At 43.6% G+C, this 57,671-nt stretch carries 42 protein-coding genes, 1 tRNA gene and 1 pseudogene (2 of these 44 only partly in view); 12 read left to right on the forward strand and 32 right to left on the reverse strand.

Going from position 1 to position 57,671, the window contains the following annotated elements; genetic code table 11:
• From DN752_RS06275 to DN752_RS06290, 4 genes are all read right to left on the reverse strand, one after another.
• Positions 1 to 712 carry the 5' portion of an adenylosuccinate synthase gene (locus DN752_RS06275; protein WP_112783154.1) on the reverse strand. It extends 560 nt beyond the left edge of the window, so 712 of the gene's 1,272 nt are visible here — the first part of the coding sequence; its start codon is at positions 710 to 712; its stop codon lies off the left edge, out of view.
• Between the two features lie 128 nt (positions 713 to 840).
• A complete protein-coding gene (locus DN752_RS06280; protein WP_112783155.1) occupies positions 841 to 1,185 on the reverse strand; it encodes an STAS domain-containing protein in 345 nt (114 codons plus the stop codon).
• Between the two features lie 105 nt (positions 1,186 to 1,290).
• Positions 1,291 to 1,758 (reverse strand): Fur family transcriptional regulator, encoded by a 468-nt coding sequence (locus DN752_RS06285; RefSeq protein WP_112783156.1) that lies wholly within the window; start codon positions 1,756 to 1,758, stop codon positions 1,291 to 1,293.
• Between the two features lie 68 nt (positions 1,759 to 1,826).
• Positions 1,827 to 4,049 (reverse strand): RelA/SpoT family protein, encoded by a 2,223-nt coding sequence (locus DN752_RS06290; protein ID WP_112783157.1) that lies wholly within the window; start codon positions 4,047 to 4,049, stop codon positions 1,827 to 1,829.
• 288 nt (positions 4,050 to 4,337) lie between these two features.
• On the opposite strand from DN752_RS06290, the gene DN752_RS06295 reads away from it, so the two are divergent.
• The 4 genes from DN752_RS06295 (at position 4,338) to clpX (ending at position 7,856) form a co-directional block, all read left to right on the forward strand.
• Positions 4,338 to 4,419, forward strand: a tRNA-Leu gene (locus tag DN752_RS06295).
• A 130-nt stretch (positions 4,420 to 4,549) separates the two neighbouring features.
• Positions 4,550 to 5,878, forward strand: coding sequence for a trigger factor (tig, locus tag DN752_RS06300; protein WP_112783158.1), 1,329 nt, complete (start codon positions 4,550 to 4,552; stop codon positions 5,876 to 5,878).
• A gap of 80 nt (positions 5,879 to 5,958) precedes the next feature.
• Positions 5,959 to 6,627 carry an ATP-dependent Clp protease proteolytic subunit gene (locus tag DN752_RS06305; protein WP_112783159.1) on the forward strand — a complete coding sequence of 223 codons (669 nt, stop codon included), beginning with the start codon at positions 5,959 to 5,961 and terminating at the stop codon, positions 6,625 to 6,627.
• Between the two features lie 5 nt (positions 6,628 to 6,632).
• A complete protein-coding gene (gene clpX / locus DN752_RS06310; protein WP_112783160.1) occupies positions 6,633 to 7,856 on the forward strand; it encodes an ATP-dependent Clp protease ATP-binding subunit ClpX in 1,224 nt (407 codons plus the stop codon).
• 65 nt (positions 7,857 to 7,921) lie between these two features.
• On the opposite strand, the gene lpxB is transcribed toward clpX, so the two are convergent.
• From lpxB to DN752_RS06365, 11 genes are all read right to left on the reverse strand, one after another.
• Positions 7,922 to 9,037 carry a lipid-A-disaccharide synthase gene (lpxB, locus tag DN752_RS06315; protein ID WP_112783161.1) on the reverse strand — a complete coding sequence of 372 codons (1,116 nt, stop codon included), beginning with the start codon at positions 9,035 to 9,037 and terminating at the stop codon, positions 7,922 to 7,924.
• A gap of 89 nt (positions 9,038 to 9,126) precedes the next feature.
• The gene (locus tag DN752_RS06320; protein WP_112783162.1) at positions 9,127 to 9,546 is read right to left on the reverse strand and encodes a 6-pyruvoyl trahydropterin synthase family protein; all 420 of its coding nucleotides are present in this window, start codon (positions 9,544 to 9,546) and stop codon (positions 9,127 to 9,129) included.
• Between the two features lie 315 nt (positions 9,547 to 9,861).
• On the reverse strand, positions 9,862 to 11,298 hold the full coding sequence (locus DN752_RS06325; protein ID WP_112783163.1) for a RagB/SusD family nutrient uptake outer membrane protein: 1,437 nt from the start codon (positions 11,296 to 11,298) through the stop codon (positions 9,862 to 9,864).
• A gap of 12 nt (positions 11,299 to 11,310) precedes the next feature.
• Complete coding sequence (locus tag DN752_RS06330; RefSeq protein WP_112783164.1) at positions 11,311 to 14,298, reverse strand: SusC/RagA family TonB-linked outer membrane protein; 2,988 nt, start codon at positions 14,296 to 14,298, stop codon at positions 11,311 to 11,313.
• Positions 14,299 to 16,017: 1,719 nt separating this feature from the next.
• Positions 16,018 to 17,928 carry an OmpA family protein gene (locus tag DN752_RS06335; protein WP_112783165.1) on the reverse strand — a complete coding sequence of 637 codons (1,911 nt, stop codon included), beginning with the start codon at positions 17,926 to 17,928 and terminating at the stop codon, positions 16,018 to 16,020.
• Positions 17,929 to 17,933: 5 nt separating this feature from the next.
• Entirely contained in the window at positions 17,934 to 18,560 is a 627-nt protein-coding gene (locus DN752_RS06340) for a 7-carboxy-7-deazaguanine synthase QueE (RefSeq protein ID WP_112783166.1), read from the reverse strand.
• Between the two features lie 169 nt (positions 18,561 to 18,729).
• Complete coding sequence (locus tag DN752_RS06345; RefSeq protein ID WP_112783167.1) at positions 18,730 to 19,614, reverse strand: bifunctional 5,10-methylenetetrahydrofolate dehydrogenase/5,10-methenyltetrahydrofolate cyclohydrolase; 885 nt, start codon at positions 19,612 to 19,614, stop codon at positions 18,730 to 18,732.
• 47 nt (positions 19,615 to 19,661) lie between these two features.
• Complete coding sequence (locus DN752_RS06350) at positions 19,662 to 20,021, reverse strand: four helix bundle protein (RefSeq protein WP_112783168.1); 360 nt, start codon at positions 20,019 to 20,021, stop codon at positions 19,662 to 19,664.
• A 93-nt stretch (positions 20,022 to 20,114) separates the two neighbouring features.
• Positions 20,115 to 21,908 carry a translation elongation factor 4 gene (gene lepA, locus DN752_RS06355; protein WP_112783169.1) on the reverse strand — a complete coding sequence of 598 codons (1,794 nt, stop codon included), beginning with the start codon at positions 21,906 to 21,908 and terminating at the stop codon, positions 20,115 to 20,117.
• 240 nt (positions 21,909 to 22,148) lie between these two features.
• Entirely contained in the window at positions 22,149 to 23,669 is a 1,521-nt protein-coding gene (locus tag DN752_RS06360; protein ID WP_112783170.1) for a RagB/SusD family nutrient uptake outer membrane protein, read from the reverse strand.
• Positions 23,670 to 23,692: 23 nt separating this feature from the next.
• Positions 23,693 to 26,758 (reverse strand): SusC/RagA family TonB-linked outer membrane protein, encoded by a 3,066-nt coding sequence (locus DN752_RS06365; protein ID WP_112783171.1) that lies wholly within the window; start codon positions 26,756 to 26,758, stop codon positions 23,693 to 23,695.
• Between the two features lie 498 nt (positions 26,759 to 27,256).
• Here DN752_RS06365 and DN752_RS06370 point away from each other — a divergent pair, with 498 nt between their 5' ends.
• A complete protein-coding gene (locus tag DN752_RS06370; RefSeq protein ID WP_112786448.1) occupies positions 27,257 to 27,787 on the forward strand; it encodes a DUF4924 family protein in 531 nt (176 codons plus the stop codon).
• A 22-nt stretch (positions 27,788 to 27,809) separates the two neighbouring features.
• Here DN752_RS06370 and DN752_RS06375 read toward each other — a convergent pair whose 3' ends face one another.
• On the reverse strand, positions 27,810 to 28,142 hold the full coding sequence (locus DN752_RS06375) for a hypothetical protein (RefSeq protein ID WP_162633140.1): 333 nt from the start codon (positions 28,140 to 28,142) through the stop codon (positions 27,810 to 27,812).
• A gap of 363 nt (positions 28,143 to 28,505) precedes the next feature.
• A pseudogene (locus DN752_RS06380) lies at positions 28,506 to 30,443 on the reverse strand (IGHMBP2 family helicase).
• A 73-nt stretch (positions 30,444 to 30,516) separates the two neighbouring features.
• Between DN752_RS06380 and DN752_RS06385 the strand changes: the two are divergent.
• Together DN752_RS06385 and DN752_RS06390 are read left to right on the forward strand one after the other, a co-directional pair.
• Positions 30,517 to 31,122, forward strand: coding sequence for an acyl carrier protein phosphodiesterase (locus tag DN752_RS06385; RefSeq protein WP_112783173.1), 606 nt, complete (start codon positions 30,517 to 30,519; stop codon positions 31,120 to 31,122).
• Positions 31,109 to 31,558, forward strand: a complete 450-nt coding sequence (locus DN752_RS06390; RefSeq protein ID WP_112783174.1) for a hypothetical protein — start codon at positions 31,109 to 31,111, stop codon at positions 31,556 to 31,558. Before DN752_RS06385 ends, DN752_RS06390 begins: the two co-directional genes overlap by 14 nt.
• A 197-nt stretch (positions 31,559 to 31,755) precedes the next feature.
• Here DN752_RS06390 and DN752_RS06395 read toward each other — a convergent pair whose 3' ends face one another.
• The 3 genes from DN752_RS06395 to murI form a co-directional block, all read right to left on the reverse strand.
• The gene (locus DN752_RS06395) at positions 31,756 to 32,808 is read right to left on the reverse strand and encodes a M42 family metallopeptidase (protein WP_112786449.1); all 1,053 of its coding nucleotides are present in this window, start codon (positions 32,806 to 32,808) and stop codon (positions 31,756 to 31,758) included.
• 99 nt (positions 32,809 to 32,907) lie between these two features.
• Positions 32,908 to 34,791 carry an amidophosphoribosyltransferase gene (locus tag DN752_RS06400; RefSeq protein ID WP_112783175.1) on the reverse strand — a complete coding sequence of 628 codons (1,884 nt, stop codon included), beginning with the start codon at positions 34,789 to 34,791 and terminating at the stop codon, positions 32,908 to 32,910.
• Positions 34,792 to 35,053: 262 nt separating this feature from the next.
• Complete coding sequence (gene murI, locus DN752_RS06405) at positions 35,054 to 35,860, reverse strand: glutamate racemase (RefSeq protein ID WP_112783176.1); 807 nt, start codon at positions 35,858 to 35,860, stop codon at positions 35,054 to 35,056.
• A 369-nt stretch (positions 35,861 to 36,229) separates the two neighbouring features.
• Here murI and DN752_RS06410 point away from each other — a divergent pair, with 369 nt between their 5' ends.
• Positions 36,230 to 36,592 (forward strand): hypothetical protein, encoded by a 363-nt coding sequence (locus DN752_RS06410; RefSeq protein ID WP_162633141.1) that lies wholly within the window; start codon positions 36,230 to 36,232, stop codon positions 36,590 to 36,592.
• Between the two features lie 409 nt (positions 36,593 to 37,001).
• A complete protein-coding gene (locus DN752_RS06415; RefSeq protein WP_112783178.1) occupies positions 37,002 to 38,393 on the forward strand; it encodes a sigma-54-dependent transcriptional regulator in 1,392 nt (463 codons plus the stop codon).
• Between the two features lie 22 nt (positions 38,394 to 38,415).
• On the opposite strand, the gene DN752_RS06420 is transcribed toward DN752_RS06415, so the two are convergent.
• From DN752_RS06420 to DN752_RS06450, 6 genes are all read right to left on the reverse strand, one after another.
• Positions 38,416 to 40,965, reverse strand: a complete 2,550-nt coding sequence (locus DN752_RS06420; RefSeq protein ID WP_112783179.1) for a hybrid sensor histidine kinase/response regulator — start codon at positions 40,963 to 40,965, stop codon at positions 38,416 to 38,418.
• A 44-nt stretch (positions 40,966 to 41,009) separates the two neighbouring features.
• Positions 41,010 to 41,651, reverse strand: a complete 642-nt coding sequence (locus DN752_RS06425) for a DUF975 family protein (protein ID WP_112783180.1) — start codon at positions 41,649 to 41,651, stop codon at positions 41,010 to 41,012.
• A gap of 299 nt (positions 41,652 to 41,950) precedes the next feature.
• On the reverse strand, positions 41,951 to 43,321 hold the full coding sequence (locus DN752_RS06430) for a cystathionine beta-synthase (RefSeq protein ID WP_112783181.1): 1,371 nt from the start codon (positions 43,319 to 43,321) through the stop codon (positions 41,951 to 41,953).
• A 755-nt stretch (positions 43,322 to 44,076) separates the two neighbouring features.
• Complete coding sequence (locus DN752_RS06440) at positions 44,077 to 45,000, reverse strand: aspartate carbamoyltransferase catalytic subunit (protein WP_112783183.1); 924 nt, start codon at positions 44,998 to 45,000, stop codon at positions 44,077 to 44,079.
• Between the two features lie 2 nt (positions 45,001 to 45,002).
• Positions 45,003 to 45,554 (reverse strand): bifunctional pyr operon transcriptional regulator/uracil phosphoribosyltransferase PyrR, encoded by a 552-nt coding sequence (gene pyrR, locus DN752_RS06445; protein ID WP_112783184.1) that lies wholly within the window; start codon positions 45,552 to 45,554, stop codon positions 45,003 to 45,005.
• Between the two features lie 154 nt (positions 45,555 to 45,708).
• Positions 45,709 to 47,319, reverse strand: a complete 1,611-nt coding sequence (locus DN752_RS06450; protein ID WP_245949477.1) for a transcriptional regulator — start codon at positions 47,317 to 47,319, stop codon at positions 45,709 to 45,711.
• A gap of 113 nt (positions 47,320 to 47,432) precedes the next feature.
• Here DN752_RS06450 and DN752_RS06455 point away from each other — a divergent pair, with 113 nt between their 5' ends.
• Positions 47,433 to 49,139 (forward strand): helix-hairpin-helix domain-containing protein, encoded by a 1,707-nt coding sequence (locus tag DN752_RS06455; RefSeq protein ID WP_112783186.1) that lies wholly within the window; start codon positions 47,433 to 47,435, stop codon positions 49,137 to 49,139.
• A gap of 8 nt (positions 49,140 to 49,147) precedes the next feature.
• On the forward strand, positions 49,148 to 49,435 hold the full coding sequence (locus DN752_RS06460; protein ID WP_112783187.1) for a hypothetical protein: 288 nt from the start codon (positions 49,148 to 49,150) through the stop codon (positions 49,433 to 49,435).
• 67 nt (positions 49,436 to 49,502) lie between these two features.
• Here the strand turns inward: DN752_RS06460 and DN752_RS06465 are convergent, their stop codons facing one another.
• Positions 49,503 to 49,694 (reverse strand): cold-shock protein, encoded by a 192-nt coding sequence (locus DN752_RS06465; RefSeq protein ID WP_112783188.1) that lies wholly within the window; start codon positions 49,692 to 49,694, stop codon positions 49,503 to 49,505.
• An 86-nt stretch (positions 49,695 to 49,780) separates the two neighbouring features.
• Here DN752_RS06465 and DN752_RS06470 point away from each other — a divergent pair, with 86 nt between their 5' ends.
• Positions 49,781 to 50,272: a SixA phosphatase family protein gene (locus DN752_RS06470; protein ID WP_112783189.1), complete on the forward strand. Its 492-nt coding sequence runs from the start codon at positions 49,781 to 49,783 to the stop codon at positions 50,270 to 50,272.
• A 94-nt stretch (positions 50,273 to 50,366) separates the two neighbouring features.
• Here the strand turns inward: DN752_RS06470 and DN752_RS06475 are convergent, their stop codons facing one another.
• The 5 genes from DN752_RS06475 to DN752_RS06495 form a co-directional block, all read right to left on the reverse strand.
• Positions 50,367 to 51,092, reverse strand: a complete 726-nt coding sequence (locus DN752_RS06475; RefSeq protein WP_112783190.1) for an SDR family NAD(P)-dependent oxidoreductase — start codon at positions 51,090 to 51,092, stop codon at positions 50,367 to 50,369.
• Between the two features lie 20 nt (positions 51,093 to 51,112).
• Complete coding sequence (gene hslU / locus DN752_RS06480) at positions 51,113 to 52,519, reverse strand: ATP-dependent protease ATPase subunit HslU (protein ID WP_112783191.1); 1,407 nt, start codon at positions 52,517 to 52,519, stop codon at positions 51,113 to 51,115.
• Positions 52,520 to 52,708: 189 nt separating this feature from the next.
• A complete protein-coding gene (lon, locus tag DN752_RS06485; RefSeq protein ID WP_112783192.1) occupies positions 52,709 to 55,192 on the reverse strand; it encodes an endopeptidase La in 2,484 nt (827 codons plus the stop codon).
• Between the two features lie 408 nt (positions 55,193 to 55,600).
• Positions 55,601 to 56,920 (reverse strand): RIP metalloprotease RseP, encoded by a 1,320-nt coding sequence (rseP, locus tag DN752_RS06490; RefSeq protein ID WP_112783193.1) that lies wholly within the window; start codon positions 56,918 to 56,920, stop codon positions 55,601 to 55,603.
• A gap of 3 nt (positions 56,921 to 56,923) precedes the next feature.
• On the reverse strand, positions 56,924 to 57,671 hold the 3' portion of the coding sequence (locus DN752_RS06495) for a 1-deoxy-D-xylulose-5-phosphate reductoisomerase (protein WP_112783194.1). The gene runs 419 nt beyond the window's last position; the window shows 748 of its 1,167 coding nt (coding positions 420-1,167); the start codon falls outside the window, past its right edge; the stop codon is at positions 56,924 to 56,926.

Consider the following 57,671-nt stretch of genomic DNA (forward strand, 5'->3'; position numbering starts at 1 on the left):
TCACGAACGGATAGCTACCAAAGTCAATGTCCAATAATGAACCTTGTGCACCTTCGGCCAAAACCTTATCGCCGCTATCAAGTGCCCCATTGACCTCGTATTCACTATTAACCAAGTTCAGTGACTTGAAAAATGCAATGGACTCAAAAAAGGATTCCTCCAATTTTGGCAATTCGGTGATATCAAAATCATAAAAAGCAAGTACTGCCTTATGTTTCTCCACCAATGCATCGTATTTTTCCTTAAAATCAGGGCTAAGGATATCGCCTACCCTTAGAGCTACCCTGCCTATTTTATCCTGATAGGTCGGCCCTATTCCTTTTAGAGTGGAACCAATTTTCTTATCACCTTTGGATTTCTCATACGCTGCATCGAGCAGCTTATGAGTGGGAATAATTATGGTGGCCTTTTTGGAAACAAAAAGATTTTGCTGAAAAGCAATATTGAACTTTTTGAGCCCTTCTATCTCTTTCCGCAACACTACAGGATCCAGTACCACCCCATTTCCGATGATATTTTTCAGGTTATCTCTGAATATACCACTTGGAATCTGGTGAAGCACATGCTTGATGCCATCAAATTCCAGGGTATGACCCGCATTAGGACCTCCTTGAAACCTGGCAACCATATTATATTTAGGCGCGAGGAAATCAACTACCTTACCTTTGCCTTCGTCTCCCCACTGTAGGCCTAAAAGAACGTCCATTTTCATTGTATATATAAGTATATGTCTATTTTATCTTTGTCAAATTCCGCGTGAAGTTTGCAATAACAAAAAAAAATAGCAACTCAATGCTACTTTTTTTTACACCACATCCTCCAAATTTACACGCTTATTGTTTATTCAACACCTTCCTTTGCTGCTTCCAAGGAATCAAAAACGGTGAAAATATTGTTCAATTTGGTGATCAGCAATAATTTCTTGACGTGTTCGGAAGGTGAGGCCAAGTACACTTCTCCCCCTGCATTCCGCATTTTGGTCAACATCGTAATCAACACGCCGATTCCGCTGCTACTGATGTAACGTACTTCCTTAAGGTCAATGATGCAATTTTCGACCTTATCCTGTACCGCATCAGAAATGACCTCTACTAACTGGGGCCCTGCCTCATCCCCTATCAAGTCTCCTTCCAAGGACAAAATGATGCTTTTGGCTTCTCTTTTCGAGCTATAATTTAATTTCATGTATTTATTTCGAGTTGATTATTGGCGTCCCGTCATTCCAAATTGCTAAAAGAATCAATAGCAACATCCAATTAACTTCAACGGGATATCACTATAAGATGATGCTTAAACAGCAATTTTGTTTTCACAATCTTTCTTATTGCAGTTTCCATACAAAATTAAGGAATGATGGAGAATATTGAAATTTAAGATTTCACCAACCGTATTCTGAATATTCTGGATCCTTGGATCACAAAATTCGACCACTTTATGGCATTCTGTACAGATCAAATGATCATGTTGCTTGTATCCATATGATTTTTCATATTGGGCAAGGTTCTGACCAAATTGATGCTTGGTAACCAAATCACACTCTACCAAAAGGTCAAGTGTGTTATATACTGTGGCCCTGCTTACCCGGTAATTCTTATTTTTCATGCTGATGTAAAGGGACTCTACATCAAAATGTCCATCACGCCCGTATATTTCTTCTAAAATAGCGTAACGTTCAGGTGTTTTTCTTAATTTTTTATTTTCCAGATAAGCAGTAAATATCTTCTTTACCTCTTCGAATAGCTTTTCATTCAAGGCCATCTTATTATGCTTTGTTTCTACAAATATACACTTCTTATTTAGAAAAGATTCAAATAAGGCTTCACTAATTAGTCAAAACGGGTTACTTTGATTACCCCTTGCACTTCCATCAGATTATTAATCAAACTATCCAAATGATTGGTACTGTGTACATATAACTTGATAGACCCTTCAAATAACCCACTATCAGAATCGACTGTGATAGAGCGCATATTCACTTTTAACTCACTTGAAATCACTCTGGTGAGATCATTAATCAGCCCCACCCGATCAGTCCCAACGATCTTCAGCCCGGCCAGAAAAGCGATCTCTTGCTGACTGGTCCAGCGTGCTTTGATGACGCGGTTTCCATGATTTGAAAGTAGCTCGAGTGCATTGGGACAGGAGGTACGATGGATCTTAATTCCTTCATTGACCGTTACAAAACCAAACACGTCATCACCGGGGATAGGGTTACAACATTTGGCCAAAATATAATCGACTACATCCATGTCCTCTCCTATCAAGAGCTGGTCATGGTCTGGCCCTTTGAGGTTCTTGATTTCCTTGGTAAAGGATGATTCATCGGTAACGTGCTGGAGAGGACTCTTGGTTTTCTTCTTTTTGGTCTGCTTGAAATCCTTGAAGCTCTTAATCGATGTAGGGTCTATAATTCCCTTGCCGACCTTAAAATAAAATTCAGTAGCAGTCTTGGTCTCAAAAAACGCCCGTAGCTGCTCCACTACTACAGAGGAAAAATCCATCTTCATCTGCTTCAGTTTACGCTGCACGATCTCCTTCCCATCCATGATCAAGCTCTTCTTTTCCTCCTTCAAAGCGTCTTTGATCTTCGCTTTGGCACGAGAGGTGATGACAGACTTCAGCCAGTCCTCGGATGGTTTTTGCTTCTTGGAAGTAAGGATCTCCACTTGGTCCCCATTCTTAAGCTTATGGTTAATAGGAACCAAACGTTGGTTTATTTTGGCGCCGATGCATTTTTCGCCTACCTCTGAATGGATTTCAAAGGCAAAGTCCAATGCTGTGGCACCATAGGGCAACACCTTCAAATCTCCTTTTGGTGTAAACACAAACACCTCATCCTGAAAGAGATTGCCCCGAAAATCATCCATAAACTCTATTGCAGAACCATCATTGGACTCCAATAATGTCCGCACTTGTGTAATCCACTCGTCTAGGCCAGGGCCATTTTTGGACGGGCTAAGGTCTTTTTCCTTATACTTCCAGTGGGCCGCATATCCGCGCTCTGCAATATCATCCATCCTGGACGTCCTTATCTGGACTTCGACCCATTGGCCGGTATTGCTCATCACAGTGGTATGCAGGGATTCATAGCCATTGGCTCGAGGCGTACTGATCCAGTCTCGCAGCCGGTCTGGATTGGGCCGGTAAAAGTCTGTGACAATAGAATATACTTGCCAGCTATCGGCCTTCTCGCTTTCGTCTTCTGAATCAATGATGACCCGAATGGCAAACAAATCATACACTTCCTCAAAAGGTATGTTTTGCTTTTTCATTTTGTTATAGATCGAATAAACTGACTTCGGTCTACCTTTTATAGTGAACTCAAAACCTTGGGCGGTAAGCTCTCTTTCGATCGGGGCGGTAAAACTCTTGATGAATTTATTCCTGGAAAGCCTGGTCTCTTTTATTTTACCAACTATAAACTGATAGGTCTCCGTATCGGTGTACTTAAGGTACAGGTCCTCCAATTCGGATTTTATGCTATAAAGCCCTAGCCGGTGGGCCAATGGAGCATACAAGTACATGGTCTCAGAGGCAATTTTGAGCTGCTTGTGGCGGGGCATGCTCTGCAAGGTCCGCATATTGTTCAGCCTATCTGCCAGTTTGATCAATATCACCCTGACATCATCGGACAGGGTGAGCAACATTTTCCTGAAATTTTCGGCTTGTTGCGAACTCCCGTAATCAAAAACACCGGAAATCTTGGTGAGTCCATCTATGATCATGGTTACCTTCGGACCAAACTCCCTCTCTATATCCTCCAGCTCCCACTCGGTATCCTCCACCACATCATGCAGCAGTGCAGCCACAATACTGGTAGTACCAAGCCCTATTTCCTCCACACATATCAGCGCCACCTCAAGCGGGTGGTAGATATATGGCTCACCGGACTTTCGTCGCATTTCCTTATGCGCTTCACTTGACACATTGAAAGCCTTTTTGATCAGTTTCGCATCGCCATCCTTCAACAGCGGCTTGGCCAACCTCAAAATCTTCCTGTACCGTTTTAATATCTCTTTTCTTTCTACCTCCAGATCTACATTAATCATATTTCCTTGATGAAGCTTATGTTAAAACTTCCGGTTAGCTTTATTTAGTTATTTAGGATTCTTATATGAAACACTAATTTGAACTTTTTTTCCCAAACAGCCATCCCACATAACACAGTTTATTTATTTAAAACACGCCAAAAAACAAACTCTACTGATAAAGAAGCACTTATATTTTTTTCATTACTTTTATCGATTTTTTTGTCGGCATACTGTTGCAGATTAAATTTTCCTTATTACCTTTGCATCCACATTACGGAAGCAACACGGCTTCCAAACATTCAAAATGCGGATGTGGCGAAATTGGTAGACGCACTAGACTTAGGATCTAGCGCCGCGAGGCATGGGGGTTCGAGTCCCTCCATCCGCACTATTCAACCAGCCCTCAATCCCGAAGCAATACCCTCGATTTAATCAAATTACGGTTTGAAAAATCAGAAAGGGAAAAGGCGTCGAGGTTGAGGGTTTTCAGTTTATAGCAAAATTTAATCAATATAGCCTTGGAAATCAAATTAGACAAGCAATCCGCCAATCAAGCTTCAATTAAAATTAACTTAAATGAAGCAGATTATCAACCAAAAGTTGATGCCAAAATAAAAGACTACGCCAAGAAATCCAATATTAAAGGCTTTAGACCTGGCAAAGCTCCTATTGGCATGGTGAAAAAAATGTACGGAACGTCTGTTTTGGTAGAAGAAATCAATGACATCCTTTCCAAATCATTGAGTGATTATATAAAAGAGCAATCATTCAAGATCTTGGGAGAACCTCTTCCAGTAGTAGAAGATGCTGATGCTATTGACTGGAAAAACCAAAAGGAATTTGAATTTGAATATAGAATTGGGTTTGTTGAGAATGTGGATATCACATTGGACAAGTCGATCAAGGCTACTGACTACAAACTGAAGGTTGACAAAAAAGCCATTGACGATGCCATAGCCAATCTCAGAGGCCAGTACGGTAAAATGACCAATCCTGAGGTAAGCCAGGAAAATGATTTTCTATACGGTGACCTGAAAGCAGCAGACGGCTCATTCGAACAAGCCCTTTCCCTTCCACTGTCCAAGTTTGACGGAAGGTCTGTAAAGAAATTTATAGGCGTGGAAAAAGGAGCAGAAATCGAATTTGACCCTTCCAAAGCCATCAAGTCCGACCTTGCAGAAGTGTTGGGCGTAAGTGAAGAAGAAGCGGAGAAAGTGTCCGGCAACTACACCTTCACGGTACAAAACATCAACCGCACGGAAGATGCAGACATGGACCAAGAGTTCTTCGACAAAGTATTCGGCCCTGATCAAGTAAAAACAGAAGAAGAATTTACTGCCAAAATAGAAGAGATCCTTGGCGATAATTACAATAAAGAAACCAAGGTCTTCACAGAAGAAAAAATCAAAGAAACTCTTACGGAAAAAGCCAATATCGAACTTCCGGAAGCATTCCTCAAAGAATGGTTGATCAAAGCCAACGAAGGAAAAGTATCCGAAGAAGATGTAGAAAAGGAATTTCCTATCTACGCGAAGCAGTTGACGTGGTCATTGATTTCCAACAAACTGGCGGAAGAGAACGAAGTCAAAGCAGAGCATGAAGACGTCATAGCGAAAACACAGGAAATGGTAAGAGAGCAATTAGCTGCTTCCGGACTGGGCTCGCAGATGGAAGATAACATGGACATGTTTGTCAACAATTACCTCCAAGGTAACGAAGGACAGAACTACATGCAGATGCTGACAGCTGTTCAAAATGACAAAGTACTCGAATTAGTGAAAGAAAAAATCACGCTAAAAGAGGAAAAAATAGACGTTGAGAAGTTTAAGGAATTAGTACAAAACTAATTCACTGAATAAATCGTTATTAAAAAGTCCTTTTCTAAGGGCTTTTTTTATTTTTGTACTAATTCAAAAAAAACGATAGCATGATTAACAAAGATGAATTCAGAAAATACGCCATTCACAACCAAGGTGTGAGCGGCACCGCCTTTGACCAATACACCAACCATATAGAAAATATGACCAGGTCGGTCATCGAAGAACGACCTACCAACTTCCGGGAAATCGATGTATTTTCTCGATTGATCATGGACAGGATCATTTTCTTGGGCACCCAAGTAGACGATCATATTGCCAACATCATTACAGCCCAATTATTGTTTTTGGAATCAGTAGATAGCAAGAAGGACATCCTGCTGTACATCAACAGCCCAGGAGGGTCTGTCTATGCCGGACTTGGTATATACGATACAATGCAGTATATTAACCCCGAAGTAGGCACCATTTGTACGGGACTAGCCGCTTCTATGGGTGCTGTATTGCTTGCTGGCGGAGCAGCTGGCAAAAGAGCCGCCCTTCCCCACTCCAGGGTAATGATCCACCAACCCCTCGGCGGTGCACAAGGTCAAGCTTCCGATATTGAAATTACTGCTAAGCAAATTTTGATATTAAAGCAGGAGCTTTTTGAAATCCTAGCACACCACTCAGGAAAAGACATCAAAGAAATCGAGCAAAACTCTGACAGGGACTACTGGATGAGAGCTCCAGAAGCCAAAGAGTACGGCTTGATCGACGAAGTATTGACTAGAAAATAAAAATCATGGCGCAAGTTACTTGTTCCTTTTGCGGGAGAAATAAAAAGGATGTAGACCTGATGGTTTCAGGGATTTCAGCTCATATCTGTAATTTCTGTATCGACCAGGCCTACCAAATCCTAGGTGAAGAGGAAAAAACCAAAAAGCAAGACAAAAAACCGAAGTTCAAGCTCAGAAAACCCAAAGAGCTGACCGAATACCTCAACAATTATGTAATCGGTCAAGAAGAGGCAAAAAAGGTGCTTTCCGTAGCTGTGTACAACCATTACAAGCGTCTTCTCCAAAAAGACAACCATGACGATATCAAGATCGAAAAATCCAATATCATCATGGTGGGAGATACAGGAACAGGTAAAACATATCTGGCCAAAACACTTGCCAAAATACTGGAAGTCCCTTTCTGTATCGCAGATGCCACCGTCCTGACAGAAGCAGGGTATGTAGGCGAAGATGTGGAAAGCATCCTTACCCGATTGCTCCAATCTGCTGACTATAACTTGGAGGCTGCCGAGAGAGGCATTGTCTATATTGATGAGATCGATAAAATCGCCCGAAAATCGGACAATCCATCTATCACGAGGGATGTCAGCGGTGAAGGGGTACAACAGGCCATGCTGAAGCTTCTTGAAGGCACCACGGTCAATGTACCGCCGCAAGGAGGCAGAAAACACCCCGATCAGAAAATGATTGCGGTAAACACCGAGAATATCCTGTTCGTTTGCGGTGGAGCCTTTGACGGAATCTCCAGGCATATTGCCAACAGACTAAACACACAGCCGCTAGGTTTCAGCAAAAAGACCGAAAGCGACTTGGTGGACCGTAACAACCTGCTCCAGTACGTAACTGCTCCTGACCTAAAGTCCTTTGGGCTAATCCCTGAGCTGATCGGTCGTCTTCCTGTGCTGACCCACTTGGACCCTCTGGATAAGGCGACGCTGAAAAGCATCCTTACAGAGCCAAAAAATGCACTTACGAAGCAATACATAAAACTGATGGACATGGAAGGGGTAAAACTATCATTCGAAGAAAGCGGCATCGACTATATCGTCGAAAAAGCTGTCGAATACAACTTGGGCGCTCGTGGCCTGAGGTCTATCTGTGAAGCAATCATAACCGATGCCATGTACGAATTGCCATCGGACACAGAAACAAAAGAACTGGTAGTCAACCGGAAATATGCCCAACGGCAATTTGATAAATCGAAATTCAAAAAGCTACAAGTAGCGTAAATGTTAAAAGGCTCAGATTTAAATCTGAGCCTTTTTTAATACCGTCTTGATTAATAAAATTATGGCTATTGCATAAACCGGGTTAAACTCTTATAAATCAACTTGGCTGTTTTTTCAGAGGCTTTTTCCTCTCCAATTTTTTCCTTTACTAATTTATATCCCTCCAAAACAGCCTCCTTATGTTGGCTACTTCCCAGTAACCCTTTGAGTTCTTCTTGAAGCACCTCCCTATTGTAATCCCCTTGGATCAATTCTTTGACCACCTCTTTTTCGGCAATCAAGTTTACCAGAGAAATAAACGGCACCTTGATCAGTCGCTTGGCAATGGCATAGCTGATGCTGCTAGTCTTGTACACCACCACCTGGGGAACATTGAACAAAGCCGTCTCCAATGTGGCAGTACCGGAAGTAACGACGGCTGCATTGGCATAATGAAGCAGGTCATAAGTCTGGTCAAAAATCACCTTGATCCCGCTTTTGCGAGCGGGATCATAGACCTCGGTGGGTAGGTTTTTTACCCCTGCAATCATAAACTGGACATTGGGAAAGGCAGGAAGGATCCCGACCATATTTTCCAGCATATTCTCCACCTCCTGCTTTCTACTCCCCGGGAGCAATGCGACAATAGGTTTATAACTGATTTCATTTTTTTGATAGAAAAAATCATGTGGGGTAAACTTGTTGATCTGATCCAAAAGAGGGTTACCGACGTAACTCACCTCCCAATCAAACTTCTTGAAAAACGATGGCTCAAATGGTAAGATAGAATAAAGGTGATCGACGTACCTTTTGAGTTTATAGGCCCTACTCTGATTCCAAGCCCACACTTTTGGGGGAATATAATAATGCACGGCGATACCATGCTCATGTGCAAACTTGGCGATCTTCATATTGAAGCCACCATAATCCACCAGGATCAATGCATCGGGCTTATAGTCCAAGATATCATTTTTGACAAGTCGAAGGTACTTAAGCACCTTTCTAAAGCCAAAAAGCACTTCAACAAAGCCCATCAATGCCACTTCATCATAATGGGCCACAGGAGAAAGCCCCTCATCAATGCTGTAATCTCCTCCCATTCCCCGAAAATAAGCCTTTTGATCCTCCACCTTCAACGCATGGAGTAAATTTGCCAGGTGCATGTCTCCTGACCGCTCACCAGCTATGACATAATATTTCATTGGGGAGGAAGGTTTAGTGTTTGAGGTAATAATGTTCGAAAGTCATCCCATTGGAAAGCTAATAGAGCGCTTAGCGCTGACCACCCGAATCACTCACCGTAGTACTCCACAAAGTTACGTGGGGTTTCGTAAAGTTTCAGCTTGTACAGTCCACCGTGAGGGGTGATTTTGTCCACGGCAGGCTGTAATATTTTCCAAAATTCCATCACAAGGTTTTCGCAGCTCGCCATTTTCCCTTGCATGAAATCCACGTCCACGTTGAGGTTTTTATGGTCCACTTTATCGATCACCAATGTCCTGATCAACGTACTCAGCGCTTTAAGATCCACCACAAAGCCCGTTCCCTCATCAGGAAGCCCCTTTACGGTTACGATCAACTCAAAATTGTGGCCATGCCAGTTGACATTGGCACAAGGCCCAAACACCTCTATGTTCTTCTCTTCCGTCCAATTGGGATTCCATAATTTATGAGCGGCATTAAAATGCTCTTTTCTAGAAACGTGTATCATGACTGATTTCAGATTTGAGAGGGCAAAGATACAAAAAAAGCAGGAGTTTTTAGCCCGGTTTATGTACCTATGTACCCCTTTTTTGATTGACTTTAGCTGGGCAAATCTAATCATCGTGGTGGATGAAAACCACCAAGGAATTTAGCCAGAAAAATAGTTGTCCAATATAAATCAAATAGAACAGGTGATTCTAAATACACATGAACTAAACGGTATTAATTCCGAGTAGAACTTCACCCAATCGCTTCAAAAGAAAAAAGGACCACCTAAACAATATAGGTGATCCTTTCTTTTATTCAAAAGTCATATTGCTGATTATGGATTCGGCTCCAATTCAGGGTTGATGTTCATTTGAGATTGTGGGATAGGCCAAATCGCCTCTGGATCACCAGCGACCACTCCTACACCTGCATTTTGAACAGCCACACTTGGTGGAGTCTCAGTTCTCAAAGGCTTTCCTGTTCTTAACAAATCCATTCTTCTATGCCCTTCGAAGCATAATTCCTTACGCCTTTGATCATATATAGCTTCCAGTAGCTGCTCGGCATTAGCAAAGTCACCTACTGTCCATGGGGTAGTAAGCCCCGCTCTTTCCCTAATTTCATTTACCAGACTGATCGCCTCCGCATCTACTGTTTGGTTTAACTGCACGAGTGCTTCCGCGCGATTGAGCATTACTTCCGCTATACGGATGGCGTGATAATCACTTGAATTATCATTACCATTATCATACTTAAGTGTATAAACCGCCGGATTACCATTAAAATTCACATCTTCCACCTTAAACGTTCCTCTTATATCTTCCGGCTCTCCAGCAAATAATGCCTCCAAGTTTGGGGAAAACTCTCCATCACCTCTACCCCCTTGGTCTCTCCCTGTATAGTATCCGTCCCAAGAACCACTACTTGTCTCATCATCACTGTTACTTTGTGGATCTGTCGCGTTATTTTCAATAGAAAAGACAATCTCATCGTTAACGGTGTTGTAAAAAGACAAATCGCTATTAAGCGAATAACCTCCTTCTGCAATCACCGTTTCAGCAGAGTTTGCGGCATTTTCCCAATCCTGCATATATAAATATAATCTGGACAACAAAGCTGTTGCGGAATACGAAGAGGCAAATCCCTGATCGGCAGCTGGCGGTAAGTTTTGCTCCGCAAACATTAAATCACTTTCAATCTGCGCGTATACCTGGGCAAGAGTATTTCGGGGCAAATTCACTACTTCCCCAGTAAACGGTTCCAAATAAAGTGGGACGGAAAGGTTATCTCCATTGTTCACGATATATGGCTGAGAATACAAGTTGGCCAATAAGAAATAAACCATCCCTCTAATATACCTTGCGGCACCGATCAACTCGGCCTTTTCTTCTTCTGTGGCGTCCTCGATACCGGGAACATTAGCAATAATCGCATTTGCACCCAAAATCACTTGATAGCCATCTCTCCAAACTTCATCGACTGTACTATTGGCTGGCTGTACGGAGAAGTTGTTAAAATCCTGGAGTGAAGGAAATGACCCCGTAAAATTCACATTATCAGTAATAAAATCTGATATAAACTGTGGCTGACTACCGAAGACGTGTAAATCTTGCATTAAATCGTAACAGCCAATAAGCACACCTTCAGCATTATTATAGCTATCAAAGGCAACATCTTCTGATAAGGATTGCTGCGGCTTTATATCTTCCAATCTGTCTGCGCAAGCCGTAAACAGCAGTGCACAGGATAAAATCTTATATATAGTCTTCATTGTTTCCTTTATTTAAAATCCTAATGATACACCAAAGGTTACTTGTTTCGGGTTTGGAGAGGTAAAGAAACTCTCTCCAGACATATTTCCAGCTTCTGTACCCGAAGTATTCACTTCTGGATCAGAGCCATTGTCAAAGGCATCACTTGCGAAAGTCGCCAAATTCTGCCCCATAACATAAACTCTTGCTGACCTTACGGCTTTAGTACGCTCCAAAAGACTCACAGGAAGCTGATAAGACAGTGTGATGTTTTTTAATCGAATATAGCTTGCGTCGAATAAATGCCTTGTGGATTCATTATCCCAAAAGGACATTGTTGAACTGGAATAGGCAGGTGCAAATGCATCGGTATTTTCAGAGGTCCAAGAGTCAAGTACCCGGGTGACATTATTAAATGAGCCACTTGCTGCTATGTTTTCTGAGAATTCATTATCAGCCAGATATACATGTCCCCCACTTACAAAGTTAAAGAACACCCTAAGCGATAACCCTTTGTAAATAAACATGTTAGTAAACCCGCCTGTGGCTTTTGGCAGCGCAGAACCCGCATACACATAAGGAGCAGCACTATAATCAGTAGTAGGGTTCCCATCTTCTCCTACCCATTCTGCATCTCCAGTTTCTGGATTTATGCCCACATAATCTTTCAAGAAGAACTCATTAGCAGTCCTTCCAACAGTAGCCCTGGCCTCATCTGTAAATGACCCAATCGGCACATAAAGATTACCATTGGGATCTACTTGGGCCGTCTCGGGAAGCTTGGTTACCTCATTATTCAAAAAACCAATATTAAAAGAGGCAGTCCATTTAAAATCTGTATTGGTAAAAATATCTCCGGCCAATGAAATGTCCACACCGTTGTTTTTCATCGCCCCGAAGTTTTGGGTCCTACTGGCAAACCCTGTTGTATAAGGTAATGGTACGTCTAGCAATATACCATCAGTGTTTTTATTCCAATAACTAAAGTCAAACCTTAACCTATTGGAAAACAACTCCGCATTCAAATTGACATCAAATTGGTGAGTGGTTTCCCATGTCAAATTTGGATTGGAAGGCTGGGAATAGTAAAGTCCTGGGGAGCCGTTATAATTCACTCCGCTGTACAGTCCCAAGGCGCCAAAATTGGATATCCTGTCATTGCCACTAGAGCCATAGCTAGAAGATAATTTCATAAAGTCTATTACACCGCCTTTTGGAAAGAAATCCTCGGAGCTAATTAGCCATGATGCGGAGACTGCGGCAAAAGTACCGTATCGTTTATCCTCACCAAACCTCGAAGATCCATCTCGTCGGATACTACCTTCGACAATATATCTATCAGCGTAGTTGTAGTTTAACCTACCAAAAAAAGAGGCTATAGCCCATTCTGTTCCCGTGTTAGAGGCCGTTACAGGCTCAGAGCCAGAGCCTGTATTTGGGAGGTCATCAGAAATATATCCATTCGCTTCAGTAAGGATGAAATCCCTATCGGAAGTTTCGAAGCTTTGTCCAACTAATGCATCAATCGTGTGGGACTCAAAGCTCTTTACATAGTTGAGAGTATTGGTAGTTAACCATTTACTATCTTGATTAATCTCTTTCGAACCATAGCCCCCAGGAGTAATGATATCACCAGACCGATACTCTTCTTCAACTTGCACATAGTCCATTCCCCAGTCTGTCTTAAATGTTAAATCATCCAAAATACTGTACTCGGCAAAAACATTCCCTGTACTCCTTCTAGAAGTTAATACATAACGGATATCCCTATCTAATAGGAGTGGGTTATTAAAACCTGCCTGCTGCAAGTTGCCTTCCGCATCATAAGGCTGTCCGAAGGGAGTGTTCAGATAACTAACTGTCCATGGAGAGAAAGTATCATTTTCAGCCCCAACCCTATCATTTACCAAAGAAGAGGTAGCAAAATTAACCCCTACCTTCAATTTATCTGAAGCTTCATGAGTCAAGTTTAATCTACCATTCAACTTATCCACCTCATTCCCGATCACATAAGCCTTACTATTAAAATAAGTTCCTCCTACGAAGAAGGTTGTTTTTTCGCTGCCTCCGCTTGCATTTAAAGAATAGGAATTTAACGCTCCCGTTTGACTTACAATATCTCTCCAATTAGTCCCACTCTCAGGAAAAGTAGCTGGATCATCACCAAGATCAGTCCTAAGTCTGGAATATTGATCAAAATTCAAAACTTCCTTTTCCACGGAAGCTTTATTTACACCAGTATAATAGTCAAAATTAATTTGGGTCTTTTCTCCCAATTTGCCACTTTTCGTAGTAATTAAGATAACCCCATTTGCACCTCTTGAACCATATAGTGCCGTTGCTGCGGCATCCTTAAGGACAGTCATGCTCTCTATATCATTTGGGTTCAAATCCATTAAAGGATTAAGGGCTGTTCCCCCTCCTCCTGAGGAGTATGAAGTAGATCCAGATGCATCATTCAGCGGGACTCCATCGATAACAAACAAAGGACCATTTCCAGAGGTAAATGATGTAATTCCCCTAATACGCACCACTTGAGAAGACCCAATCAATCCAGAAGATGACGTGGCCTGGACACCGGCAGCTTGTCCTTGGAGAGCTTCTTGGGGAGAAATCACTGGAAAATTCTCAAAAGCTTCCGAACCTACCGTTTCTATTTGCTGTGTATTAAGTTTTTCGGACTGCATACCATATGCCTGCACCACTACTTCGCTCAATTGCTTGGCATCTGCTTGCAAAGTCACATTTATAATAGACCTGCCTCCTATTTCAACCTCCTGGCTGATCATTCCCATAAATGAAAAAACCAAGACATTACCACCTTCTGGTACTTCAATGGAATATTCTCCATCCAAATCTGTCGCCGTCCCCATCGTGGTTCCTTTTACTAAAACAGAAACACCGGGCAACTCCCCACCGTCTTCACCGGAGGTAACAGTCCCAGAGACTGTCCGGCTCTGGCCAAATGCCACAGCACTGGCCAATAAAATTGCTAATCCTAGCAGTAAAACTTTCTTCATAATTGGTTGATTTTGATTTAACGTTATCAAGATAAACGTTCCCATCTAATAATCCAATAGTAGATTAATTTATTATAAATGAAACTAACTACTTCAACAAGCACAAAATACATCAAAAAATACAACAACATCATTAACCGAAATAAACTACTGCAACAAAACCATTAATTAAAATACATCAATTAAACAATACATAAATATGCAATATATCGAAAAAAGTATTTTTAACAAGTTTTAACTAAATATAACCAATTTATATTTTAACACTTACTTTTTGTAATTAATCAAGATGATTTCAAAAATTTGTTCAACCCTTTAATATACTATATTGGTATTATACACATAAAATAAGTGATTTTACACACACAAATACAGGCAGCTATTTCAAAACCCATATGTTATGAGAAAATTAGTTTCTTAGCATTTCTATTTCAAAAAAACACAGTTTGCTGCTCATTTTTAAACCAAAAAAGTCCTTCATTGCCCTTAGTTAAACCCGGAATATGCATTAGCCTATCTGTTGCGACCTGAAACTGCTTCAAAATCAGCCGTTTCACTTTAGTTTTCGGCATAACCGTAGCGGTGCTACGCTAATGCCTCCAAACTAACTGATTTTCTTGCAATTTCAGCTCTCACTACGATTCCTAATGCATAATCCGGGTTAAAAAAATAGCTGCATCCCAATATCAGTATGAAAAAAAGGCGCACGCACTGGGCTACGAGCAGGGCAACCGCATTTAGTATATTGAAGGGAAACAATTTTCGTGTAGGTGTATAACTATCACCCGTGCCGCTGGCACTTTAACCCGCTTTGTGCATTAGGAACTGCTGTAGCCTGTCCCAGCGTATGTCGGGAATGGCTAAAAGAGCAAGGACAACAGTTGACATAGAGACCGATAAAGCCGTTGCGCCTGTCTACTCAATTATGGCGGCTGGCTTAGATTAACGAGTTTTGTGAGTCAACAACTGGCCATGCTGTCTAATCTGCCTTTGGCGGAAGATCATATAGAAGGTGCTGGTGACAACCTGTACCTTAACCCCGGCATAAACCGGATTAAATTGTAACCCACATGAATATAAAGTTGGATCAAGCGGAAAAGTTGAGGGGCTGATGGAACGCTGATGACACAGATAATTATGATTTTCGCTGATTTTTTGACTAAACCGGAAAAGACAAGTGGCATAAAAAAGCCCTGAAAGGGCGTAACATCCTTAACCATGGGCAACTCCCATGGTAAACATCAAAAATAATCTCATTGTTTTAGCCGCTATTACCTTCCTAGCGCTTATAAATTCCCGCTAAAACCCAATACATGCCAACACCGCTTTATTCCAATAATTAATAGGGAATAACTTTCAAGAAAGTGTGTCGAAATTTATTCCCCCAGAAATATTGCTTGATCCATAAAGTCCCATAGGAGCGACAGATATAATTGCTATTGGAACATTTTATTTAAGTACGTTTGCCCTAGGGGACGAGTATCTTAACGAGATCAAACGGTAGTGCTTATAAAAATAAAACAAATAGGTAGTTACCTTCATTGGAAGCAGGTCAAAACTCAGTGAGTTCGTATATTGATTACCGAATCTCCCCTATTGTGCCTAATATGGTAATCGAATAAGTTAGTTATTTTACGTTACTTTTTTCGATATCTTGGAATCTAGCTTCAACTACGTATAGCACCATTGGCATCTATGGCTTGACCTCAAAACAACACATCAATCTATAACAATCTCGATTCTTCGGTTCTTGGATCTTCCAAGTGCTGTTTCATTGGACATTAGTGGTTTCGTATCCCCAAATCCCGCGACAGCCAATCGTTCACTGGCAATTCCTTGATCCAGTAAATACCGCTGTACACTCGTCGCTCTACGAAGACTCAATTCCTGATTATAACTCCCTTCCCCCACATTGTCGGTATGCCCTTCTATAACTATATGGACGTCGGGATTCTCGTCCAAAAACTTCTTCAATCGTAATAATGAACTTTTGGAAGAAGGCTTCAAGTCAGCTTTATCAAAGTCAAAGAAGACATTTTCAAACAAGAATTCTTCACCATGTGCCACAGGCTTAAGCCCTATCTCCATGTCTTTGATATCCTTGAGGCTGTCCTTTTCCACATTGTATATCTGTGGCAAAAAACCTTTCTTCTCTACGTACAGTCCCGAGGAAGCCTTATCCGGATAGATCATCATAAACCTACCAGAATCCCCTTCAGACCTAAACTCATACAGAGTACTGTCATTCTCTAAATCCACTAATGAAAGAGTCGCCACAATGGGCTCGCCCGTCTTTTCATTACGCACCTTACCTCCCGTCACGATCAACCGCTCACCAAGATCTATCTCTTCCGGAAAGGTAAAACGGTATAGATAAGACCTGTCCAGCACTCCATCTTTTAGAGAATTTTCTGTATAATAGGCATAGTCCTGCTGTGCGGTAATAAACAGGGCCAGTTGGTCCAAATGATCGTTAATGGGATAGCCCAAATTTACTGGTTGCTCAAACTCAGCATTCTTGATCTTTGAATTGAACAAGTCCATGCCCCCAAACCCCATATGACCGTTGGAAGCAAAAAAGAGCAGCTCATTGTTAAAATAAATAAAAGGGGACACTTCATCGAGTTCGGTATTGATCGTCTCTCCTACATTGACCGGATCGGACCAGCTATTATCCCTTTGGCGAACTGCATAATAAATATCGTTTCCACCAAATCCTCCTCTTCTATTGGATGAAAAAAACAGGATACTTCCATCCGCAGAAAGTGACGGCTGCGAATCCCAATACCTCGAGTTCACCTTATCACCCATATTCATAGGTTCCTGCCATTCCCCCCCCACTTTATAGGCAATGTAAAGATCACAGCTTCCATAAGAATCAGGCGCATCACAACTGGTATAGATCAAAATATTGCCATCGGCCGATATGGTACAGGTACCTTCATTGTGAACGGTATTGATAGAATGGGCAAGTGCTTCAGGCGAACTCCAACTCGTCCCATCCCATGTAGATGTAAAAATATCCTCATGCTTCATCCGCTCCACTCCATCACGCTTCGTAAAAAGCAGCTGCTTACTGTCCGCTGTCAATACAGGAAAATACTGAAGATAAAATTCATTCAGCGGGCTGGGCAATTTTTCTTTGTTGATCGATTTTTTCTTGGTCAACTCTTCTTCGATAAATGCCATTTTTCGGTTCATGGCTTTGAATGAAGAAGAGGATTTTACCTTACTGGAATAAAGCCCTTGACTTTGGGAAAACTTCCTCACTGCGGCTTCAAAATCACCGGATTTCAAATAAATACTGGTAATCAACCAGCTAAAATCTGCCTTAAATTCAGGGTTGCTTCCACTTTTCATTTCTCCAGCAGAGGCTACTTGTAGTGCCTCTTCCACACTCCCCTTTTTCAATAACAATTGGGACCATTTTTTATAGGCCTCTAAAAAACCATCATCCTTATTGACGGCATCGGCGTATTTCTCCAAGGCTTGGTCATACCTTCTTCTCATGGAGAGGTCTTCTCCTTCTTGGTACAGCTTGATCGCCCTCCTGTTTTCGCTGGTAAAACCTTGACCAAGCGCCTGAGAACTGATAAAAATAAAAAAGAAGACTATTTGGGCTACTCTCATTTAGTTTATGGTATGTCCATAAATTTATGAGTTTGTAGCGAAATATTCCAATCAGGGTGATTTTTTATGTATTCGATGATCTCTCCCGTAAACTTCTCAGACTTGCTCCATTCGGGCTGGAGTAGTTTTTTACAGCTTGACCGAACGTGCTTTGCGTGCTTTTCAGCAAAATCAAAATCGCTTTTGTGAAAAACGATCACTTTCAGCTCATCTGCCTTTTCAAAAATACTTGGGTGAGGTTCTTTGAACTTCTTTGGGGAAAAACAGACCCAATCAAACTGCCCTGAAAAAGGATGTGCTCCGCTGGTTTCGATATTAGTGGTAAAGCCCTTTTCTTTTAACAGGGCCGTAAGTGGCCCCATCTCATACATCAATGGCTCTCCGCCTGTAATCACCACCAGTCTTCCAGGGTACTGAAGCGCTCCATCCACAATCTCTTCAACTGAAAGCACCGGCCATTTTGCCGCTTCCCAGGACTCCTTTACGTCGCACCACACACATCCTACATCACATCCTCCCAGACGGATAAAGTACGCTGGATGTCCAGTAAATGTACCTTCTCCCTGGATGGTGTAAAAAGCTTCCATTACAGGAAGCTTAAGTCCTTTTTCTACCGCTTGTTTGATTTCCATGGTTTAATTTTTGATGGAGCGGGTGATTGAACCGCTGTATAATTGAATATAACCTACGTTGGGGAATAGACACTTACAAGCCCCCTATTAGGAACATTGGGCTCTTCTTCCCCTTTATATGCCACCAAACCCTACTTGACAGTATGGGGTTCCCTATCGTGGAATAATTTTACTTGTACACCTTATTTTCTGCCGAAAGCAGGGTATTATAAAGCAATGAGGCGATGGTCATTGGCCCCACACCGCCTGGCACTGGCGTAATGGCTGAGGACTTTTCTGACACTTCATCGAATTTCACATCTCCAATAAGCCTAAAGCCATTCTTTTTGGAGGCATCTTCGATCCGGTGGATGCCCACATCCACGACCACTGCTCCCTCTTTCACCATGTCTGCCGTCACAAATTCCGGTTTACCAATGGCCACAATCAGAATATCAGCTGTTTTCGCTATTTCTTTCAGGTTCTTCGTCCTGCTATGTGTCAACGTAACCGTGCTATTACCAGGGTAATCATTTCTGGCCATCAATATGCTCATCGGAGAACCTACAATATGGCTTCTACCGATCACCACGCAGTGTTTTCCAGAAGTCTCAATCTCATAGCGCTTCAGCAGCTCCACGATCCCATAAGGGGTAGCGGCCACGTAAGTAGGCCAGTTCAATGCCATACGACCGACATTGGCCGGGGTAAACCCGTCCACATCCTTTTCTGGCTTGATCTTGGCCGTCACCTTCTCCACGGAGATATGCTTCGGAAGCGGCAACTGGACGATCAGCCCATCAATATCCGGGTTTTCATTAATATCTTCCACCGTTTTGAGCAGTTCTTCTTCGGACACATTATCCTCCAGCCTCACCAGAGTGGACTCAAACCCTACAAACTCACAGGCCTTCACCTTAGCCCCCACATAGGTCTGGCTGGCACCATCATTTCCCACCAACACCGCAGCCAAATGTGGAATCTTCCCTCCCTCGGCTTTGATTTCCTTCACGCGGGCTGCAATTTCATTTTTGATATCAGCTGATGTCTTTTTTCCGTCTATTATTGTAGGCATTGTTTTGTAAAATTCGTTATTCGTTATTCAAAATTCGATATTCGATATTAATTATTATTCCTCTGCGCCGTTTCTATACTTTTTACAAAGATTGAAATAAGTTCATTTGACTCTTTATGTAGAAAATCAGCTAACTCACTTTCAAGCACGATCTTAGATTTTTTGAGAATTTTTATACATACAAGTGTTTCTCTTAATTCTTTAAGGATGACTTTAAATTTATGAATAAAATCTTTCTTGGATTCACTGCTTTGAGCTTCCCCATAGTTCAACGCAGGCGACGTACCTGACCTAAGAATCTGACCTCCCAAGTGATTCGAAGCTTTCGTGTTTGGCAATACATCTACTAAATTGATTATAGCTACAGAAAAATCAATTAGACGCTCTTCAAGATCATACTTTCTCATTTATGTAATGTATGATTTAAACAGAATTTATTTCTCTTCAACTTCCGAAATGATGAATATCGAATGTTGAATAATGAATATCGAAGGCTTCCCCTAATCCAGCTTAAGCACCGCCATAAATGCCTCCTGAGGCACTTCTACATTACCGACTTGGCGCATACGCTTTTTACCTTTTTTCTGTTTGTCCAGCAATTTACGCTTACGTGAAATATCACCGCCATAACACTTGGCCAGTACGTTTTTACGCATGGCTTTCACTGTTTCCCTAGCGATGATCTTCGTTCCTATGGCTGCTTGGATAGCTATCTCAAACATCTGACGAGGCACCAATTCTTTCAGTTTTTCACATAGTCTTTTGCCCCACTCGTAGGCCTTGTCCCTATGGACCACTGCTGACAATGCATCCACCACTTCCCCATTAAGCATCACATCTAACCTGACCATGTGGGAAGCCTTATTCTCCCGCAGGTCATAGTCAAGTGAAGCATAACCTCTGGAGATGGTCTTTAGCTTATCAAAGAAATCAAAAACAATCTCCGCCAGAGGCATATCAAATGTCAGCTCTACCCTGTCGGCTGTCAGGTAAACTTGGTTTTTGATCTGCCCCCTCTTTTCCATGCACAGCTGGATCACTGGCCCGACATAATCAGCCTTGGTAATGATCGATGCATGGACATAGGGTTCTTCGATATGCTTAAACATATTGGGATCGGGCATGTCTGAAGGCGCATTGATCAACTGGTAAGAATCATCATTCATCAGGGCTTTGAACTGTACGGAAGGCACTGTGGTGATCACCGTCATATCAAACTCCCGCTCCAGACGCTCTTGGATAATCTCCATGTGCAACATCCCCAAAAATCCGCAACGGAAGCCGAAGCCCAAGGCTGCAGAAGTTTCTGGTTCCCAGACCAAGGCAGCGTCGTTTAGCTGCAGCTTCTCCATCGATGCCCTCAATTCTTCAAACTCCGTAGTATCTACAGGGTAAATCCCCGCAAAGACCATCGGTTTGACATTTTCAAATCCTTTTATGGCATTGGTGCATGGACGTTTGATATGGGTAATGGTATCTCCGACTTTCACCTCTTTGGCTACTTTGATCCCTGAGATCAGGTAGCCCACGTTTCCTGCACTTATGGAATCCCGTGGCTGCTGCACCATGCCCAGCACGCCTATTTCATCGGCATAATATTCCCTTCCTGTATTGACAAATTTAATCTTATCGCCTTTTTTGATTGTGCCATTAAACACCCGGAAAAGCACTTCCACACCACGAAAAGGATTGTATACAGAATCAAAGATCATCGCTTGTAGCGGCTCTTCTGTATTCCCTTTTGGCGAAGGTATCCTCTCTACCACTGCATTGAGTATATCTTCAACCCCTGTCCCTTCCTTTCCCGAAGCCAAGATAATATCCTCTCTGTCGCATCCGATCAGGTCAATCACCTCATCAGCGACCACTTCAGGCTCGGCTCCTGGCAGATCGATTTTGTTAAGCACAGGAATAATCTCCAAGTTATGCTCCATTGCCAGGTAGAGGTTGGAAATCGTCTGGGCCTCCACCCCTTGGGAAGCATCCACGATCAGCAGTGCTCCTTCACAGGCAGCAATGGACCGAGAGACTTCGTACGAAAAATCCACGTGTCCAGGTGTATCTATCAAGTTAAGGACATGTTCCTCTCCTTGATAGTCATATTTCATTTGGATCGCATGTGACTTAATAGTAATTCCCCGCTCACGCTCGAGATCCATATTATCCAACAATTGATCTTGCATCTCCCTATCCGTCACGGTATTGGTAAACTGAAGCAGACGATCCGCCAACGTACTCTTCCCATGATCAATATGGGCGATGATACAGAAGTTTCTTATTTTTTGCATATCCATTCTGTCGGCAAAAATAGTAAATAGTCTTTGCAAAACCGCACATTTGCACTCCAATAGCTATAAGATATTCACACACTATCCAGTAATCCAAAAAAAACCGATCATGATGTTGGCAGCTTCACAAATAGGGAATACAAAAAAGAGGCTCCATCATAGCGATAAGTCACCCTCTCCAATGGGGAGATGAACTATCACCATTATCCAGCCTCTATTCTTGCATCCAGAAAATCAATCGAACTTTTAAAAGCCGGGATTTTGATCTTGATTGGTCAATGCATTGTTGTTATCGATTTCAGAAAGGGGAATGGGCAATAGATCATAACGCTCTTGATATGAGGGAATAGGTTCGTTTTCTAAATATCCCATTCGCCTCCATCTCCGGATATCCCGGTTACGGATTTGCTCTCCGGCCAGCTCCACTCTTCGCTCGTGCTGAATGGCAAGCCTCATTTCCTCTTGCGTGCCAGCGGGGTATTGAGCAGTGGGGTATGGAGGCATATCCACATCTGCACGTGCCCTTACTTGGTTAATATAGGGCAGCGCAGCGGCCGGGCCATTGGTTTCGTTTTCTACCTCGGCCATCATCAGCAGTATATCCGCATATCGGATGACTCGGAAATTAATCCCAGACTGCGTATTTTCTGCCTCCCTTTTATAGATCATCTGGTATTTTCTCCAGCTTGGAACTGAAGCATTCCCTTGGACATTATCTACCGAAAGTACACTTTCACCGTTATTGAAAGTATCCCCCAAACTATACAGGGTATATCCGTATCGGGGATCATCTTTTTCAGCACCATTGGCCACTTTTTCAAATGCTGACACAAGGCTGGCATTTGGAATAATGTTTCTCCAAGCAGTAGGACCATACTCCTGTCCACGGAATGTCACTTCAGCGATACTATTGCCATCGGCATTCCAACCGCCGTCTGTCCCGAAATCCTCCGAAAACTGCACTTCCCAAAGTGACTCGGCATTGTTTTCATTTTCTTCTTCGAAATTGTCCAAATAACGATCCACTAGGCGGTATTCATCCGAATCAATAACCGCTTGTAGTAGTGGTTTTGCTTCCGAAAAATCCCCTCGAAACAAATGTAACTTTGCCAACAAAGCCTGGGCCGCCCCAATAGAAGCCCTTCCTACATCAGCCCCCGAATAGGTACTCTTTGGCGGCAACAGTCCTATGGCAGCAGACAGGTCATCGACTACCTGCTGATAGGAGGCCTCCTGACTGGCACGGGGCAAGCCATCAGGGCCGGTCGCAGAGACCGTCATCAAAGGCACACCGCCCCAGAGTGTACTCAGTTCAAAATAAGCCAGCCCTCTAAGAAAATACGCCTCTCCCAAAACCCTGTCACGGAGGTTTTCTGAAATATCCTCTTGCGGCTGATCCACGTTTTCGATGACCAAGTTGGCCCGCTGGATTACACGATACCATCCTCTCCAGTTCGCCAGCATCAGTGAATTGGAAGCATCAAATACGTGGTTGAGTACCCTGGCCCTGTGCGCCTCTAATTGCGCACCGCCAGAAGCCACATCATCCGAAAGCAAGTCATGCGCAAAGAAGTACTCTCGGTTATACAGATCGTTTGCCTGTAGGGCCGCATAGGCGGCATTTACAGCAGCCACATATTGGGGGCCTGTCTTATAGAATGTCTCTGTCGAAAGCTCGTTTGGATTAATCGGGTTTAGCTTGTCCTCATTACAAGACTGCGCCAAAGCCATTAAGAACACAAAGAGTATATATGATTTGAATTTCATGGTGCTTTTCAGTTAATAATTGATCAGAAAGTAAGTTGGATACCGCCAATAAATGTCCTAGCGGCAGGAAACTGCCCGAAATCTATCCCCATTCCCAGGGATTGATCTATTTCGGTCCGTGCTGCGATCTCTGGATCGTACCCTGAGTAATCAGTGATCGTAAAGAGGTTTTGTGCCGAAACATACACCCGCAAATTAGAAATGCTATTCTTAGCTATAGACTGCAAAAAAGCATTGGGAACGGTATATCCGATAGACAGGTTTTTAAGACGGGCATACGACCCATCTTCCACCCATCTTGAGCTTGCTCTCGCATTCCCATTGGGATCTCCAGAAATTGCCCGGGGAACATCCGTCTGTGTATTATCAGGTGTCCACCGATCGAGCACCGCAGTGCTCGCATTAAACAGTCTCGTCATCCCTTCGGTATGAAACCGGATATTGCTGAATATTTCATTGCCCTGCACCCCTTGAAGGAAAAGAGAAAGGTCAAAGTTCTTGAAATTGGCATTGAAGTTAAGACCATAGGTGAAATCAGGCATGTAATGTCCCAAATTGGTGCGATCGTCCGCATCAATGGTGCCATCCTCATTGATATCCCTAAACTTCAGGTCTCCTGCTTGAGCATTGGGTTGCTGACTGGTATCCTCCCCAGATTGGAAAATCCCTTCGACTTCCCAGCCATAAAAATACGCTATGGGTTTCCCCTCTTCTGTATAGGTCATGGGATCCCCTTGAAAGGTAGGGCCAAATATGGAATTTCCCGACCCCAAGGAGATCAGTTCATTGTCTACAAACCCAATATTTCCGTTAACGCCAAACTGGAAGGCTCCGGTCTTCTTCTGATAACCAGCAGTAAACTCCATCCCGCGGTTACGGACCGTTCCCACATTGGCTACGGGCGCAACATCAAACCCTAAAGAAGGAGGAACCGGAACTCCTAGAATCATATCTTCGGTTTTATTATCAAACCACTCCGCTGTAAAGGTGATTTGATCATTCAATATCCCCAGGTCCAAACCGACATTCTTCATGATGGTGGTCTCCCACTTGAGGTCTTCATTGGCCAGCGCATTGATGGTACTTCCTCCGGCCAATGTACCGTTGAAGTTGTAAAACATATTGGAATTGATGGTCGCCTGGTACACGTAATCTCCTATGCGGTCATTACCTGTCTGACCATAGCTTGCCCGTAACTTCAAATCGCTTATCGCTCCTACTCCCTGCATAAAATCCTCCTCACTCACTCTCCATCCAGCAGAAACGGATGGGAACACTCCCCATTTATTATCCGGGCCAAATCGTGATCCTCCATCCCTACGGATACTGGCACTCAACAGGTACTTTTGCTTATAATCGTAATTGACACGACCGACATAGGAAATCAACCCATACTCTGTTTTCTCACTGGTGGTAACTTGATTTTGAACCCCTTGCAGCTCCCGGACATCGTTGGTCAATTCATTCTGACCAGAACCTGTCAGCGAAGAGGAGATGAATGTCTGCTTCTCAATCACTGCCAAAAGATCCAAGTGGTGTCCTCCAAAGTCTTTGGTATAAGAAAACTGGTTACTAAAAAGTGGGGATACGTATGAATTTCGAGTTTGGCTAATTGCTGCAAATACTTGAAACTGAAAATCACCTGCATTGAACATTGGAGTATACTCATTCCGCTGACCAGTAGCGATATCAAGTCCAGTCATGAACTTGTAGTGAAAACCATCAAGGATTTCGACATCAATATAAGCAGATCCCAAAATCTTAAAATCTTGGTACCGGTCCTGCCTCAACACAGCGTTAAGCACTGGGTTTTCGGGGTCTGAACCATCCTCTGTATCGGTACCCCGGAAGCCTCCCTGACGACTGGGATCCCTTACGGGAATGTAAGGAACCATCTTCACCATATGCTCCATCTGGCTTCGCCCTCCGCTGAATGGCTCATCATTCCTGTCAGTGTAGGAAACAGTAAGCGTCTGCCCCACAGAAACACGTTCTCCCAGGTCAAACTGGGTGTTTGCCCTAAAGGAGACACGTTCAAAATCCACACCTTGCATGATCCCATCTTGGGCAAAATACCCCATGGAAATATTGTAAAGGCTATTTTCACCACCTCCGGAAACGCTCACATTGTAATCTTGGATGGGTGCGGACTGAAACATTTCATCCTGCCAATCAGTATGGACGTTGGCAAATTCTCCCAAATCATCAAATCGGGGTGGGATAGTAACATCGGGGTCATTGGCATTGTTTACCAAATCCCTGCCAAAATCAAGGTATTGGTCCACATTCAAGAGGTCCAATGTTCTCCAAGCGTTTTGGACACCATAATAAGCATCCAGTGACACTTTGGGCTTTCCCTTCGTTCCTTTTTTGGTAGTCACCAAAACGACTCCATTGGCCGCTCGGGAACCATAAATAGCAGCGGTAGAAGCATCTTTTAACACCTCTATGGACTCAATATCCGCTGGATTGATCTGATTTAGTCCGCTTGCGGGCATCCCATCGATGACATAGAGGGGATCGTTATCACCGACAGTGCCTATTCCACGTATTCGCACTACAGGGTCTGCTCCTGGCGCACCCGCATTGGTCACCGATACGTTGGCAGCCCTTCCCTGCATTGCTGAGGCCAGATTGGGGACCGGCAATTCGCGGATTTCTTCCGAACTCACAGAGGAAATGGCCCCGGTCACCTTTGCCCGTTCTTGTGAGCCATAGCCTACGACCACCACTTCGTTTAGCGCAGATAGATTTTCTGCTAAGGTTACATCAATAGTAGTTTGGTTGCCGACCTTCACCTCTTTGGATTCATAGCCGATAAATGAAAACACCAATATAGCCTCTCGGGAGGGGACAGTGATACTAAACTCACCCTCAAGGTTGGTGATGGCTCCTTGACTGGTACCTTTTACGGAGACATTAGCACCCGGCATAGTTTCTCCTGCTGCTGTTTTTACGGTGCCGGTAACAGTTAAATCCTGAGCGGAAACGTTCCCGGAATAAAAACCGACTAAAACAATAAAGATGGTCATCAGCCAACATCCAATATGGCTACGACCCGGTTTTTTGGGGTAGATTGAATTGATCATATCATAAGGTTAATTAGGGGTATGATTCTTTTTTGTTGAAGAATCAAATCAAAATAATTCAACCTCAAATTACACGTAATCAAATAAATATCAAAACAAAAAACGGTTTTAAGAAAAATTAATATGAAATTATAATCATGAAACCGATTACTTATAATATTTTATACTATAGATTAGTATTTTAACTATAATTACAAGAGATTTAGTAAGGTTTCATAAACGAATAGTGTCATCATCTTTTCTTCATACAAAAAATCATTACACCAGTAATTAGATTATAAAAAGTACTCACTTGCTCAAATTAGGCTGATATTATCATAAGAAGTGCTCATTTCATAAGTCAACTAGGTGATTTATAAAATGAAACCGATTGCTAAAACCATAGTAGTAAACAAAGAACAGGTACTTCATAATAGCTTCAGAGCGCAACTAAATGTCTTTTCAAGGAATTATATTACAGCATTTGTATCTTTGCCTTTCCATAAAGGCATTACACGTATGAAACAACTGGCAGAAAAGAAAAAACAGCAAAATATCGGTGAATACATCGTCTATATGTACCAAATGGAAGACTTGCTCCGCTCCTATCAATTCGATATGGATGAAGTTCGTCAGTACGTCGTCTCCCATTACCCTGTATCTGAAGAGGAAAAAAATGCCACTACAGACTGGTTTGGTGAATTGGCAGAGAAAATGAAAAATGAAGGCATCAAAGACGCTGGGCATCTAGCATCCACACAAAAGGAAGTGCAAAGGTTAGCCGAGATCCATTGGGACTTGTTAAAAAAAGATAAGGAATATTTTGCCATTTACCATGAAGCAAAGCCCCATGTCATCGCGTCCATCATGGCGGCAGAAGGACAGGACATTGGCCATGAAATCCAAATCTGCATCAATGGGGTTTATGGACTTCTGCTATGCCGGCTAACAGGCAAAAAGCTCAGCTCCGAGCAAGAAAATGCTGCAAAAGCTTTTGGCAAGGTATTGAGCTATCTTAACCTTGCCTACATGGACAACGGGGACAGCTGAACCCGGAATCAATGCCGTTTAGTTAAGGGGATTTCCTTCTTTTCATATACCTAAAAGTCCTTTTTTTGATTGACTTTGGCTGGGGAAACCTGATCATCTTGGTGGATTTTATCCTTTTCCTTTTTTCCCCCGAAAGCCTTCGGGGCAGGCTATTGATGAAAAAAGAAAGAAAAAAATCTAGGCCGGTGGTATGCCTTTTAAAATGGAACATGGATTTACCCTGCGACCGAGATCCGTCACCCATTTTAATTTCCACCCGATGGCTACGACCTAAAAGTGAGTGGGTCTCGCTGTTCCACGACGCGAGCCAACTCACTTTCTTAACGGCCTCCACCATCGGCTGGAAAACAGGCATACCAAGGGCCGTCATATGGAAACAACACCTTTTTGGGACTTATTAACTGAATCCGCCTTGCAGGTATTGGGCGTTAAGAAATTAAAAAGCGGGTGGGCAAAAAGGCAGGCTTGTTTGACGAAATGCTGCCCAAGGAAAAAATATAGAACCCATATTTTCCAGATACACACTAACTAAACGGCATTGAACCCGGAATATGCATTAGCCTATCTGTTGCGACCTGAAACTGCTTCAAAATCAGCCGTTTCACTTTAGTTTTCGGCATAACCGTAGCGGTGCTACGCTAATGCCTCCAAACTAACTGATTTTCTTGCAATTTCAGCTCTCACTACGATTCCTAACGCATAATCCGGGTTGAACCATTCAATCCCCCAGCTCCATGTACTCATAAACACTCTTATAAAGCCCGTTTTCAGATACAAAGTCCAAAAACTGTTGGTAAAAAGGATGACTGCTTAATGTGCCACTATCCCCAATCACTACCAATTTCCGCTTGGCCCTGGTAAGGGCGACATTCATCCTTCTTGTATCTGCCAAAAAACCAATTTCTCCCTCTTCATTTGACCGAACCAAACTGATCAAGACCACATCCCGCTCCTGGCCTTGGAAACCATCTATGGTACCAATGGTCACCACATCAGAGAGCTCCCTCAGCCCTTCATATGCGGCTCCCTCTTCCATCAGTTCCGTCAGCTTTTTCACTTGGGCTTTATACGGCGAAATCACCCCAATGGTATATTGCTGCTCCTGAAAACGCCCTACCCCAATTCGCTCCAGCAACTTCTCCAGCAATCCCAAACCAAAGCGTGCTTCTTCGGTATTCAGCTTGCTGAGCTAGTCCTTTTCCAAGTGTTCCCCAAAACCACTGCCCGCCGTATCGATGAACTCCATCACCGGTTCTTCATTGCTCAAGCAATGGGCATCGGTCAATGCCGCCGCTTCCAATTGCCCTTGATAGAAATATTCACTTGAAAACCGCATGATCAGCTCCGGCATTCGGTACTGCACCTTTAGCATCCAACTGGCCGCCGGCTGACGTTCGATGACTTTTTCGAACAAGGTTTCGCTCAAGCCTTCCTTACTTGCTTCATACGATTTTATGGTTGGTGGCAGCTGGCAGTGATCTCCTGCCATGACTACTTTCTTTGCCTTCATAACGGGAATCCAGGAAGCTGGCTCCAGGCCTTGCGCAGCCTCATCGATAAACACCACAGGGAACTCCATCCCTTTTAGGGCAGTATGACTGGCACCTACCAGTGTAGTAGCGATCACTTGGTTTTGCTGAAAGACATCATACAATATATAATCTTCCAAATGCCTTGCGGCCTCTTTGACCTTTGATGCCTCCGCAAATAACTGCTTTCGCTGCTGGCGTTCGGCAGCCCCAAAATTTCGCTTATATTTCCTTCCCAGCTTGCGGTATTCCTCCGCAGACTTACGCAATTTCTTTAAATCCCTAAAGCTACTATGCTGTGCTATTTGGGCATCCAGTGTCTGTTCCAAAATCTGATCATCGACCCTTGCCGGATGCCCTAAGCGCAAAGTCGATACCCCTTTTGCCAGGAGCTTTTCGACCAACAGATCCACTGCGGCATTACTGGGCGCACAGACCATCACTTGAGGGTATTGCTGTAACGTCTCTCTGATCGCTTGCACCATCGTAGTGGTCTTGCCAGTGCCTGGAGGACCGTGCACCAAGGCTACGTCTTGCGCTGCCAGTACGTTTTTTACCGCTTCCACCTGACTGTGATTTAGGTGAGAGGCCTCTAAAGCCAAAGGCAATCCAGCAGAAAATGAAGCCGCATCCTGTCCCAACAGGACATCCCTTAGCTGTCCAAGCCTTCCGCCACCTGCCTTGATCACCTGCTGCATCGCATAGTCCATTTCTCGATAACTTGCCTCATCGAAATGCAAGTCAACCCCTAGCTTCCCGTCTTGCAGCCAGTCCGGCCATTCATTCCCCATCAAGGTAATGACCATGGTATTTTTCTTTACCAAATTGACCACGCCATTTGTCCGTAATGGCGCACCCTCCGAAAAATTAGAAAACAAGGAGACCGTCTTTCCGGATTGAAAGCCATGCGAAAGACGGGTATCTCCCCTTTCTACCTCTACTATCAACCGGTCTCCCAGTCCCACTTTGGTCTTCGTCACCTGTACGGGATACCAGCAAATCCCTTCTTTCTGCTTGTCGGCAATAGAAGCACTGAGTGTCTTGAGCCGATACTGCTCGAGGTCTTCTTTCCACTCTTTCTTTAAAAGTTGTAAAGTTATTTTTAATTCTTCCTGTATTCTCGACATCAATGGTTATTTTTAATATTCAAAACTAATGTAATTAGACAAAGTAATCAGGTATTTAAATCGATTTTCAACAGTGAATTTTTTGGCGCATGCATATCTCTCTTTTGACCGTCCCAAAGTTTTATTAGGAAACTTTATAGGGGATTTCGTACGTGGTAATCTGGAGGAACAATTTGAACCTGAGATTGCTCTGGGCGTCCATCTTCACCGGGAAATAGACCATTACACGGATACTCACCCGGTAGTAAAGGAAGCGCAGGAAATGCTAAAACCCATCTACAAGCGCTATTCCCTAGTGATTACCGATGTCTATTTTGACTATTTTTTGAGTAAATACTGGAATGAATACGATGACAGAAGCGTTCAGGATTTTTCGCAACAAGTCTATTCCATCATAGAAAAAAACGAAGAAAAGCTCCCAAAAAGCTTTTTACAGCTCTTCCACCACATGAAAAAGGGAAACTGGCTCGTGGCCTACGGAACCTTGGACGGTATGAAATCCACCTTGACAGGTATCTCTAAACTTACTAGTTTTGACTCCAAAATGGGATCAGCCCACCTGTTTCTCCAGCAACACGAGCAAACACTAAAGGGATATTTTGACCGTTTCTTCCCTGATTTGATCACTTTCTCCAAAGATAAGCTGGAGGAACTAAGCAACGATTATGATTCACTGTAAACCAAAACGATCCACTTATATATCATTGGGGATAGTAGTTGCTATCCTCTTTGCAGGATTGAGCTATATACTGCATGATTTCAGCACTATCAGGACGTACGGATTGACATTTCACCTTATTAGTGCCAGTATCCTTACGGTGGTACTTCTTATGCTATTGGTAAAAATGATGGCCGGATACCGTTTTGTCTCTGCGGGCAAAGGCAACATAACCGTAAGGCTGCCACTTAGAGGAATGAAAAAACACTACACCCTGGCGGACATCTTGGTGTGGCAGGAAGAAATTGTACACGCTAACAAAAAGGAGTTCAGGCAATTGACCATTGTTTTTGATGACAAAAACTCCATCAGTATCAGTAACCACGAACACATCAACTACGTCGAGCTGTACCGATACCTGGTCAAAAAAGTACCTAAGAAAAAAGTCAAGCCCTGAGAAAATATCAAGTACAAGGTATAAAGTACGAAGACGGAAGAATGACAAAATAGAGGATTGAATAATGAATACAGAATTCTAAATGCTCAATATCGAAGAAATGATCGGGACAATGACAGGGTCCCCCCTTTCGTTGTCCCGATACCTGTCTCAAGTCTCACGTCTCCTGCCTCACTTCTTGACACTTATATCTCTTTTCAATGCTTCCAGTCGTGCTGGTCGATGTTTTCCAGGCAGCCATTGAGCAATTGGATACTTGCTGCTATGTCCTTTTTATTGGCCATTTCGATAACTTGGTGCATGTGCCTGGTAGGGATGGATATCGCTCCGGCGATAGCTCCTTGTTTGCCCATTCGCTGCACCCCTGCGGTATCTGTTCCGCCAGCGGTAAGGATTTCAGGTTGCCATTTGATCTGGTTGCTGTCGGCGGTCTTTTTCATAAAGTCCACCATTCGATAATCACAGATGGTCATGGCATCCATGATTTTAATGGCAGTCCCTTTACCAAGTTCGGTCACCTTTTCATGGGGAGAAGCGCCCGGTACATCAAATGCAATAGTGGTATCAAGGGCAATCCCAAAATCCGGATTGACACCATGGGCGGCCACATTGGCACCGCGAAGCCCTACCTCTTCTTGGACGGTAAAGGTGGCATAAACATCGTAAGGAGGGTTTTTGACGGTTTTTAACGCCTCTATCAAAATAAAAACAGCTACCCGATTATCGATAGACTTGCAGTTTACACAGTCCCCCATCTCTATTAGTTCGCGGTCTCTGGTCACAGAATCTCCCACTTGGACGTATTGCTCCACCTCATCCTTGGGCATCCCCAAGTCTATAAAATAATCGGTCGTCTTGGGAAGTTTGTTTCGCTCTTCGGGTGTCATGACATGGATCGGCTTGCTGCCCATCACCCCTACCAAGTCTTTCTTACCATGCACAATCACCCTTTGGGCGGTCAGGGTCTTCGGATCAAAACCTCCCAGCGTATGGAACCTCAAGAAGCCATTGTCATCTACATGTGTGACGATGAACCCAATCTCATCCATATGTGCCGCTACCATCACTCGCTTTCCATCTGGATTTTTACTCCCTTTTTTGATGGCGATGACATTACCGATATTATCTACCTTCACCTCATCCACCAACGGCGTCACTTCTTGAATGACCAAGTCCCTGATTCTCTTTTCAAAACCAGGCGCACCGGCAACCTCACAAACTTGCTTTAACAGTCCAGTATTGATACTCATATTTTTATGGTTTGATTTTTTATCATGTAATTTGGCAGGCCTCAAAATACAAAAAGGCCATCATAACGACGGCCTTTCTGATAAATATTTTAAGGTAAATCAGTACGCTCTGACCACTTTTCCCTCCATGAAGTTGACAAAGGATTTGTTGACCACTTTCATGCCCCCTTCCGTAGGGAAATCACCGGTAAAGTACCAGTCTCCCAAATGCTCCGGACAAGCTCTATTGAGATTTTCCACTGTTTGGTAGATCACCTTTACTTCTGCATTGATCTGATCCATAGTGATAATATCGGCTATTTTATCCGAAACTTGCTGCGGAGTAAATTTATCATAGATTTCTTTGACAAAGTTTTCTTCAGCATCAGGATTGGCCACGCACTTGTCATACACTTCATCCAAAATGTATTGCTGCCCCGTCTCCTCCAACAGCTTTAACGCTGCTCGGAAGGCAATGAACTCACGCATCTTGGACATATCGATACCGTAACAATCAGGATAGCGAATCTGCGGCGCTGAGGAAACGACAATGATCCGTTTTGGCTTCAGCTTATCCAGCGTAGTCAAGATACTTTTTTCCAAAGTGGTCCCTCTTACAATACTGTCATCTAACACCACAATGGTATCCACCCCTGAGCGGATCACCTCATAGGTGGTATCATATACATTGGCCACCATGACGTCCCGGTCATTATCATTGGTGATAAATGTCCTCAGCTTGACATCTTTTGCGACCAGTTTTTCGACTCGGGGCCGGAAACTCAATAAGTCTTCAATGTTTTCGAGATGGGGTTTTCCTTCCAATAGGATTTCCCGTCTCTTGGCGCTCAGGTAATCTTCCAGCCCTTCGATAAGCCCAAGGAAAGCAGTCTCTGCTGTATTGGGGATGTATGAAAATACGGTGTTTTTTAGATCAAAATCGATCGTCTTTAGGATCTGGGGGATCAGGGCTTTTCCGAGTTGTTTTCTTTCCCTATAAATATCCGGATCGGTACCCCTTGAAAAATAGATTCTTTCGAATGAACAGGACTTTTTCTCCAGTGCCGGCATAATTTCATGTTCGCCGTACGAACCGTCCTTATTGACAATCAATGCATGGCCTGGCTGTATTTCTTTGATAGAAGTGTAATCAATATTGAATGCTGACTTGATGGCCGGTTTTTCGGAAGCAATGACGACAATCTCATCATCTGCGTAATAATAGGCCGGTCTGATGCCCGAAGGATCCCTTACTACAAAGCTGGCACCGTTTCCAATGATGCCTGCCATAGCATATCCACCATCAAAATCCCTACAGGATCTTCTCAAGATCCTTGCTACATCCAGTTCCCGTTCGATCACTTCTGTGATCTCATTATTCGAATATTCTCCTTTGTACTTATTGAAAATCCGCTGGTTCTCCTCATCTACGAAATGGCCGATTTTTTCCATTACGGTCACTGTATCTGTCTGCTCTTTCGGGTGCTGCCCTAGCTCTACCAACTTCCCAAACAGCTCCTCCACATTGGTCATATTGAAGTTACCTGCCATCACCAAGTTCCTACTCCTCCAGTTATTCTGCCTCAAAAAGGGGTGACATGTCTCAATGCTGTTTTCTCCGTGGGTACCATATCGCAAATGCCCCAACCAAACTTCACCCGAAAAGGCCACATTGTCCTTGACCCAGTCGGCATTCTTCAGCCCTTCTTCTCCTCCTTGTTTATTTGCTTTTCGAAACTTCTTGGATACTTTTCCGAAGATATAGTTGACTGCTTGCGGGTCCACAGACCTGTACCGGCTAATGTACCGGGTACCGGGCTTGGTGTTAATTTTAATGTTTGCAATTCCTGCACCATCTTGGCCCCTGTTGATTTGCTTTTGCATCAGTACATAAAGCCTGTTTGCAGCATACATCGGTGTACCATATTTATCAATATAGTATTGAAGGGGCTTGCGGAGCCTGATCATGGCTATGCCGCATTCGTGTTTGATTTGATCACTCATCGGGTATTTGCAAGTAGTATTTTATGTAACAAAGTTAAACCTTTTTTATTAGTTTCTCCCAAATGTCAGGAGGCTTTAATAACCCTTTTCACTAAAGAAAAATTCCTTCTTGCAAAATTTGTCTCCAAAAATACATTTTTCGAAAAAATTATATTTCGACATGACCACATTCCCTTCATTTGTAGAAAGCCACACAAAACCTAACCTAAAAATAATTGTTCCTACATCTATTTTTAAAAAATAGTACTTAAGACCAGTTTACTCATTCCCAAAGGGGGTATTTCTCCAAGCTCACTTCTCTTCCAAAGAACAATCGGGTGGTACTTTCGAAAGACGGGGTATAGTCTGAAACCAAAAAACGGTCCTTCTTCTTTTGCCCTTGGCTCAAAAGACCCTGGGATGTCAAATACTCCTTAGTTGTCTTGGCAATCACTTCAGAACTGTCGATCACCTCTACTTCGCCATTATACAATTCATCTATCTGTGGCTTGATCAACGGATAATGGGTACATCCCAAAATCAAGGCATCAATATTGGCCAGCTCCTCATCATCCAAATAAGTCTTGATGATCTCCTTACTGATCCGGTTACTGTGAAAGCCCTCCTCTATCATCGGGGCCAAAAGCGGCGTGGCCAAAGAAGAGAAAGTCACCCCACTTTCGAGCGCTTCTATTTTATGCCGGTAGACACCTGAATTTACCGTTTGCTTAGTCCCGATCAAGCCGACATGCTTACCTGCAAGGCACTGGTCCACATAGCCTACTACCGGCTCTATCACATCCAACACAACTGCCCTAGAAGCCACATAAGCCTTCACCAGTTCAAATGCAGCCGCTGATGCTGAATTACACGCAATGAGAATGACTTTACAATTGGCCCTGAGAAGTACATCCGCTATTTTTACCGAATAAGCTTGGATAGCAGCTGTGCTCTTGTCGCCATAGGGAAGATGGGCTGTGTCTCCAAAATAAACCATTTGTTCCCCTGGTAGCAGTTTTTTCACGGCCCGAGCCACTGTCAAACCTCCAATTCCACTATCAAAAATCCCTATAGGAGAAGTTTCTTGCATATTTAAATGGTAAAAGCTACTGAATGAGTTTTGAATCCGCTGCAAAATTATAAAAAAAGATCCCTCAAGCGCACGTGCTCGAGGGAAAATTGCAAGCAAAGAGTTATAATTTTAGTTAAGTTATTAGGTCCAAGATAAAAGAAAATAATAAAATCCACAAACCAAACCCTGCTCTTTTTTAGCTATTCCACATTTTGGGGAACTCCGCCCCATCCTACCTTCTTTGCCCAGCTCATAACAGCTAAAAACATGTGATTCAAGACATTCTAATCGGTTTGGTCTGATTTTGGCTGTTTTCCCAATACGCTTGAGAGAGGTTTAAGAATGGCTAGTTCCTAAACTACACCTTGAGCATTAACAAGCCCTATTATGAAAGTAACATTGTTCACATACTTCTTGATGTTGTCCCTGATGACAGGATGTTCAAATGCACCGAACATCGTACCTTCGCCTACCTCGGAAAATAGCGAAAACTGTACTCCTGAACCACGGACCGATATAAAAAACATTGATAGGGAAAAGCTTCCGGGTCCCATCGCAAATGTATTAAATAATAACAGTGTTTTTGCTGGTTTGAAAATGGTAAAAGCCACCAAAATCTCAGACAAAAACAAGGTTTTCTATAACTTGGCTTTTGAAGATGAAGAAAAGTTCATCATCCGAGCAAAGTTCAATAAAAAAGGGCAACTGATCCCTTACGATAGTCAGCCTATCGAAGTGGCCCAACCATAACAACACTGCTCCAAAGAAGACCTATACCGTATAAAATCACTTGGGTCGTATGACCAAAAACCGGTATTTTGTTTACATTTCACCAATACTCAATTGATAAATACCATTTATTATAAAAAAATAATTTATACCCAAGCCTCTAAAAATAACAAAAAAAGAGTGATAAAAAGCACTATTCCTCATAAGTACTTAATTCCTTTGCTATCAATGGAAAAAGCCCCATTTTTTTTATTAAAAGCTTAAATAAATATTATATATTTTAGCGGAAACAAACTTCTCCAAAAGTAACAGCCCAAAGATCGTTGTCCCTAAGATCACACACGAAAGCAAACACCGACAGTAGAAAAAAGGCAACGTATAATTTATGGCACAGTTTCAGCTGTGTAGCACTGTTATAGAATTTATACTTATGGCAAATGCAAAGATACTTCTAATTGAAGATGATTTGACCTATTCCAAAATCATCAAAAATTTTCTTGAAAAAAATGATTATCAGGTGGACCAAACTGCCAAAATCACCGAGGCTTTTTTGATGTTGGAAAAGGCATCCTATGACCTGATCATTACAGATTACAGGCTACCGGATGGAACGGGAATGGAAGTTCTGGAAAAAATTGTCCATAACAAAAAAAACACCCGGGTTATCCTTATAACCAATTACTCGGACATCCGTACGGCTGTACGTTCCATGAAACTTGGTGCTATTGAATACATCACCAAACCTGTTAATCCAGACGAGCTCTTGGCCACGGTAAATGAAGCGATGAAATCCCCACCTACCCGCGGGGTACCTGAGGAGGACGATCCCAAGACAAAAACCACCAAACAGCCAGCAAAACCTAACCAGGCCAATGTGGACACCGGTGCCTATGTGGTGGGCAAAAGCCCTGAGTCTCTTCAACTAGAGCAGTACATCTCGCTCGTGGCCCCTACCGAAATGAGCGTGGTCGTTTTGGGTGAAAGCGGCACGGGCAAGGAATTCATTTCGAAACGTATTCATGAAAAGTCAAACCGTAGCCAAGGTCCTTTTGTAGCAATTGACTGTGGATCACTGTCCAAAGAACTCGCAGGAAGTGAGCTGTTTGGCCACGTAAAAGGCGCTTTTACTGGAGCACTGGACAATAAAACAGGGCATTTTGAAATGGCCAATGGCGGCACCATCTTCTTGGACGAAATCGGGAATTTAAGTTATGAGGTTCAAATCAAACTTCTCCGGGCAATCCAAGAACGGAAAATCAGGAAAATCGGAGGGACTAAGGACATTCCTATCGATGTCAGGATCATTGTCGCTACCAATGAAGATCTCGCCAATGCCTCCAGAAGCGGAGAGTTTCGTGAAGACCTTTATCACCGCCTCAACGAATTCAGCCTTAAATCCACCCCACTTAGAGAACGTGGCGGGGACCTTTTCCATTATGCAGAAATCTTCCTGAAAGATGCCAATGCTTCTTTGGGCAAAGACATTCTCGGCTTCAGTGATGAAGTCAAGGAAATCTTCAAAACCTATAGCTGGCCGGGCAATCTCAGGGAATTGAAAAACATCATCAAAAGAGCGGTACTGCTGACGACAGAGGACTATATTCACAAAGAAGCACTCCCTGTGGACTTACTCCTTCCAGAAAATTCCAGCTCACAGAACAGCAGCACAAAGGACCTCAAGTCCTCCTTCGAAGTTCAGGAAAAGGCCATGATCATAAAAACACTCAACGAGGTAAAACACAATAAATCAAAAGCTGCCAAAATACTGAACATCGATCGAAAAACACTGTACAATAAAATCGAAAAATACGGCATAGACTGATACTCTACTCTCGTAACACTGATCAAGAGACCTTTGTAAACAACTGGTAATCGATCAATATCTGATCGAGCACAACAAGGGTCTCTTTTTTTATTTTTTCTACCATTACACTGGCATTGGACGTATTTCCTTCTTTCAGATCATACTCCAAGCCCCTGGCAAGCACACTGGATTTAATCTTTAACTGCCCTAGCCTGCTCCCCAGTTTATGCGCCACTTCTAGTAACTGCTCCCAGTTTTCATCATCACAATAATGGTCCATCTCGATCAAATCATTACTGGTGCTGGAGCAAAAATCTATCAGAACTTCTTTAAGCATTGCCTCCTCGCCCATACAGAATTTCTCAATATCGTCTACTGCATAATCACGCTTGCTCGGAAAGCCCTGAGTCGACGTTTCTATGGCCCCATTTTCGTCATGGGGAATTGTCTCTAGGTCAAGTAACTCACCGATTTTTTTCACAAGGTCAAACTCTTTAAAAGGCTTGAGGACGATAGCATCAAACCCAGCATCAGAAAGCTCATCTTTTTCTTTGGCAAAGACATTGGCGGTAATGGCTATAGTCGGCAAATCCGCATAGCCATAGTTGTTCTTTAACAACCGCAAGGCATCATACCCTGTGACTTCGGGCATTTGAACATCTAATACAGCAAGATCAAGGGGAACTTTGTCAAAGTCGTCCCGCATGCTTACCCCTCCCAAATAATCATACACTTTTGCCCCATTGCTCTCTAAGAGTAACTTGGCAAACTTCAGCCCGACAGCATCATCATCCACCAATAAAACGCGCAGTCCATTGAGGCTAAACCAATTGCTCGCTTCTTGGGCCTTAACCGGCGCCTCCACTTGCTCCACAGGAATCCTTACGCTGAAAGTAGTACCTTCCCCTACATTGCTTTCCAGCTCTATTTTACCCTTTAGCAAGTCCAACATTCGTTTTACAATGGCCAGTCCTAAACCCGTCCCTCCATACCTTCTATTGATCGAACCATCTCCTTGGTTAAATTCCTTAAAGATATTGTCCTTAAATTCTTCGGTCATCCCAATGCCAGTATCCTTCACCTCTACCAAAAGGTAATCACTTTCATGGACGATACTTACCGCCACGCTCCCATCCTCGGTAAACTTTAGTGCGTTGCTGATCAAGTTGTTCAGGATCTGTCTTATCCTAAGCTCATCACCTGAAAACCACTTGTTCTTAGGTAGAGCTATGTCCCATGCAAAATCGATTTGCTTCTCTTTTGCCCTCAGTTCGAATGAATTCTTGATGGCCTTAAACAACTTATGTGGATTAAAGGGCATGTTTTGGATAGTGATCTTCCCTGCCTCCAACTTGGACAAGTCCAAAATATCATTGACAATACCAGATAAGGTTTCGGCAGCAAAACCTACCATATTCACATAATCTGTCTGGTCTTTGTCAAGTGAGGTTTTACGAATAGCTTCGTTGTACCCTTGGATAGCATGTAGTGGGTTTCGGATCTCGTGGCTCATATTGGCCAAAAAATTCTGCTTGGCCTTCGCCAGCTTATCTGACCTTAATTTAGCCTGCTCCAGTTCAAACCGATAATTCTCATCCTTATTGATCTCTGTCAGAATGCTATAAATAAAAGCCGAAGACCCGACGATTCCCACAAAAATGATCACCCCTAACAGGATCGCTACATCAAAAGCAAGATCGTACAACGACTCGTTTTTTTGCTCCACTTCTGCTAAGGCGTCATACTGCAAATTAGAGATGACGGTCTGTGTATCCTCTATCAATGCCCTGTTTTTCTCATTGAGTTCTTTTTCTAACTGGGCCAGATTAGATCTCAAGTGCTGCTCTTCATAGTTGATATTGATCAAGAATTGCTTTACAGCATAAAGGACAGAATCCGAATAACTCGTACTGCTTTGACTAATGGTATCTTCCGTGTCTATTTCAGGCCTAAACTGCTGAAACATATCCCGAAGGTTTTCCATCTCTGCCTCTGACATCAGGTTTCCATCCTTGTAATTTGCCTCTACATCTGTCTTTTTTTGGTTGGAAGTATCCAAACGACGGTTTGCTCGTCTGATTTTGTGATCAAACCTGATTTTACCCAAACTTTGTAATCGGTTGATCTCTTCTTGTCGCTTGATCTTGGTTTCCAGATTTTTCAGGGCTTCCCTACTAAAATTCCTGTTGATCAAGTTATGTTTCACCTCACGAAGTCCATTGTACACCACCACCAATTCATTGATGTTATAGTTAATTTGTTTAAGGTGGTTGAGCTCCACGGTATCATTGGCATATTGCTCTAGGAGGTTGAGTTTTTTCTCTATTTTGTCCAAGTAATTGACAGCGACGGAAGTGTCACTTTCAGCCTCAAAATTACCCTTCACCTTATCCAGTTGATATACATCAGCTAAAAGGGAATTAAGCTCTTGCATGCGGTCACTCGGCTCAGAAAGTGTCTCCACTGTATCCAATAGCCTGTTAAGGCTAAAATAGGTCACCGCTCCCACGCTGAGCACTAGCATAATGGCGAGCATAAATCCTATGACCACCTTTTTCCTCGCCTTATGTGTCGTTTCTGTTGATTTCACAATACCCTGAATTTCAGCAAAGATTTACACAAAAACAATACCACCTATACTTCCTTTGCATCTTCTATCAAAACATCTTCCATCACCCTCTCGAAAGCACAATAAGCTGCAAAAAACGACAAAGGAATACTGATAAAAATCCCGACAAACAATACCATTCCCACGACATTTAGCGCAATAAGTGCCAAAACCAGCAGAAAAAACTTCCACCAATTTTTGGTCACCAATCTCCTGCTGTATTCAAGCGATTCCCAAAAATCCAAGCCAGCAAAAACATGTAAAAGGATGGCCATCGAATACCCCACCATTAAGTAAATTCCGGGTACAACAAAGAGAATAAGGCCTATAGAAACCAGAACTTGCCCAATTAGCCAAATCAATATTATAGGTATATAATAGGAAAAACCTTTAAAAAAATCTGTATAGACCACTTTTTCTTCAGATTTCAATTGGTTGGCTACCAAATAAAAACCGGAGAATAACGGTCCAGCCAAAAATATACTGAACAGGAGCGCATACTCTTTCAAATAAATAACAAACAGGAGTTCCAGTGAAATAATGAAGCCTGTATACCCCATTGCAAAGAGCGGTTGCTTTTTAAACAACTCCCACCCCTCTTTAAAAACTTCCTGAATATCAAAATCATAGCCCCTTTCAATGAGCTTATTAAGCTGTAACTTCGTCATAGGTGATAGCCAATAAATCAAGCGATAAAGTGCAAATCTCTAATAAAAATTCGAATATCACCATTTTATCACACATAATCACCAACTCAACTGCTTCCTTTTAACCCGGTCTCAATACCGTTTAGTTAAACCCCGAATATGCATTAGCCTATCTATTGCGACCTGATCCGCCACGGCGGACAAAATCCGCCGCTTCGCTTTAGTTTGGAGTTGTAACCGTAGCGTTGCTACGCCCACAACTCCAAACTAACTGATTTTATTGCACTTTCAGCTCTATCCTAGCTAAACGACATTAATTGCTACACCTTCGTAATGGCACCTAAAATATCATGTTTGGTAATAATATGAACCTGATGTAAGTCGTCCCGAACCAATACCGCCTTGTCCTTGTCCACCATAGATGACAATACATCCAATGTACTGTCCAGGGCAACAAATTTCATGGACTCCTCCATGACCTCTTCCACACACGCATCTTTCAATTCAGGCTTTTGAATGATCTTGCTCAGTAATTTGGTGTCAGTCAGGCTGCCTATAACCTGGCCATCGTTCATCACTGGAATCTGTGAAACGGACCTCTCATTCATCAAATGAATGGCTGACTTCACCTTCTCTCCCTTGGAAGCCACTACCAGCTCATATGCTCCATTCCTACTGGATATGATGTCCCTAGCAGTCCCAAAGGTATTATCTTCCAAAAACCCGTGATTTTTCATCCAATCATCATTATAGACTTTGCCTAGGTACCGGGTTCCATGATCTGGAAGAATGATCACCATGGTATCATTTTCCTGCAGGTGCTGACGGGCATACTCCAAAGCACCGTGCACTGCCGAGCCGCAAGACCAGCCGACAAAAAGCCCTTCCTCCCTAGAGAGCCTCCTGGTCATCACCGCAGCATCTTTATCGGTAACCTTCACAAAGTGGTCGATCACTGAAAAGTCCACATTGGCAGGAAGAATATCCTCACCAATACCTTCTGTGAGATAAGGATAGATTTCATTTTCATCAAACGCCCCTGTCTCCTTGTACTTTTTGAACACAGAACCATAGGTGTCAATGCCTACGGAAACTATTCCTGCATTTTGTTCTTTCAGGTACTTGGCCGTTCCACTCATCGTCCCTCCAGTCCCCACTCCTGCTGCAAAATGGGTTATCCCCCCTTCAGTATCTTTCCATATTTCTGGACCAGTGGTCTCATAGTGGGCTTTCCAGTTGGAAAGGTTATCGTACTGGTTGGGATAAAATGAATTGGGAATATCATTATTGAGTTTTTTGGCTACAGAATAATAAGAGCGGGGATCATCTGGTGCCACATTGGTAGGACATACGATCACTTCAGCTCCCATCGCTTTGAGTACGTCGATCTTTTCTTTGGATTGTTTATCTGCCATGGTGAAGATACACTTATAGCCTCGTGCAATTCCTACCAATGCCAGCCCCATACCTGTATTGCCACTTGTACCTTCTATGATGGTTCCCCCTGACTTCAAGGCTCCGGATTTTTCAGCATCGTCTATCATTTTTATGGCCATCCTGTCTTTCACGGAATTGCCGGGATTGAAATATTCCACCTTCACATAAACCTTCCCCTTGATGCCTTTGCTGAGCTTATTGAGCTTCACCAAAGGAGTATCGCCAATGGTGTCGATGATCGAATTGTATATCATTTTTTACTAGGATTTTTTCTTTAGGACAATTTACAAATATTTTTCACTTTAGACGATGACAAGGCATTTTCCCAAGGGCAAACGCGTTTAGTTTTTTGAAGGGAAACACTTTTCGTGTAGGCATAGCTATCATCCGTGCCGCTGGCACTCCTTCGGGAGGTTTAGGAGAGCTTAAGTTCCTGCGGATGAATCCGCAGGTTACAAAATTTGTCGTGCCGCTGGCACTTTGCCCCGATTTGTACATTGGAAACCGCAGTAGCCTAGGGTCAAGTCAACGCTTAAACCCGGATTATGTGTTAGGAATCGTAGTGAGAGCTGAAATTGCAAGAAAATCAGTTAGTTTGGAGGCATTAGCGTAGCACCGCTACGCTAATGCCGAAAACTAAAGTGAAACGGCTGATTTTGAAGCAGTTTTGGATCGTACAAGCCATCGCACCTATCTGCTCATGTATATGTGGTTGGCTTGGTTGAGGTTAAACCCTGAATAGGCGTTAGCAACTGAGCATCCTGCCTAATCCGCCTTTGGCGGAGGGTCATATAGAAGGTGCAGGTGACAACAAAAAATGATCACACACAAAAGGGTAAGTTCCGTAGGAACGGCAGATATAAATGCAAATAGGAACATTTTTTTTTTAAATGAGTTTGCCCTGGCATTTTCCCGCACTACTTCCCAGATCAAATCGACAAAAGCGCACCAAAAAAAAGCGACCAGTAAACTGATCGCTTTCTTATACTAGCTATTGTTTTCTATTATATCACTTTACTCCTGCCAGTAGGTACAGCACCGCCATTCGCACGGCAACACCATTCTCCACCTGATTTAAGATGATCGAATGCTCACTGTCCGCTACATCTGAGTTGAGCTCTACTCCTCTATTGATAGGCCCTGGATGCATGATGACGATTTCTTTATTCAGCTGATCGAGGAGCTTTTTATCCACGCCATAGTACAGGGAGTATTCACGTAAGGAGGGAAAATACTTGATCTGCTGCCTTTCCAGCTGGATCCGCAGTACATTGGCCACATCACACCATTCTAAGGCTTTTTTCACATCAAGCTCCACCTTCACACCGAGACTGGAAATGTATTTTGGCAATAAGGTTATTGGCCCGCAGACCATTACTTCCGCTCCTAATTTCTGCAGGCAGAAAATATTGGAAAGTGCCACCCTCGAATGGAGGACATCACCTATGATCGCTACTTTTTTTCCTGCCACATCTCCTAGCCTTTCCCGGATAGAAAAAGCATCCAATAACGCTTGGGTCGGGTGCTCATGGGTGCCATCCCCTGCATTGACAATATTGGCATCGATATTTCGAGAAAGAAAATGCGGTGCTCCCGGACTGCTATGGCGCATCACCACCATGTCCACTTTCATAGAAAGGATATTGTTTACCGTATCCACCAAGGTTTCCCCTTTTTTTACAGAGCTATTGCTGGAGGAAAAGTTGATTACATCTGCTGAAAGGCGTTTCTCTGCCAATTCAAATGACAACCTTGTTCGTGTAGAATTTTCGAAAAACACATTGGCAATAGTAATATCACGCAGCGAGGGCACTTTCTTGATCGGTCGGTTGATAACCTCCTTAAAGTTATCGGCAGTCTCGAAAATCAGTTGGATATCCTGCTCATCCAATTCTTTGATACCCAATAAATGTTTGGTACTTAGCTGTTGCATCCTTAGCTGTTAACTTCTTTTTCGGTTATCCAAATCGCATCCTCCTCAAATCCATTCAATGCCCACTCCACACTGACGTACTGGCTTTCCAAGGTATTGACCTCTCTGCCACAATAATCAGGCTTAATAGGGTAATCACGCGTATATTTCCTGTCAATTAACACCATCAGTTCCACTTTTCTTGGCCTTCCGAAGGCGATCATGGCATCCATGGCCGCCCGGGCAGAACGCCCTTTGAAAAGCACATCATCCACCAACACCACATGCTTGTTCTCAATCAAAAAATCAATCTTTGTCTCATTGGCCTTTAGGGGGATATTCCTCCTTCGAAAATCATCACGATGGAAAGTAGCGTCCAAATAACCTGACGGAACCTTTACCCCACTGATTTCTTCTAACCTTTTTTCCAGACGGTCCAGCACCATCACACCCCGAGGCTGCAAGCCCAAGAGTACGGTATTGTCGAAATCATCGTGATTTTCAATCAGCTGGTAGCAGAACCTGTCCAGGATTATTGATATTTGCTTCTGGTCTAAGACGAGTCTTTTTTGCATAACTGTGATTTGAGCACAAATATAGAAATAAATTGCCAGCCAGAACCCCTTCTGTTAGAGAAATACACTGGCAGAAGCACTTACCGTCCTCCCTGTGACCACCTTCCTCTTACGTGCCCAATGATCACTATCCCGATGCATGCATATCTCGGGATTAATCTTCTTTTTCGGCTTCTTTCTTTAAAGAAGCATCCGCAAGAACCTTGGTCATAAAAAACACTTCACGGGTGGCTTCCCTGCCCTCTTCATCCAAAAAACGAATGCGCTGCTTTCCCGAAAGCAAAAAGTAATTCCCGTACCACCAGCTCAGCGATAGGCTTTCCGCTTGGGTGTCCTTGATGCGCTCACTTCCATTGATGAGTGCCAGTGGCATCTCCTCATTTTGCAGCTCGATTTCACCATCTTGCAAGTAGCTTAGTTTGAGCTTTTCATCCTCTAAATAAAGGTAATAGAGATCCTCGCCATCAAAGCTGACTTCCCCAAATTTCCCAGGACTGGAGGTGGTCACATCCTCCAGCGAAAGGGAATTGTCCCACACGAGCTGCCCCTGTTCATCAAGCAATATAAATTGGGCTGCCATAAATTTGTATTCATTGTTGGCCATCGCATCCGAGCCGGGATAGTACCAAGGATATCCACCGGGCCGAACCCTATTGCGCATGCTCATGGGGGCATAGCGATAAAAATCACTGCTGTACATCATGTCACGTGGTGAAGTCCGCCCAGAGCTGGTCAAATAATAATCATTATACACCAAAAAATAGTTTTCTCCGGCTACTATCCCCCGGGTGACCAAGGTATTAGAAAGGGTCAGGTCCTTCTCCTTTTCTATGTCCCTTTCCAGCTTTTTCTCCCTTTTGGCCTGTTGTTTTTCTGGCAAATAATTATAAAACTGCTTGAAATCAGCCAATGTCAAAAACCTATTTTCATATTCCCCAAACTCATTGATTTTGGAAAAATACACCCCCATATTAGGGTCACGCTTGCGCTGGCCAAAGGGGCCAATCAAGACTTGGCTGTAGTCGTCCATCGGTGTGAGTATCCCTTCTGCGATTTCCAAATCCGGTCGGTTGTTAGGCTCTACTTTTACTTCCCGCAGCTTATTGCCCTCTAGATCAAAGGTCATAACTGCCAGACTTCGTTTCTTGTACCGATCTCGCTTGCTTACCAAAACGTCAAACACCTTCAGCTCGGGATCTTTCCGCAACTGTAAAATACTCACCTCATTGGCATATACCCCTTGCACGGTAATTACACTTCCATTTTCAGTATCCAGTAGCTGAATGGCTGGGCGATAGTCCATCATGCCCATAAGGATGGCTTTTTTTTCCATGATCAAAAATTCCTGCAACTCCATCTCCAGAATATTGTCCAGTGCCACCTCCCTGACCTGATGGGTAGCAAGATCCACTTCGTAGACGACCTTCTCACTGGAATAACTCTCGCCTTTTTGAAAAAGAGTGTATAGATAATCATCATCCAGGTCAAACCCAATCAAGTCAAAATAATCCTTTATCGGCACTTCATACACGCCGGATCCCTGAAGCCGCATATTGGTAAAGAAGTACTGCAACCGCTGCTCAAGACTGAAGCCTTTTCGGGCTTTCACCCTAAACCCAATAGTTCCTTCCTGGGTGGGCAACACGATATAATCACGATCGCTCCACTCAGTAGGCACCTCTGCCCGCTGGACAAATTGCACTTGGGCCATAGCGTACACCGGCAGGGCTGCCAGCAGAAAAAACAACAGTAGATTTTTATGCATTGGTAACTTCATCTTTCTAACTTGATTGTACCATAAGATAAGGCTTAGTATTTTATTTTAAAACAATAATTACGGACATTTGTCCCTGATACCAACCCAAACCGACAAAAGCTTTGGATAATAAAAACATTACCAAAATCCTCAAACTCACCTCTCAGCTGATGGAGCTGCATGAGGAGAACGCCTTCAAAATCCGAAGTTACACCTCTGCCATCTACTCCATCGACCAGGGCAGCGTCAGCCTGGAAGACCTGGACAAAGAGGCACTGCAAAAAATCAACGGCATTGGCAAAAGCATCGCCGAGGTCATCGTACAGCTACAGGAAACTGGCACCCATGACTACTTGGAACAATTGCTGCGGGATACTCCCAAGGGACTTTTGGAGGTGTTGGATATCAAAGGCCTTGGGCCAAAAAAGATCAAAGTACTCTGGAAGGAGCTTAACATCACTTCTGTCCATGAGCTATTGGAAGCCTGCCAGTCCGGGGAAGTGGCCAAGATCAAGGGGTTTGGCAAAAAAACCCAAGAAAGCATTATCCAGTCCCTGGAATTCATGGCCTCCAACCAAGGCAAATGGCACTATGCAGACGTAGAAGAGCAAGTAGAAACACTCCATAAAGAACTGGTGACACTTTTTGGCGAAGACGCTGTTTCCCTCACCGGTGCATATGCCCGTAATACCGAAATCATCGAACAGGTGGAATGGCTCATCAAAAGTGACGACCGTAAAAACACCCTCCAAAAGCTCTCATCGCTGGATGACCTCCATCAGGACAAAAAATCATCTAGCCCCTTCACTTGGCGAGGAAAAATTGGAGAACGGGACTTAAGCGTAGTCTTCTTTATCACTTCCCCCTCCACTTTTGTGAATGAACAACTGCTTCGAAGCGCTAGCCGCGCCCATTTATTATCGCCAATGGATGATGGCAAGCCACTCGGCAGCTTTTTCAAAACTGGTGATTTTGACAGCCAAGAAGCGGCTTATAAAGAAGCAGGTCTGGCGTATGTCCTTCCTGAATTGCGAGAAGGGCAATTTGAAATCCCACTTGCCAAGGAAAACAAACTACCCATCTTATTGGAAGAAAAAGACCTCAAGGGAATCCTGCACAACCACTCCACCTACAGTGATGGCAAACATACATTAAAGGAAATGGCACAGTATTGCCAAGAGCTAGGCTATGAATACCTGGGAATATCAGATCACAGTAGGACGGCAATGTACGCTGGTGGACTTGATATCGACAAAGTGGCCCAGCAACAGGAAGAAATCAACAGCCTTAACAAGGAGATGGCTCCTTTTAGGATATTCAGTGGTATCGAAAGTGACATCTTGGTGGACGGCAGCTTGGATTACCCAGAAGACATCTTGGCCTCGTTTGACTTCATCGTATCGTCCATCCACAGCAGCCTTAACATGAACCGTAAAAAGGCGACAGCAAGGCTGATAACGGCCATTGAAAATCCCTACACGACAATTCTCGGACATCCTACAGGCCGCTTACTCCTAAGAAGAGAGGGTTACCCCATTGATCACAAAGCCATCATCGATGCCTGTGCCGAAAACAATGTGACCATCGAAATCAATGCCAATCCTTGGCGTTTGGACCTGGACTGGCGCTGGGTGCACTATGCCATAGAAAAAGGAGTCATGCTTTCCATCAATCCCGACGCCCATGAAAAAAACGGCTACTTCCATATGAAATACGGAGTACTGGTGGGTCGAAAAGGCGGTCTCACCAAAGACATGACGCTAAATGCCATGAGCCTAAAAGAGATTGAAGAGCACTTCACCAAGAGAAAAGAAAACCTCAAAAAATAATCAACCCTATGAGCTGGATAGACCAAGATCCCCGCAAATTACTTCAACGTTGTTTCATCATTGGGTTGGTTGGCATATTGCTATGCATCATTCCTCTGGCCAATACCGTATGGACTATCTTTGACCCTCAAAAGCTTAATTTTCTCAATGGATTTGGGCTATTGGCACAATTGATTGCGCTAAGCATTGCCGTCTATGTTTTGCGTATGAGAAAAATCGCTGAAGGCCCTAAAGACAAGGCCAAAAGTATGGTGATCGTATTGGGCGTAGCACTCGTCTTTTTTATGCTGAGATAAGCTGTCTATCGCAATAAAAAGGGAGCTTTCTGAAGCTCCCTTTTGACAAAAAATGACTGATACGACACTATGCTTTTCTCACATTTATAGCATTCAATCCTTTTTTTCCTTCTTTAACATCATAAGCTACTTTGTCATTTTGTACTACTTTTTCTACCAAGCCCGTAGCATGGACAAAGACGTCTGATTGGGATTCGTCGTCAATGATAAAACCGAATCCTTTAGCTTCATTGTAAAATTTCACTTTTCCGGTAAGCATAATAAATCAATTGTTAGTGGTTAAATGAACCAACAAACTATAAAATTTCACCTAAAAAAAAAACAGATTTTTCGTATCTTTTTACTATGAAAAATTTGATTATTTATAGACACGCCAAATCTTCTTGGGAAGATCCTTATTTGGATGATCATCTCCGCCCCCTTGCTGAAAGAGGGCTCCGGGATGCTCCGCGCATGGCACAGCGACTTAAAAAAGGAGGTATTTCACCAGATCATTTCCTGTCCTCTGATGCCGAGAGAGCAAAAGCTACCGCTTACATCACTGCAGAAAACCTCCACTTCCCCAAAAATGAGATCGTCCTCGCTCCTGTCCTTTACCACGCCTCAGCCAACACTATCCTAAAAACCATCCAAAACATCCCAAATCACAAACATACCGCCTTGGTTTTTGGGCACAATCCTGGTTTCAATGAGCTGATCTGGAAGTTGGGTGGGCAAATAGACAACCTCCCCACCTGCGGACAATTTGGTTTTATATTTGACGCGGACAATTGGAAAGAAATAGGTCAAAAAAATGCTAAAGTTTGGTTTGTTGACTACCCTAAAAAACAAAGCTGATCTGTCTTCCTTCTCACCAGATCAACGAGCACTTTGGCAGTTTTAAAACCCGGGAGTTTCTAACCTCATAACGGGCCTTAATGAATAAACAGGGTTAAAACTTCCTCACATCCTGCAAGACCCCATCAAATTCCTCTTCATGGTCCAATAAAAAGACTACCTTTTCCGCTACCGCACTAGGAGATGTCAACTCATGGTTTTCTTTAAAGGACTTGAATTGTTCCACATGGCTGAAGTTTTCCTGCTTCGTAGCGCGGATATCCTCTTGCATGGGCGTATCCACGATCCCAGGAGAAAGGGCAAAATAGCGGATGCCGTACCCTTTCATCTCACTCTCCTGCTGCGCAACTCCGGTCATCCGGTTTAGCGCAGCCTTGGAACTGCTGTACCCTGACCAACCATCCATGTTCTTCTCTGCGGCTCCTGATGAGATATTCACAACCGTTTTCTCCATAGGCTCCATGGCAAACCTTTGGACAAATGCATTCATCAAAATCGCCGGAGCGATGACATTGACCGCGTGAATTTTAGCTATTCCCGCCGGCTCCAAACGGCCAATCGGCGCGATCTCCCCTATCCATCCCGCATTATTGATCAATACTGCTTTTTTATAGTCCCCCTCCGGAAAGAGCTCATCTAGCCTACTGGACAACTCTTCCGCATCGGTAAGGTCAAGCGTAAGGTGCTTAAAATTGCCTGCGCCTTTCATCGGCGACCGGGAAATCCCAACCACCATATTTTCCGCATCCGCCAAGAGCACCTCCAAAAGTGCCTTGCCCAATCCTTTGCTACATCCAGTTAAGATAAATAGATTTGTCATTCCTAAGGGGGATTCTCTACTTAAAGTATATATTGTGATAAGTCCTTGTTTTGGGCCAATGAGCTCAAACGCTCTCCAACCATTTCCTTGGTCACCATGATCTTGGCATTGGCCTCAATGGTGTCGGGAACATCAAACAAGAAGTCATTGAGCAGATGGCTCATTACCGTGTGCAAGCGTCTTGCCCCGATATTCTCCACATCTTCATTGATCTTAAAGGCGATCCGCGCGATTTCTTCGATGGCATCATCGGTATACTCCAGTGATACGTCCTCGGCATCAAAGAGTGCTTGATATTGTTTGGTCAAGGCGTTTTTAGGTTCTCTCAGAATGCGGCTGAAGTCCTCCTGCGTCAGGCTGTCAAGCTCCACCCTTATGGGAAAACGCCCCTGGAGTTCAGGAATCAGGTCGGAAGGCTTGCTGACATGGAAGGCTCCTGCAGCGATAAACAGCACGTGATCTGTATGAACCAGCCCGTACTTGGTATTGACCGCACTCCCCTCTACGATAGGAAGCAAATCTCGCTGGACACCTTCTCTGCTGACATCAGGTCCACTGCTGCTTTTACTGCTCTTGGCCACCTTGTCAATCTCATCAATAAATATGATGCCGTTGTTTTCTGCCAAGTGAATGGCCTCTTCTTTTACCTCATCAAAATCAATCAGCTTGGAAGCTTCCTCCTCCATAAGGATCTTTCTGGCTTCAGCTATGGTCACTTTTCTTTTTTTGGTCTTTTTGGGCATCATCCCGTTCAGCATATCCTGAAGACCGGCCATGCTGGCATCATCCATCATGCCGTTTCCTATCATGCCCACGCCTACAGGATTGGACTGCTTGACATCGATCTCTACCTTTCGCTCCTCCAGTTCGCCATTCCGAAGCTTTTCCCTGAAACGCTCCCTGGTCTTTTCATTGAGCTCCTGCTCGGAGGCTTTTTCCGGGTCAAAATCCCCATTGCTAGAAGTTGTCGTAGTACGACTAGTGCTGAACCCAGGTGACTTCACCGGTGGAATCAGGATATCCAATAATACATCTTCGACATTTTCAGCGGCCCTTTCCTTCACCTCTTCATTTTTGGCTTCTTTGACCAAATTGATGGATTGCTCCACCAAATCCCTGACCATGCTTTCCACATCACGTCCCACATACCCTACTTCTGTGAATTTGGAAGCTTCCACTTTCGTAAAAGGTGCATTGGCCACTTTTGCCAGCCTCCGGGCTATTTCTGTCTTCCCCACACCTGTGGATCCTATCATCAGGATATTATTGGGTACAATATCCTTTTGGAGTTCACTCTTGACCATCATTCTTCTGATTCGGTTTCGCAGGGCTATGGCCACATTTCTTTTGGCATCCCGCTGGCCGATGATATATTTGTCCAGTTCATGGACTATTTGTCTTGGTGTCAAATGATTAATTTCTTTCATATAATATCTTGGTCAGGAAATCAGCTTTTGATTTCGTTCTTTACATATTTTCCAATGGCCATGTTCACTCATAAAACATTCATAGCAAAGTATAGTTCAAACGTTTGGCCATCCGCTTTCATTGTTGGTCGAGAAGCATCTAAAAAATAGATCGGCGGGAAAGTTGACCATATCCCGCCGATTTGTTCATCAAGTTTGTACAGTATTCTTGTTTTCCTCAAAAGTGAATTTCAAAGGATCATTCACTTTTTGGTTGAGCAGCGCTACATCAAGCACTTCGCTCACTGTGTCCACGAAGTGGAAGTTAACACCTTTCACGTAGCGTTCGTGAATTTCTTCGATGTCTTTTTGATTACGCTTACAAAGGATTATATCCTTAATTCCAGCCCTTTTGGCTGCAAGGATTTTTTCCTTGATTCCCCCTACAGGCATTACTTTGCCACGAAGGGTGATCTCACCGGTCATGGCGAGTTTTGACTTCACTTTCTTCTGTGTGTACAACGAGGCTAGCGCCGTAAGCATGGTAATACCTGCTGATGGGCCATCCTTAGGAACTGCTCCTGCGGGGACGTGGATATGCAGGTCATATTGGTCAAAGATCCTATTGTCGATCCCTAATTGATCTGCCTTCGACCTTAGATAGGACATGGCAGTCATCGCTGACTCTTTCATCACGTCTCCTAGCTGCCCAGACAGTGTGAGTTTCCCTTTTCCTTTACTCAATGAGGACTCTACAAAGAGAATTTCTCCACCTACCGATGTCCAAGCCAAGCCAGTAACTACACCAGCTACGCTATTGTCTTGGTATATTTCCTTGTCAAACATCTCTCCACCAAGGATTTTCCTTACCATTACCGGCGTGATCTTTTTCTGGTACTCCTCTTCCATCGCGATGGATTTAGCCACATTCCTGATCACCGTGCCGATCTGCCTTTCTAAACTCCGTACACCTGACTCCCTAGTGTATCCTTCTATGATCTTGACAATGGCTGCTTTATCAAAAGAAATATCCCTCCCTTTCAGCCCATGTTCTTTTCGTTGTTTGGGGATCAGGTGCTTCTTGGCTATTTCCACTTTCTCTTCTTGGGTATAGCCGGTCACCTCAATGACTTCCATCCTGTCTCTCAGCGCAGGCTGTATGCTTTCAAGGGAGTTGGCCGTGGCAATAAACAACACTTTGGAAAGATCGTATTCCACTTCAAGGTAATTGTCCACAAATGAACTGTTCTGTTCAGGGTCCAATACTTCCAAGAAAGCCGAAGAAGGATCCCCACGGAAGTCGGCACTCAATTTATCGATCTCATCCAACACGTAAACAGGGTTGGATGTCTGTACCTTCTTCATGTTCTGGACAATCTTGCCCGGCATGGCTCCTACGTAGGTCTTGCGATGGCCACGGATCTCTGCTTCATCATGCATTCCGCCTAGGGACATCCGGATATATTTCCTTCCCAGGGCTTTTGCTATTGATTTACCCAGCGAGGTCTTCCCTACACCAGGAGGGCCATATAGGCATAAGATCGGTCCTTTTAGATCATTTTTCAGCTTTAGTACAGCTAAATACTCGATAATCCTTTCTTTGACTTTATCCAGTCCATGGTGATCTTTATCCAAAATTTCCTTGGCCCGTTTCAGGTCAAAATTATCATTGGTAAACTCATTCCACGGCAAATCCACCATCAGCTCCGCATAGTTTAGCGCTATCGGATACTCTGCTGCAGAAGGATTGACACGAAGGATCTTGTCCAGCTCTTTTTCAAAGTGCTTGCCCACCTCTTCCGGCCAGTTTTTCTTCCGCCCCTTTAAGCGTAGCTCCTCCACTTCCTTTTCGGAGCCCTCTTCACCAAGTTCAGTCTGCAGGACTTTCATCTGTTGACGCAGGAAATAATCCCGTTGCTGCTGGTCAATGTCCGTATGGACCTTCTTGTGAATCTCACTCTTCAGCTCCAGCATTTGGATGTCCTTCATCATAAACTCCAGTAACAATGTCGCCCTGTCCAGGCCATCATTGATTTCCAGTAGCTTTTGCTTAGCTTCCACGGGAGCGTTGATATTGGAAGAAAGAAAGTGGGTCAGAAAGGCCGTATTATCGATATTGTCCAAAGCAACTTGGGCCTCACGGGGAATCTCAGGATTTAGCTGAAGGATCTTGGCAGCAGCCTCTTTCAGGGACTCCTCCAAAGCCGTGATCTGTTTATTGCCCTCAGGAAAGGTCTCATCCAAATAATCCACCTTGGCTTGGAAATAAGGATCTTCGGTAAGGGTCTCCCGGATCTTGAAACGCTTCTTTCCTTGGATGATAATGGTCGTATTGCCATCTGGCAAGACGATCATTTTGATGATCTTGGCAATGGTCCCTACATGGTAGATATCTTCCCAGCCTGGATCATCGTTGTTCGGATTGGTCTGTGCGCAGACTCCGATCATCTTATCCCCTTTATGGGCTTTCTTGACCAATTTAATGGATCGCTGCCTTCCTACAGTGATGGGGATCACCACCCCTGGAAACAACACCGTGTTTCGTACAGAAAGGATGGGAATATCTTCAGCATAATTTTCAAGGTGTGATTGCTCATCCTCCTCATCATCTGTGATCAGCTGGATCATGTCTCCTTCTCCCGCAAAGTCTCCTACGATCAGAGATTGATATAAGGAACTGTCATTTTTCTTCATATATACAGAATGACTGTTAATTTGTCATAGTTAAATTTACAATAAAAGAACCACCTTCTTACTTTTTAAGGCTTTCCTATTCAACTCAATGGACATGCCAATAAAAAAAAAGGTACAAATTGGCAGGTTTTCGAACCCGGTTTATGCATTAGGAATCGTATTAGTCCGTCCCGACATCTGCCGAGAAAGAGCTGAAAGTGCAATAAAATCAGTTAGCATAGAGGCATGAGCGGCCGCTGCAGCGGATCAGATCGTAATACCTGTGCGTGGCGTAGATAGGCTAATGCACATTCCGACCCCACCTCCTCTCTCTACCTGCTACTTATCTACGAATAATCCTTGGTATATAACACAAAAAAGGGCAAAAATGATTTTGCCCTTTTTTGAAAACCGATGCATACAAGGGCTTTATCCTCCTGTAAATAACTTCAAAATATCGTTTCCTATCGCAAATACCATTAAGGCAAGCAGCAACACCATGCCTACTTTTTGGGCATTTTCGAGGAATTTTTCGGAAGGGCTCCTGCCAGAAATCATTTCATATAGCAAAAACACCACATGTCCACCGTCCAGCGCAGGAATCGGAAGCAGGTTCATAAAGGCCAGGATCATGGAAATCAAACCCGTGATACTCCAGAATTTCACCCAGTCCCATTGACTCCCATAAATCTTTGCCATGCCGATCGGTCCACTGACATTTCTAGTAGAAACCTCTCCGGTAAACATCTTACCCAGGGCCTTGGCATTGATGATCACCACACTGAAGGCTTTTTCTGTTCCTTTGAAAATGGACTCGTTTAGGCTGTATTGTTTTCTTACCGGCTCGATAAGGTAATTGATATGAATGCCTATTATCCCGTCCTCTGGAACAGTGACCTCTCCTTCCATCCTTCTACCGTTACGTTCATAAGCCAATGAAATAGGCTCTCCGGTATATTCCTCCAGTTTTCGGTGAAAATCATTAAAGTACCTCACTCGCTCCCCATTCACGGCAACTATCTTATCACCATGTTGTAATCCCAACTCTTCCGCCGGTGTACCTTTCATCGACTCCTCCACCGTGAACGGCCTTCCAATATCAATAAAATTGGACATCGCTTCCTGGTTGGAAAAAGAATTGATAAAGCCCCTTGGGATATCTATTTGGATGATCTCCCCATCCCGATCTACGGTGTAATAACCATTTTCGCTTAGCAACACGTCCCCGCTTGACAGATCGGAAAGACTCTGGTAGGTATGGCCATTCACATCCAATACCTTATCGCCATCCTGAAAGCCGATCTGCTGACCAATATCATAGGCTACGATTCCATGCTCTATCACTTGGTCTCTTGAAAAATAGGTCTCTCCACGATCGTAGGTCAACGCAATAAAAACCAGCACTCCCGTAATCACATTGACGATGATACCTCCCAGCATCACAATCAGACGCTGCCAAGCAGGCTTAGCCCTGAATTCCCATGGCTGAGGTTCGGTAGAAAGCTGCTCCGTGTCCATGGATTCATCGACCATTCCCGAGATTTTTACAAAACCTCCCAACGGAATGGCTCCAAGGGAATACTCCGTTTCTCCATATTTAAAACCTATAATCTTAGGTGGAAAACCGATCGAAAATTTCTCCACACGCATGCCAAACATTTTGGCTGCCAGCATGTGGCCTCCCTCGTGCAACCCCACCAAAATCGATAAGCCCAACAAGAGCTGGCCTATCATTATCAAAGTATCCATAAGTTATTCGTTAATCTTAATTAGTTCTTTTGCTTTTATTCTTGCCATCTTGTCGGTCGTCACAAAGTCCTCCAGTCTGGGGGAGCTGACAAAATCAACTTTTGACATGGTTTCGGCAATGATATCGGACATTTCCAAAAACCTTACCTGATCTCTCAAAAATGCGGCCACGACTACTTCATTGGCGGCATTAAGAACACAGGCCGCGTTCCCTCCGCGCTCCAATGCGTCAAATGCCAGTTGGAGGTTCTTAAATGTCTCCATATCTGGCTTTTCAAAATCCAACGAAGGATATTGCATAAAGTCAAACCTTGGAAAATCGGACACCATTCTGTCCGGATATGTCAAGGCAAATTGAATAGGGATACGCATATCTGGAAGACCAAGTTGCGCCTTTATGCTTCCATCTTCAAATTGTACTAACGAATGAACGATAGATTGTGGATGCACCACCACTTCAATTTGCTCAGGACGAACCCCAAAAAGCCACTTGGCCTCGATCACTTCCAATCCCTTGTTCATCAGCGATGCCGAGTCAATGGTAATCTTGGCTCCCATGTCCCAATTGGGATGTTTCAGGGCCTGTTCTTTGGTGACATTTTCCAGAAACAGCCGATCCTTACCTCTAAAAGGTCCTCCTGAGGCAGTCAGGATCAGTTTTTCTATTGGGTTATGAAATTCTCCGACCAAGCACTGAAAAATGGCCGAATGCTCCGAGTCCACGGGGTAGATGTTCACGCCTTTTTCCCTG

This window comes from Echinicola strongylocentroti, assembly GCF_003260975.1.
In the GTDB taxonomy this organism is placed as follows: Bacteria; Bacteroidota; Bacteroidia; order Cytophagales; family Cyclobacteriaceae; genus Echinicola; species Echinicola strongylocentroti.

Bases quoted from the DNA above. Each gene is read 5' to 3' on its own strand.
- murI (WP_112783176.1), bottom strand. From the start codon at position 35,860: ATGCAAGAAACTTCTCCTATAGGGATTTTTGATAGTGGAATTGGAGGT.
- DN752_RS06470 (WP_112783189.1), top strand. From the start codon at position 49,781: ATGAAAAATTTGATTATTTATAGACACGCCAAATCTTCTTGGGAAGAT.
- DN752_RS06305 (WP_112783159.1), top strand. From the start codon at position 5,959: ATGATTAACAAAGATGAATTCAGAAAATACGCCATTCACAACCAAGGT.
- DN752_RS06475 (WP_112783190.1), bottom strand. From the start codon at position 51,092: ATGACAAATCTATTTATCTTAACTGGATGTAGCAAAGGATTGGGCAAG.
- lon (WP_112783192.1), bottom strand. From the start codon at position 55,192: ATGAAGAAAAATGACAGTTCCTTATATCAATCTCTGATCGTAGGAGAC.
- rseP (WP_112783193.1), bottom strand. From the start codon at position 56,920: ATGGATACTTTGATAATGATAGGCCAGCTCTTGTTGGGCTTATCGATT.
- pyrR (WP_112783184.1), bottom strand. From the start codon at position 45,554: ATGCAAAAAAGACTCGTCTTAGACCAGAAGCAAATATCAATAATCCTG.
- DN752_RS06335 (WP_112783165.1), bottom strand. From the start codon at position 17,928: ATGAGAGTAGCCCAAATAGTCTTCTTTTTTATTTTTATCAGTTCTCAG.
- DN752_RS06290 (WP_112783157.1), bottom strand. From the start codon at position 4,049: ATGATTAATGTAGATCTGGAGGTAGAAAGAAAAGAGATATTAAAACGG.
- DN752_RS06325 (WP_112783163.1), bottom strand. From the start codon at position 11,298: ATGAAGACTATATATAAGATTTTATCCTGTGCACTGCTGTTTACGGCT.
- lpxB (WP_112783161.1), bottom strand. From the start codon at position 9,037: ATGAAATATTATGTCATAGCTGGTGAGCGGTCAGGAGACATGCACCTG.
- DN752_RS06345 (WP_112783167.1), bottom strand. From the start codon at position 19,614: ATGCCTACAATAATAGACGGAAAAAAGACATCAGCTGATATCAAAAAT.
- DN752_RS06280 (WP_112783155.1), bottom strand. From the start codon at position 1,185: ATGAAATTAAATTATAGCTCGAAAAGAGAAGCCAAAAGCATCATTTTG.
- lepA (WP_112783169.1), bottom strand. From the start codon at position 21,908: ATGGATATGCAAAAAATAAGAAACTTCTGTATCATCGCCCATATTGAT.
- hslU (WP_112783191.1), bottom strand. From the start codon at position 52,519: ATGAAAGAAATTAATCATTTGACACCAAGACAAATAGTCCATGAACTG.
- DN752_RS06465 (WP_112783188.1), bottom strand. From the start codon at position 49,694: ATGCTTACCGGAAAAGTGAAATTTTACAATGAAGCTAAAGGATTCGGT.
- DN752_RS06285 (WP_112783156.1), bottom strand. From the start codon at position 1,758: ATGGCCTTGAATGAAAAGCTATTCGAAGAGGTAAAGAAGATATTTACT.
- DN752_RS06330 (WP_112783164.1), bottom strand. From the start codon at position 14,298: ATGAAGAAAGTTTTACTGCTAGGATTAGCAATTTTATTGGCCAGTGCT.
- DN752_RS06410 (WP_162633141.1), top strand. From the start codon at position 36,230: ATGAAAGTAACATTGTTCACATACTTCTTGATGTTGTCCCTGATGACA.
- DN752_RS06440 (WP_112783183.1), bottom strand. From the start codon at position 45,000: ATGCAACAGCTAAGTACCAAACATTTATTGGGTATCAAAGAATTGGAT.
- DN752_RS06350 (WP_112783168.1), bottom strand. From the start codon at position 20,021: ATGAGAAAGTATGATCTTGAAGAGCGTCTAATTGATTTTTCTGTAGCT.
- DN752_RS06320 (WP_112783162.1), bottom strand. From the start codon at position 9,546: ATGATACACGTTTCTAGAAAAGAGCATTTTAATGCCGCTCATAAATTA.
- DN752_RS06400 (WP_112783175.1), bottom strand. From the start codon at position 34,791: ATGAGTGATCAAATCAAACACGAATGCGGCATAGCCATGATCAGGCTC.
- clpX (WP_112783160.1), top strand. From the start codon at position 6,633: ATGGCGCAAGTTACTTGTTCCTTTTGCGGGAGAAATAAAAAGGATGTA.
- DN752_RS06430 (WP_112783181.1), bottom strand. From the start codon at position 43,321: ATGATATACAATTCGATCATCGACACCATTGGCGATACTCCTTTGGTG.
- DN752_RS06460 (WP_112783187.1), top strand. From the start codon at position 49,148: ATGAGCTGGATAGACCAAGATCCCCGCAAATTACTTCAACGTTGTTTC.
- DN752_RS06395 (WP_112786449.1), bottom strand. From the start codon at position 32,808: ATGAGTATCAATACTGGACTGTTAAAGCAAGTTTGTGAGGTTGCCGGT.
- DN752_RS06360 (WP_112783170.1), bottom strand. From the start codon at position 23,669: ATGAAATTCAAATCATATATACTCTTTGTGTTCTTAATGGCTTTGGCG.
- DN752_RS06390 (WP_112783174.1), top strand. From the start codon at position 31,109: ATGATTCACTGTAAACCAAAACGATCCACTTATATATCATTGGGGATA.
- DN752_RS06370 (WP_112786448.1), top strand. From the start codon at position 27,257: ATGAAACAACTGGCAGAAAAGAAAAAACAGCAAAATATCGGTGAATAC.
- DN752_RS06450 (WP_245949477.1), bottom strand. From the start codon at position 47,319: ATGCATAAAAATCTACTGTTGTTTTTTCTGCTGGCAGCCCTGCCGGTG.
- DN752_RS06425 (WP_112783180.1), bottom strand. From the start codon at position 41,651: ATGACGAAGTTACAGCTTAATAAGCTCATTGAAAGGGGCTATGATTTT.
- DN752_RS06365 (WP_112783171.1), bottom strand. From the start codon at position 26,758: ATGATCAATTCAATCTACCCCAAAAAACCGGGTCGTAGCCATATTGGA.
- DN752_RS06340 (WP_112783166.1), bottom strand. From the start codon at position 18,560: ATGGAAATCAAACAAGCGGTAGAAAAAGGACTTAAGCTTCCTGTAATG.
- DN752_RS06375 (WP_162633140.1), bottom strand. From the start codon at position 28,142: ATGCCTGTTTTCCAGCCGATGGTGGAGGCCGTTAAGAAAGTGAGTTGG.
- DN752_RS06415 (WP_112783178.1), top strand. From the start codon at position 37,002: ATGGCAAATGCAAAGATACTTCTAATTGAAGATGATTTGACCTATTCC.